Annotated in this window: 51 protein-coding genes (2 of these 51 cut by a window edge); 35 read left to right on the top strand and 16 right to left on the bottom strand. The window is 71.1% G+C overall.

The genetic code is table 11. The features are described 5' to 3' along the window. The 15 genes from AC5P1B_RS06085 to AC5P1B_RS06015 all read left to right on the top strand — a co-directional run. On the top strand, positions 1–1,352 hold the 3' end of the coding sequence (locus AC5P1B_RS06085; protein ID WP_493885371.1) for an FAD-dependent monooxygenase. Its footprint begins 1,906 nt before the window's first position; only the last 1,352 of its 3,258 coding nucleotides appear in the window; its start codon lies off the left edge, out of view; the stop codon is at positions 1,350–1,352. 134 nt (positions 1,353–1,486) lie between these two features. Next, entirely contained in the window at positions 1,487–2,149 is a 663-nt protein-coding gene (locus tag AC5P1B_RS06080) for a nitroreductase family deazaflavin-dependent oxidoreductase (protein ID WP_493885369.1), read from the top strand. 234 nt (positions 2,150–2,383) lie between these two features. After that, positions 2,384–3,139, top strand: coding sequence for an SDR family NAD(P)-dependent oxidoreductase (locus tag AC5P1B_RS06075; protein ID WP_493885367.1), 756 nt, complete (start codon positions 2,384–2,386; stop codon positions 3,137–3,139). 68 nt (positions 3,140–3,207) lie between these two features. Then, positions 3,208–3,576: an antibiotic biosynthesis monooxygenase family protein gene (locus AC5P1B_RS06070; protein ID WP_493885366.1), complete on the top strand. Its 369-nt coding sequence runs from the start codon at positions 3,208–3,210 to the stop codon at positions 3,574–3,576. 330 nt (positions 3,577–3,906) lie between these two features. Continuing rightward, positions 3,907–5,559, top strand: coding sequence for an MFS transporter (locus tag AC5P1B_RS06065; RefSeq protein WP_493885364.1), 1,653 nt, complete (start codon positions 3,907–3,909; stop codon positions 5,557–5,559). Between the two features lie 150 nt (positions 5,560–5,709). Then, positions 5,710–6,294 carry a hypothetical protein gene (locus AC5P1B_RS06060; protein ID WP_493885362.1) on the top strand — a complete coding sequence of 195 codons (585 nt, stop codon included), beginning with the start codon at positions 5,710–5,712 and terminating at the stop codon, positions 6,292–6,294. Between the two features lie 140 nt (positions 6,295–6,434). Further along, a complete protein-coding gene (locus tag AC5P1B_RS06055) occupies positions 6,435–6,674 on the top strand; it encodes a hypothetical protein (protein WP_493885360.1) in 240 nt (79 codons plus the stop codon). Positions 6,675–6,689: 15 nt separating this feature from the next. After that, complete coding sequence (locus AC5P1B_RS06050) at positions 6,690–8,387, top strand: NAD(P)/FAD-dependent oxidoreductase (RefSeq protein ID WP_493885358.1); 1,698 nt, start codon at positions 6,690–6,692, stop codon at positions 8,385–8,387. Beyond that, positions 8,384–8,929, top strand: coding sequence for a cupin domain-containing protein (locus tag AC5P1B_RS06045; protein ID WP_493885356.1), 546 nt, complete (start codon positions 8,384–8,386; stop codon positions 8,927–8,929). Before AC5P1B_RS06050 ends, AC5P1B_RS06045 begins: the two co-directional genes overlap by 4 nt. A gap of 163 nt (positions 8,930–9,092) precedes the next feature. Beyond that, on the top strand, positions 9,093–10,451 hold the full coding sequence (locus AC5P1B_RS06040; protein ID WP_493885354.1) for a cation:proton antiporter: 1,359 nt from the start codon (positions 9,093–9,095) through the stop codon (positions 10,449–10,451). Positions 10,452–10,523: 72 nt separating this feature from the next. Continuing rightward, complete coding sequence (locus tag AC5P1B_RS06035; protein ID WP_493885352.1) at positions 10,524–11,072, top strand: flavin reductase family protein; 549 nt, start codon at positions 10,524–10,526, stop codon at positions 11,070–11,072. 62 nt (positions 11,073–11,134) lie between these two features. Then, a complete protein-coding gene (locus AC5P1B_RS06030; RefSeq protein WP_493885350.1) occupies positions 11,135–11,503 on the top strand; it encodes an antibiotic biosynthesis monooxygenase family protein in 369 nt (122 codons plus the stop codon). A gap of 79 nt (positions 11,504–11,582) precedes the next feature. After that, entirely contained in the window at positions 11,583–11,981 is a 399-nt protein-coding gene (locus tag AC5P1B_RS06025) for a nitroreductase family deazaflavin-dependent oxidoreductase (RefSeq protein WP_493885348.1), read from the top strand. A 46-nt stretch (positions 11,982–12,027) separates the two neighbouring features. Continuing rightward, the gene (locus tag AC5P1B_RS06020) at positions 12,028–12,393 is read left to right on the top strand and encodes an antibiotic biosynthesis monooxygenase family protein (protein WP_493885346.1); all 366 of its coding nucleotides are present in this window, start codon (positions 12,028–12,030) and stop codon (positions 12,391–12,393) included. A 98-nt stretch (positions 12,394–12,491) separates the two neighbouring features. Further along, positions 12,492–12,815 carry a hypothetical protein gene (locus AC5P1B_RS06015; protein ID WP_493885344.1) on the top strand — a complete coding sequence of 108 codons (324 nt, stop codon included), beginning with the start codon at positions 12,492–12,494 and terminating at the stop codon, positions 12,813–12,815. Positions 12,816–12,995: 180 nt separating this feature from the next. On the opposite strand, the gene sigJ is transcribed toward AC5P1B_RS06015, so the two are convergent. Then, on the bottom strand, positions 12,996–14,009 hold the full coding sequence (gene sigJ, locus AC5P1B_RS06010) for an RNA polymerase sigma factor SigJ (protein ID WP_493885342.1): 1,014 nt from the start codon (positions 14,007–14,009) through the stop codon (positions 12,996–12,998). 385 nt (positions 14,010–14,394) lie between these two features. On the opposite strand from sigJ, the gene AC5P1B_RS06005 reads away from it, so the two are divergent. Together AC5P1B_RS06005 and AC5P1B_RS06000 are read left to right on the top strand one after the other, a co-directional pair. Next, entirely contained in the window at positions 14,395–15,021 is a 627-nt protein-coding gene (locus tag AC5P1B_RS06005) for a hemerythrin domain-containing protein (protein ID WP_493885340.1), read from the top strand. Between the two features lie 326 nt (positions 15,022–15,347). Further along, the gene (locus AC5P1B_RS06000) at positions 15,348–16,253 is read left to right on the top strand and encodes an alpha/beta hydrolase (RefSeq protein ID WP_493885338.1); all 906 of its coding nucleotides are present in this window, start codon (positions 15,348–15,350) and stop codon (positions 16,251–16,253) included. A gap of 271 nt (positions 16,254–16,524) precedes the next feature. On the opposite strand, the gene AC5P1B_RS05995 is transcribed toward AC5P1B_RS06000, so the two are convergent. Together AC5P1B_RS05995 and AC5P1B_RS05990 are read right to left on the bottom strand one after the other, a co-directional pair. Further along, on the bottom strand, positions 16,525–16,899 hold the full coding sequence (locus tag AC5P1B_RS05995) for a hypothetical protein (protein WP_493885336.1): 375 nt from the start codon (positions 16,897–16,899) through the stop codon (positions 16,525–16,527). 294 nt (positions 16,900–17,193) lie between these two features. After that, entirely contained in the window at positions 17,194–18,312 is a 1,119-nt protein-coding gene (locus AC5P1B_RS05990) for a magnesium and cobalt transport protein CorA (protein WP_493885459.1), read from the bottom strand. Positions 18,313–18,775: 463 nt separating this feature from the next. Between AC5P1B_RS05990 and AC5P1B_RS05985 the strand changes: the two genes are divergently transcribed. Together AC5P1B_RS05985 and AC5P1B_RS05980 are read left to right on the top strand one after the other, a co-directional pair. Continuing rightward, positions 18,776–19,960 (top strand): winged helix DNA-binding domain-containing protein, encoded by a 1,185-nt coding sequence (locus tag AC5P1B_RS05985; RefSeq protein WP_493885334.1) that lies wholly within the window; start codon positions 18,776–18,778, stop codon positions 19,958–19,960. A 460-nt stretch (positions 19,961–20,420) separates the two neighbouring features. Next, a complete protein-coding gene (locus AC5P1B_RS05980; protein WP_493885332.1) occupies positions 20,421–20,801 on the top strand; it encodes an RNHCP domain-containing protein in 381 nt (126 codons plus the stop codon). A gap of 135 nt (positions 20,802–20,936) precedes the next feature. Here AC5P1B_RS05980 and AC5P1B_RS05975 read toward each other — a convergent pair whose 3' ends face one another. From AC5P1B_RS05975 to AC5P1B_RS05965, 3 genes are all read right to left on the bottom strand, one after another. Next, on the bottom strand, positions 20,937–21,482 hold the full coding sequence (locus AC5P1B_RS05975; RefSeq protein WP_493885330.1) for a GNAT family N-acetyltransferase: 546 nt from the start codon (positions 21,480–21,482) through the stop codon (positions 20,937–20,939). A gap of 123 nt (positions 21,483–21,605) precedes the next feature. Then, a complete protein-coding gene (locus AC5P1B_RS05970; RefSeq protein ID WP_493885328.1) occupies positions 21,606–23,393 on the bottom strand; it encodes a protein-arginine deiminase family protein in 1,788 nt (595 codons plus the stop codon). A gap of 589 nt (positions 23,394–23,982) precedes the next feature. Continuing rightward, positions 23,983–24,825: a helix-turn-helix transcriptional regulator gene (locus tag AC5P1B_RS05965; RefSeq protein ID WP_493885457.1), complete on the bottom strand. Its 843-nt coding sequence runs from the start codon at positions 24,823–24,825 to the stop codon at positions 23,983–23,985. A gap of 128 nt (positions 24,826–24,953) precedes the next feature. Here AC5P1B_RS05965 and AC5P1B_RS05960 point away from each other — a divergent pair, with 128 nt between their 5' ends. The 3 genes from AC5P1B_RS05960 to AC5P1B_RS05950 all read left to right on the top strand — a co-directional run bounded on the left by AC5P1B_RS05960 (position 24,954) and on the right by AC5P1B_RS05950 (position 30,177). Further along, positions 24,954–26,639 carry an AMP-binding protein gene (locus AC5P1B_RS05960; protein WP_493885326.1) on the top strand — a complete coding sequence of 562 codons (1,686 nt, stop codon included), beginning with the start codon at positions 24,954–24,956 and terminating at the stop codon, positions 26,637–26,639. A gap of 161 nt (positions 26,640–26,800) precedes the next feature. Continuing rightward, the gene (locus AC5P1B_RS05955) at positions 26,801–28,558 is read left to right on the top strand and encodes an AMP-binding protein (RefSeq protein ID WP_493885455.1); all 1,758 of its coding nucleotides are present in this window, start codon (positions 26,801–26,803) and stop codon (positions 28,556–28,558) included. Next, complete coding sequence (locus AC5P1B_RS05950; RefSeq protein WP_493885325.1) at positions 28,555–30,177, top strand: AMP-binding protein; 1,623 nt, start codon at positions 28,555–28,557, stop codon at positions 30,175–30,177. The genes AC5P1B_RS05955 and AC5P1B_RS05950 overlap by 4 nt, the downstream gene beginning before the upstream one ends. A gap of 46 nt (positions 30,178–30,223) precedes the next feature. On the opposite strand, the gene AC5P1B_RS05945 is transcribed toward AC5P1B_RS05950, so the two are convergent. The 5 genes from AC5P1B_RS05945 to AC5P1B_RS05925 all read right to left on the bottom strand — a co-directional run bounded on the left by AC5P1B_RS05945 (position 30,224) and on the right by AC5P1B_RS05925 (position 36,815). Continuing rightward, the gene (locus AC5P1B_RS05945; protein WP_493885323.1) at positions 30,224–30,982 is read right to left on the bottom strand and encodes a hypothetical protein; all 759 of its coding nucleotides are present in this window, start codon (positions 30,980–30,982) and stop codon (positions 30,224–30,226) included. A gap of 348 nt (positions 30,983–31,330) precedes the next feature. Beyond that, positions 31,331–32,803 (bottom strand): catalase, encoded by a 1,473-nt coding sequence (locus AC5P1B_RS05940; RefSeq protein ID WP_493885321.1) that lies wholly within the window; start codon positions 32,801–32,803, stop codon positions 31,331–31,333. Positions 32,804–33,060: 257 nt separating this feature from the next. After that, positions 33,061–34,788, bottom strand: coding sequence for a glyoxylate carboligase (gcl, locus tag AC5P1B_RS05935; protein WP_493885319.1), 1,728 nt, complete (start codon positions 34,786–34,788; stop codon positions 33,061–33,063). Between the two features lie 4 nt (positions 34,789–34,792). After that, the gene (locus AC5P1B_RS05930; RefSeq protein ID WP_493885317.1) at positions 34,793–35,695 is read right to left on the bottom strand and encodes a 2-hydroxy-3-oxopropionate reductase; all 903 of its coding nucleotides are present in this window, start codon (positions 35,693–35,695) and stop codon (positions 34,793–34,795) included. 268 nt (positions 35,696–35,963) lie between these two features. After that, positions 35,964–36,815 (bottom strand): TIM barrel protein, encoded by an 852-nt coding sequence (locus AC5P1B_RS05925; RefSeq protein WP_493885315.1) that lies wholly within the window; start codon positions 36,813–36,815, stop codon positions 35,964–35,966. Positions 36,816–37,030: 215 nt separating this feature from the next. Between AC5P1B_RS05925 and AC5P1B_RS05920 the strand changes: the two genes are divergently transcribed. From AC5P1B_RS05920 to AC5P1B_RS05880, 9 genes are all read left to right on the top strand, one after another. Further along, entirely contained in the window at positions 37,031–37,282 is a 252-nt protein-coding gene (locus AC5P1B_RS05920; RefSeq protein ID WP_493885313.1) for a hypothetical protein, read from the top strand. Continuing rightward, positions 37,279–37,659, top strand: coding sequence for a helix-turn-helix domain-containing protein (locus AC5P1B_RS05915; protein WP_493885311.1), 381 nt, complete (start codon positions 37,279–37,281; stop codon positions 37,657–37,659). The genes AC5P1B_RS05920 and AC5P1B_RS05915 overlap by 4 nt, the downstream gene beginning before the upstream one ends. Before the next feature lie 323 nt (positions 37,660–37,982). Beyond that, positions 37,983–38,510, top strand: a complete 528-nt coding sequence (gene uraD, locus AC5P1B_RS05910) for a 2-oxo-4-hydroxy-4-carboxy-5-ureidoimidazoline decarboxylase (RefSeq protein WP_493885309.1) — start codon at positions 37,983–37,985, stop codon at positions 38,508–38,510. Next, the gene (uraH, locus tag AC5P1B_RS05905; protein WP_493885307.1) at positions 38,507–38,923 is read left to right on the top strand and encodes a hydroxyisourate hydrolase; all 417 of its coding nucleotides are present in this window, start codon (positions 38,507–38,509) and stop codon (positions 38,921–38,923) included. The genes uraD and uraH overlap by 4 nt, the downstream gene beginning before the upstream one ends. Positions 38,924–38,999: 76 nt before the next feature. After that, entirely contained in the window at positions 39,000–39,914 is a 915-nt protein-coding gene (pucL, locus tag AC5P1B_RS05900; protein WP_493885453.1) for a factor-independent urate hydroxylase, read from the top strand. Positions 39,915–40,164: 250 nt separating this feature from the next. Then, complete coding sequence (locus AC5P1B_RS05895) at positions 40,165–41,589, top strand: 8-oxoguanine deaminase (protein WP_493885305.1); 1,425 nt, start codon at positions 40,165–40,167, stop codon at positions 41,587–41,589. Between the two features lie 459 nt (positions 41,590–42,048). Next, positions 42,049–43,482, top strand: a complete 1,434-nt coding sequence (locus AC5P1B_RS05890) for a nucleobase:cation symporter-2 family protein (RefSeq protein WP_493885304.1) — start codon at positions 42,049–42,051, stop codon at positions 43,480–43,482. An 86-nt stretch (positions 43,483–43,568) separates the two neighbouring features. Beyond that, positions 43,569–44,564, top strand: a complete 996-nt coding sequence (locus AC5P1B_RS05885; protein ID WP_493885302.1) for a LysR family transcriptional regulator — start codon at positions 43,569–43,571, stop codon at positions 44,562–44,564. Positions 44,565–44,651: 87 nt separating this feature from the next. Then, positions 44,652–46,019: an alpha-lytic protease prodomain-containing protein gene (locus AC5P1B_RS05880; RefSeq protein WP_493885300.1), complete on the top strand. Its 1,368-nt coding sequence runs from the start codon at positions 44,652–44,654 to the stop codon at positions 46,017–46,019. Between the two features lie 106 nt (positions 46,020–46,125). Here the strand turns inward: AC5P1B_RS05880 and aceB are convergent, their stop codons facing one another. Together aceB and AC5P1B_RS05870 are read right to left on the bottom strand one after the other, a co-directional pair. Continuing rightward, a complete protein-coding gene (gene aceB / locus AC5P1B_RS05875; RefSeq protein ID WP_493885298.1) occupies positions 46,126–47,748 on the bottom strand; it encodes a malate synthase A in 1,623 nt (540 codons plus the stop codon). A 242-nt stretch (positions 47,749–47,990) separates the two neighbouring features. Continuing rightward, complete coding sequence (locus AC5P1B_RS05870; RefSeq protein WP_493885297.1) at positions 47,991–48,716, bottom strand: nucleotidyltransferase family protein; 726 nt, start codon at positions 48,714–48,716, stop codon at positions 47,991–47,993. A 181-nt stretch (positions 48,717–48,897) separates the two neighbouring features. On the opposite strand from AC5P1B_RS05870, the gene AC5P1B_RS05865 reads away from it, so the two are divergent. The 3 genes from AC5P1B_RS05865 to AC5P1B_RS05855 all read left to right on the top strand — a co-directional run bounded on the left by AC5P1B_RS05865 (position 48,898) and on the right by AC5P1B_RS05855 (position 53,525). Then, on the top strand, positions 48,898–50,931 hold the full coding sequence (locus AC5P1B_RS05865; protein ID WP_493885295.1) for a serine/threonine-protein kinase: 2,034 nt from the start codon (positions 48,898–48,900) through the stop codon (positions 50,929–50,931). 104 nt (positions 50,932–51,035) lie between these two features. Further along, the gene (locus AC5P1B_RS05860) at positions 51,036–52,985 is read left to right on the top strand and encodes a serine/threonine protein kinase (RefSeq protein WP_493885294.1); all 1,950 of its coding nucleotides are present in this window, start codon (positions 51,036–51,038) and stop codon (positions 52,983–52,985) included. A 216-nt stretch (positions 52,986–53,201) separates the two neighbouring features. Beyond that, positions 53,202–53,525 (top strand): DUF5955 family protein, encoded by a 324-nt coding sequence (locus AC5P1B_RS05855; protein ID WP_493885292.1) that lies wholly within the window; start codon positions 53,202–53,204, stop codon positions 53,523–53,525. Positions 53,526–53,654: 129 nt separating this feature from the next. On the opposite strand, the gene AC5P1B_RS05850 is transcribed toward AC5P1B_RS05855, so the two are convergent. Next, positions 53,655–54,446: an IclR family transcriptional regulator gene (locus tag AC5P1B_RS05850; RefSeq protein ID WP_493885290.1), complete on the bottom strand. Its 792-nt coding sequence runs from the start codon at positions 54,444–54,446 to the stop codon at positions 53,655–53,657. Positions 54,447–54,920: 474 nt separating this feature from the next. Here AC5P1B_RS05850 and allB point away from each other — a divergent pair, with 474 nt between their 5' ends. Beyond that, entirely contained in the window at positions 54,921–56,240 is a 1,320-nt protein-coding gene (gene allB / locus AC5P1B_RS05845) for an allantoinase AllB (RefSeq protein WP_493885451.1), read from the top strand. A gap of 59 nt (positions 56,241–56,299) precedes the next feature. On the opposite strand, the gene AC5P1B_RS05840 is transcribed toward allB, so the two are convergent. Together AC5P1B_RS05840 and AC5P1B_RS05835 are read right to left on the bottom strand one after the other, a co-directional pair. Further along, positions 56,300–56,512: a DUF6126 family protein gene (locus AC5P1B_RS05840; protein WP_493885288.1), complete on the bottom strand. Its 213-nt coding sequence runs from the start codon at positions 56,510–56,512 to the stop codon at positions 56,300–56,302. Beyond that, positions 56,509–57,040: the 3' portion of a helix-turn-helix domain-containing protein gene (locus AC5P1B_RS05835; RefSeq protein WP_493885286.1), read on the bottom strand. The gene runs 98 nt beyond the window's last position; the window shows 532 of its 630 coding nt (coding positions 99–630); the start codon falls outside the window, past its right edge; it ends in the stop codon at positions 56,509–56,511. Before AC5P1B_RS05835 ends, AC5P1B_RS05840 begins: the two co-directional genes overlap by 4 nt.

Raw genomic sequence — 57,040 nt, 5'->3', positions numbered from 1 at the left:
CGGACCCGGAAGAGTCGACCATGTTCGTCATCCCGAAGTTGCTGACCGAGGCCAGCCACCTGTTCCGGCAGGACACCGACCAGTACTACTTCAACGTGGCCGCGAAGTACGGCTGCACCACCCGGCAGAACTGGCGCGCCGCCAACCTCGACTTCGACGACGGCGGGGTCACCGTCACCGGCCAGAACGGCGAGGTCTTCCGGGCGAAGTACCTGATCGACGCGAGCGGCTTCCGCTCGCCGCTGGCGGAGAAGTTCGACCTGCGCGACAAGCCCGCCCGCTTCAAGCACCACTCGCGGTCGCTGTTCACGCACTACATCGGGGTGAAGCCGTTCGACGACGTCTCCTACCACCCGCAGAGCCAGCGCCCGCCGGCCCCGTGGAACGGCGGCACGCTGCATCACATGATCGAGCGGGGCTGGTTCTGGATCATCCCGTTCAACAACACCAAGGACTCGAAGAACCCCCTGTGCAGCGTGGGCCTGACGTTCGACGAGCGCCGGTACCCCAAGCCCGCGGACCTGACGCCGGACGAGGAGTTCCGCCACTACCTCGACATGTACCCGGCGGTGAAACGGCAGTTCGAGGGAGCCAAGCGGGTACGCGAGTGGGTCTCGACCGACCGCCTCCAGTACTCGTCGAAGCGCTCGATCGGCCACCGCTGGTGCCTGATGTCCCACGCGGCGGGCTTCCTCGACCCGCTGTTCTCCCGTGGCCTTTCCAACACCTTCGAGGTCGTGTACTCGCTGTGCACCCGCATCCTCGACTCGCTGAAGGACGACGACTGGTCGGAGGAGCGGTACGAGTACGTCGAACGTGTGGAGCGCGGCCTGCTCCACTACAACGACGCCCTGGTCAACAGCTCGTTCATCGCTTTCGGGCACTTCCGGCTGTGGAACGCCGTCTTCCGTGTCTGGGGCGGGTTCCTCACCCCCGGTGTGATGCGGCTGACCCGCGCCCGGGTCAACTACGAGCTGGACGGGAACGAACAGCATCTGCGGGACCTGGAAAAGGCCCCGTATCCCGGGCTGTGGTTCTCCGAGAGCCACGCGTTCAAGCAGATCCTGGATCTCACCGCCGAGACCTGCGAGAAGTACGAAGCCGGTGAGATCGACGGGGACAAGGCCGCCGACATCATCTTCGAGGCGCTGGGCGCCTGCGAGACCCTGAATCCGGTCTTCGGCTGGAAGGACCCCGAGACCACCCGCTTCATCTACCCGAACGCCCCGATGATGGCCAAATTCATGTACTGGGCCGTCCGGGAGGCGCCCGCCGGGGAAATGCGCGACCTCGGCCGCGCCATGATCAGCGGCGTCGTGCGCTCGGGCCTCAGGGGCAAGAAGCTGCTCTGACCGGCCGTGTCCCACGGGGACGTGGACGTGCGGTGCCCGGGCGCGACACCGGGCACCGCGTACCCGACCCCCTCCGCCCGCCGGACCGGCGGGAAACCCCTGATGACGTCCCACGACGGAGAGGCACAAGCGACATGGCCGATACGACGAGCACTCCGCAGCCCACGCAGCCCACACAGCCCACGCAGCCGGTGGCGACCGCGGCGACTGCGGCGGCGGCGCGGCCGGAAACCGCGCCGCCGCCCCTGGCCGCACCCGCGCCGGACAGTACGGCTGAGCCCCGGTACGGCGTCCCGCGGTCGCAACGGCCGAGGAGTCTGTTCCTGCCGCCGAAGACGAAGCCGCCCACCAGGGCGAACATCACGATCAACAAGGGCGTCGTGCGCGCCAACGTCTGGATCTACCGCAAGACCAAGGGCCGCGTCCTCGGCAGGTTCGGTGGCCTCGACGCCCTGCTGATCACCACGCAGGGCAAGAAGACCGGCAAGCGGCGGACGAATCCCGTCGGTTACATCTACGATCGCGGCCGGTTCATCGTGTGCGCCGCGTATGGTGGCGAAGCCGTCCACCCCGCCTGGTACCGGAACTTGCGAGCCGTACCGAAGGTGACCGTCGAGCTCGGTGTCGAGACGGTCGAGTGCACCGCGCACACCGAACCGCCCGGGCCTGAGCGGGACCGGCTCTGGGAGGCACTGGTAGCCTCCTTCGCCAACTACCGTACGTTCCAGAACAGGACCGACCGCCTCCTTCCGGTCGTCGTACTGACCCCGAACGACCTTGCGCGCCAGGGGGGTTGAGCCGACCGGCGGCCCGGGCCCTGGCCTCCACTCCGCCAGTCGCGAGCCACGTGCCCCGACCGGCCGCCGACGCGCGACACGGCACGGGCCACCCTCGCTACGAGCGCGGCACCCGTCCACGCCACGCCGCGTCGGCGTTCTCCACCGCACCACCGAGTACTGACGGTCAGCGGCGCGCGTCGTGATGACGCGGACCCAGCGAAGGCAGCGGCACTAAGGAAAGGGAAGCCCCACATGAGCAAGCTCACCGGCAAAACCGCCTTGGTCACAGGAGCCAGTCGCGGCATCGGCCGCGGGATAGCCCAGCGCCTCGCCCAAGAGGGCGCCAAGGTCGCGGTGCACTACGGGAGCAACGAGTCGGCGGCGAAGGAGACCGTCGCCGCGATCGAGGCGGCCGGGGGCAGCGCGTTCACGATCCGGACGGAACTCGGCGTTCCCGGTGACGCCGAAGCGCTCTGGGCCGGGTTCGACCAGCACGCCGACGGCCTGGACATCCTGGTGAACAACGCGGGCGGCGAGCCCCCGGAGAAGGGCATCGCCCTCACCACCCCGCAGGGCTTCGACGCGGTCATGGGGCTCAACGTCAAGGCTCCCTTCTTCATCATCAAGCTCGCCCTCGACCGGCTGCGCGACGGCGGGCGGATCATCAACATCTCGTCGGGCCTGAGCCACCGCCCCGGTGACGTGCCCGCTCTCCTGACGTACTCGATGGCCAAGAGCGCCCTCGACACGATGTCCGAAGGGCTGGCCAAACAGCTCGCGCCGCGCGGGATCACCGTGAATACCATCGGCCCGGGCTTCGTCGACACCGACGGCGCCGCCAAGGCGTTCGTCAACGAGGAGATGCGACGCCACGCGGAGTCGATCGCGGCGCTCGGCAGGCTCGGGCAGCCCGACGACATCGCCGCGGCCGTCACCTTCCTCGCCTCGGACGACGGCCGGTGGGTCACCGGCCACTGGCTGGACGTCTCGGGCGGCACGCTGATCTAGGCCCTCGGCCGGGCGTGCGGAACTGGCAAGTCCCCCTGATCGACCCCACAGTGAGAGGTGAAACGCAGATGGTGGACATCAAGCACTTGGACCCCTCGACGTCTTTCGAGGCCCAGCTCCAGCAGCAGGGCGGGCCCGTCACCCTGGTCAACACGATCTTTGTGCCGAGGGAGCGGATGGAGAAGTTCCTGCACACCTGGCGCGAGGACGCTTCGTTCATGAAGGCCCAGCCCGGCTTCGTCTCGACCCAGCTGTACCGGGGAACGGCGGGCAGCCAGCTCCTGTTCAACGTCGCGGTGTGGGAGTCCGCGCAGTCGCTCGCCATCGCGTACTCCAACCCGGAGTTCCACGCGAAGGCCGATCAGTATCCCGACGGGATGACCGCGTATCCGCACGTTTTCGAGAAGGTCGCCGTCGAGGGCGTCTGCGTCGCCTGAACTCCGCCGCGGGGCCCACCTCCAGGGTGGTGCCCCGCGGTGGGCGGCCGGGCTCCGTCCGCGTTCGCCGTACCGGGGCTGCGGTTCAGCGGCTCGGCACCGGCCTCAAGTCCTCCTCCTGACCCGCCGGTGTGGCCTGCGTCTCATCGGCGGACCCCATGTCACATCCGCAGCCGCCCGGGCCCTCTTGGGGGCGTGGAGCTGAGTGGGGTGTGGACCTGTGGCGGACCCGGCCGCGTACGGGGTTGGCGTGAGGACGCGGAGACCGGATGCCCCACCCGGTACGCGACGAGACCGTGAGCGCCTGTACGCCCACGGCAAGGAGGATTTGTGTTGAGGAAATGGCACGGCAACCCGTGGGCGATCCTGACCATCTTGTGCCTGGGGTTCTTCATGACCCTGGTGGATCTCACGATCGTGAACATCGCGATCCCGGATATGACCGATGACCTGGACGCCTCGCTGGACGAGATCCTCTGGGTGGTCAACGCCTACACCCTGCTGCTGGCGACGCTGATCATCACCGCCGGACGGCTGGGTGACCTGCAAGGAAAGCGGAACCTGTACATCTACGGTGTCGCGCTGTTCACCGTGGCCAGTCTCGCTTGCGGGCTGGCACAGGACCCGGCGCAGCTCATCGCCTTCCGGGCGCTGCAAGGTGCGGGCGCCGCGATGCTCATCCCGCAGACGCTGTCGATCATCGCCGACGTCTTCCCGGACGAGAAGCGGGGAGTGGCGCTCGGGATCTGGGGCGCGGTCGCGGGCGCGTCCGGGGCGGTCGGACCGCCGCTGGGCGGCCTGCTGGTCACGCATTTCGACTGGCGCTGGATCTTCTTCGTCAACATCCCGATCGGGGTAGTGGTGCTGCTGATGGCGGTGCCGATCATGCCGAAGACGGGCCGCACGGTGAAACACAGGTTCGACATGCCCGGTGTGCTGGCGGCCTCGGGCGCGCTGTTCTGCCTGACCTTCGCGCTGACCGAGGGCGAGCGGTACGAGTGGAACATGTGGATCTGGTCCCTGATCGGCGCGTCCGCGGCGCTGCTCGGAGTCTTCATCGCCTACGAGCGCGGCCAGCAGGACAACGAGCCACTGGTGCCCTTCTCGCTCTTCAAGAGCCGCAACTTCACACTGATCAACTTCGTGGGCATCACGGTGATGTTCGGCGTGATCGGCCTCTTCCTGCCCTTGACGATCTACCTCCAGTCCGCGCTCGGATTCAGCGCCATCAAGACAGGCACGGTACTGCTGCCCCTGGCGCTGGGCACGATGGTCACGGCGGGTCCCGCGGGGGTGCTCTCCGAGAAGTTCGGCGGCAAGTACATCCTGACGACCGGGCTGCTCGGCTTCGCCGGCGGCGTGTCCTGGATCGCACTGGTCGCCGACAACGACAGCGGCTGGACCGCGTTCGTGGGGCCGCTGTTCCTCATCGGCCTCGGCGCGGGGTGCACATTCGCCCCGATGGGTTCGGAAGTCATGCGCAATGTGCCGATCAGCCTCACCGGCGCCGCCTCCGGCGTGAACAACGCGCTGCGCCAGGTCGGCACCGTACTGGGAGGCGCGGTCCTCGGCGCGGTCCTCCAGGCGCAACTGGCCTCCTCACTGCGTGAGGAGGCACGAGAGGGCGCGAAGACGCTGCCCGGTGAATACCGAGAGGGCTTCGTCTCCGGATTCGACGACGCCGGATCGCAGGGCCTGAACGTGGGCACCGAGCAGAGTTCGACCGCGCCCGCCCCGGAAGGCGTGCCGGCCGACGTCGTGGACACGATGCGGGATCTCGCCGGGCGGGTCTTCGACGACGCGTTCGTGGGCGCCTTCAAGCCGACCATGATGGTCACCGCCGTGGTGATGTTCGCCGGCGCGGCGGCGTGCCTCGGCCTCAAGGGCGGCCCGACCCCCTCGGGCAGCTCGCACGGTCTTCCGCCTTCGCAGGCGGAACCCGACGGCGCCGATGGCACGGAAGACGCCCACGTCCCGGGCTGACCGCACCACCCGGCTGACCGGACCCACCGCACCACCCGGCTGACCTGAACCCAGGCTGTGACCGGCGACGCTGACGCGTCCCCGGTCACAGCCTGGTGTGTTGTGTGCCTGTTCCCGGCACTAACTCCCCTTTCGGCAAGGAGATCCTCCATGAGAGTTCCGGGTGCCGTCGCGACGAAGAGGACCAGGACCGCGGCCTTCACTCTGACGCTCGCCTTTCTGGGCTTTCCGTCCCCAGCGCACGCGGACAGCCGGCCGGCGAACAGCAAGCGGTCCTTCGTCGCCTGTTCCGGCACGGCGAAGATCAATTACTCTCCCGGCATGCGGGTCGAGCGGAACCAGGTCAAGGGCGACGTGGACTACCAGTACCGCTCGTGTGTGAGCACGCGGCAGCCCCACGTCACCTCAGGCGGCTTCCGCTGGAAGAAGGACCAGCAGGAGTCCTGTACGGACCTGTCGGCGGGTCAGCCGCCGTACGCCTATCAGATGCCCATCCAATGGAACGACGGGACGACGTCGCTCGTGGCGGTGACCGTCCAGCGCGACACAGCGGTCCCGGCGGTCGCCTTCGCGCTGAGGGGCAAGGTGACGTCGGGTGCCTTCGCGGGTCACCACCTGCGGATGGAGATCGTGTTCAGCGACGTACCGGCCGACCTCCCCGGTTGTGACTCCCCGACCGGACTGACCTCGCTGACCGGCGTACTCGGCCTGGTCCTGACCTCGCCGTCCCGGTAGGGACCCGCCGGACCGCCACCGCGCCGCCGCCCTCGCCGCCTTCCGGACGTGGGCGAGCGGGCCGCGGCCGGGCGCCGGTGTCCCCGGACATCCCACCCACCAGCTCAGGGGGCCGCGGCCCCCGGGGAGGCATCACCGCCATGAGTCCTGAGATCACCAAGGCCGCGAACGAACCGGCCACCCGCACCTGGATCTCACTCGGCGCGCTGACCCTCAGCGTCGCCGGGTTCGCGAACAAGGCACGCAAGGCCAGAGGCTCCAGGGATCTGGCCGACCACGCGGATGTCATCGCGGGTTTCACCTCGCTCGTCGTCCTGCTGGTACGGGCGCGCCGCAAGCGGCGGGCCGCGACACACGAGATACCGAATAGCTCTTCCTAAGAGAGGGACGCGCTGATGCCCAGCAAGCCCAAGACGGCCAGTAAGGCAGCGAAGAAGCCTGGCGACGCCCAGCAGGTGGACGTCATGATCCTCGGTTCTGGCCTGGCGGGGTCGGTGACCGCCATGTGCCTGGCCAGCCAGGGAACCACGGTCGCCCTCGTCGACGCGGGGCAGCACCCGCGGTTCGCGATCGGTGAGTCGATGACACCGCAGCTCATCGAGTGGCTCCAGATCCTGCGGTACCGCTTCGACGTACCGGAACTTGAGCACCTGTTCGACATCAAGGCGACGACCCGGCACATCGGCCCGCACCACGGCAAGAAGCAGAGCTTCGGGTTCATCCGCCAGGTCCCCGGACAGGAGCCCGACCCCCGGGAGGCGACGATGTTCGTCATCCCGAAGCTCCTCACCGAGGCGAGCCACCTGTACCGGCAGGAGACGGACCAGCACTACTTCAACCTCGCCGCCCGGTACGGCTGCGTCACCCGGCAGAACTGGCGGGCGACCGACCTGGACTTCGACGACGACGGCGTCACCGTCACCGGCCAGAACGGTGAGGTCTTCCGCGCCCGGTACCTGATCGACGCCAGTGGATTCCGCTCCCCGCTGGCCGAGAAGTTCGACCTGCGCGAGCAGCCCACCCGCTTCAAGCACCACTCGCGCTCCCTGTTCACGCACTACATCAACATCAAGCCGTACGACGACGTCAGCCACCACCCGCGGAGCCTGCGTCCGCCCGCCCCGTGGCACGGTGGCACGCTGCACCACCAGATCGACCGCGGCTGGTTCTGGATCATTCCGTTCGACAACTTCAAGGACTCCACGAACCCGCTGTGCAGCGTCGGCCTCACCATCGACCCGCGCCGCTACCCCAAGCCGGCGGACATGACCCCCGAGGAGGAGTTCGCCTCCTTCCTCGACCAGTACCCGGCCGTGAAACGGCAGTTCGACGGGGCGCACCGGGTCCGCGAGTGGGTGTCGACGGACCGCCTCCAGTACTCGTCGAAGCAGTCCATCGGCCACCGCTGGTGCCTGATGTCGCACGCGGCGGGCTTCATCGACCCGCTCTTCTCACGTGGCCTGTCCAATACCTTCGAGGTCGTCTACGCACTGGTCAGCAGGCTCCTTCCGGCCCTGGAGGACGACGACTTCGCCGTGGAGCGGTTCGAGTACGTCGAGCGCGTGGAACGGGGGCTCCTCCAGTACAACGACGACCTCGTCAACAGCTCCTTCATCTCCTTCGAGCACTTCCGGCTCTGGAACGCCGTCTTCCGCGTCTGGGGCGCGTTCCTGACCCCCGGCGTGATGCGGCTGACCCGCGCCCGGGTGAACTACCAGCTCACGCGCGACGTGAAGTACCTCGACGAGCTGGAGGCCACCGCCCACCCGGGCCTGTGGTGGCCGGAGAGCACCGTCTTCAAGCAGATGCTGGAGACCACCGCCGAGGTCTGCGAGAAGTACGAGGTCGGGGAGATGGAGGCGGACAAGGCCGCCGACATCATCTTCGCGATGATGAAGGAGTCGGACCTGGTCAACCCGGTCTTCGGCTGGAAGGACGACGAGGACACCCGGTTCATCCTCCCCACCACGGTCCTCATGGGGAAGTTCATGTACTGGGCCACCCGCAAGTCACCGCCGGAGATGCAGGAGTTGGGCCGTGCTCTGGTCACCGGCATGTTCCGGTCCGCCGTCCAGGGCAAGAAGCTCCTGTGACGCCCACGCCACCGGCCGGGCCGGGGGAGGAGGAGGGGGCCACGACGGCCGGGCCGGGCAAGGCTGTCCGGCTCGCCGACGTGGCCCCCATCACGTGGGGCGGCGAGGAGGCCGCGCGGTTCCTGCTGCGCGGCGCGGACACCGGCGGCCTCTTCTCGTACTACGAGGTCTCCGTACCGGCCGGCGAGGGCTCGCTCCACCACCTGCACCAGGACGCGGACGAAACGTTCTACGTCACCGGCGGCGAGTTCGAGATCAAGGTCGGCGAGGTGATCCACCCGGCTCCGGCCGGCACCCTGGTGTACGGGCCGCGCGGCGTCGCCCACTCCTTCTTCAACGTGTGGCATGAGCCGAGCACCATGCTCTGCACCATGACACCCGGTGGCATCGAGGCGTTCTTCGAGGAGCTCAGCGACCTCGTGACCGCCGACCCGCCACCCCAGTGGCCCGACATGCGCCGGCTCGCCGAGCGGCACCGCATCATCGCCTACCAGCCGCGGGGCGGACCGCACGGCGGCCCTCCCGTCGGCGCCGCCTCGTAGCGACGGCTCAGCGGCGACACCGAGGCAACTCAGCACCATGCGGCGGCCGCCCACCCGCTCCGGGTGGGTGGCCGTCCGTATGCCGACCGGTCTCCCCGCCGCCGTCGCCGCACCCGGCGGCGGCCCGCGGGACGTACCAGTCCCCTTCCTCACTGGAGGTCACATGGCAGCGGCCGACGGCCTGCCCATGGAAGCGATCGTCCTGGCCGACATCGCGATCGTGCTGCTCGCCGGAGCGGTCATGGTCAAGTTGAGCAAACGGTTGCATCAGCCCCCGGTCGTCGGGGAGATCGCCACCGGCATCATGCTCGGCCCCAGCGTGCTGGGGCTGCTGCCGGGGGATCTGCCCGGCCGCATCTTCCCGGACGGCGGCCTGCCCATGCTGTCGGCCATCGCCCAAGTGGGACTCGTGCTCTTCATGTTCCTCGCGGGCTGGGAACTCGACCTCAGCGCTCTGCGCGGCAAGGTCAGGACGGTGGGCACCATGGCCGGTCTGACCATGGCCGTGCCCTTCGTCCTGGGCGCCGGGGCGGCGGTGCTGATGTTCGGCAGCCACGGGGGAGACGGTGTCAGCGCGACGGCTTTCGTCCTCTACCTGGCGACAGCCTTCTCCATCACCGCCTTCCCCGTCCTGGCACGCATCATCAGGGACGGGCGGCTGTCCAACACCCGCGTCGGCACCATGGCCATGGCCTGCGCCGCCATCGGCGACGTCATCGCCTGGTGCGTCCTCGTGCTGGTGGTCGCCATCGCCGACGCCAGCGGCGTCGGCCAGTTCGTCGAGGTGGTCTCCTGGACCATCGCCTACGGCGTGACCATGGCACTGGTCGTCCGCCCGCTGCTGCACCGCACCGTGGACCGCGTGTCCCGGCGCGGCGACCCCGCTATCCTGCTGCTCCTGGTCGTCTCCGGAGTGTTCCTCTCCTCCTACGCGACGTCCTGGGTCGGCATCCACGCCATTTTCGGCGCGTTCGCCTTCGGGCTGATCATGCCGCACCACCACGCCCCTGACCTGCACCAGCACCTCGCGCTTCCGGTGGAGAAGGTCGCCGCGCTGCTGCTGCCCGTCTTCTTCATCGTCACCGGTCTCTCCGTGGACATCGGAGCTCTCGGCTGGTCGGGCCTGCTCGCCCTGGGGCTCATCGTCGCCACGGCCGTCATCGGCAAGTTCGCCGGGGCGTCGCTCCCAGCCCGGCTGTCGGGCATGAGCTGGCGGGAGGCCGGTGCCTTCGGCGCCCTGATGAACACCCGCGGCCTGACGGAGATCGTCATCCTCGGCATCGGCAGGGACCAAGGGCTCATCAGCGACGAGATGTTCACGATGATGGTCCTGATGGCGCTGCTGACCACCACCATGGCCGGGCCGCTGCTCCGGCTGCTGCGGATGGGACCCTCCTCCGCTGTGGCATCCGCGCCCCCGGCCGGTGAGGGCCCACCGGGCCAGGCACGCGGCCCCGGCGCCCATGTCGGCTCGGCGCCACCGGACGGTGACAAGCGGCCCGTCACCAAAGGCTCCCCGTAACTCCCCTCCGCCGGCGGGAGGCCCGGTGCACCGCCCCGGGCCTCCCGCCGCACCAGACCCCAGGGAACGCGTGTGAAATCCTCAGACGTCCAGACACAACACCAGCCCGCGCCTGTCGAGGGGAAGCTGCTGCGCGACGTGTGCGGGCTCTTCGTGACCGGCGTGACCGTGATCACCAGCGGGGCGGGAGACCGAGCGGCGGGAGCGACCGTCAACTCCTTCACCTCCGTCTCCCTTCAGCCCCCGCTGGTCCTCTTCTGCATGCACAAGGCGTCCCGGCTGTGCGCGGTGGTGGAGGGCACCGGCGCGTACGTGGTGAACTTCCTCGCCGGTCAGCAGGAACAGCTGGCCCGCGCGTTCGCGGGCCGGAACACCGCCGCGATCCACGAGGTGGCCCACCACCGCTCGGACACTGGAATGCCGGTCCTCAGCGAGGCCCTGGCCTTCCTTTCCTGCCGTCTTGTCAACGCCTTCGACGGCGGCGACCACACCATCTTCGTCGGTGAGGTCGTCGAGCTGGGCGTACCGCGTGACAACCAGGAGCCGCTGATCTTCTTCCGCGGCTCGCTGGGCGCGCTGGAGGACGAGCCGCGTGGCGTGCACCCGATCTTCGACGGCTGACCCGCGCCCGTAGCGGACAGCAGAGCACGATCCGGATTCGATCCGCGAGGAAGGCGGAAACCATGGTGCGGATAGCACATCTCGATCAGTCGACGCCCATGTCGGCCCAGTTCCAGGAGAAGACCGGCCCCATCGTCCTGGTGAACACGTTCTTCGTTCCCCGGGAGAAGATCGACGAGTTCCTGGCCCTGTGGCAGGAGGACGCCTTGTTCATGAAGGCGCAGCCGGGCTTCATCTCCACACAGATGCACCGCGGCACCGCGGGCAGTCAACTGCTCCTGAACATCGGTATATGGGAGTCCGCCGAGGCGCTGGGCCGGGCCCACGCCCATCCGGAGTTCCGGGCGCTGTCCGGGAAACTCCCCGACGGCATCATCGCGCACCCGCACATTTTCGAGAAGGTCGCCGTCGAAGGGGTCTGCGTGGCATAGGAGCCGGGGGCGGCGCCCGTGCGGACGCCGCCCCCCCCCGCATGTCAGGAGCGGAACCGACCAGCTCAGGGAGTCATGGATGTCCATCCAGAGACGACTGGCTCGTTTCAACCGTGTTGTCGCCAATCGCCTTGTCGGCCGGATGATCTCGCGGCTGCCGGGATTCGGCGCCGTGTTCCACCGCGGCCGTAAGTCCGGGCGTGAGTACCGCACACCCGTCAAGGTCTTCCGCAGCGGTGACCATTACGTGCTGTCGCTGCCGTACGGCCCGGAGTCCGACTGGGTGAGGAACGTGCTCGCGGCCGACGGCTGCGAACTGCTCACCCGTGGCCGCCGGGTGCCGCTGGCACGGCCCAAGCTGTTCGAGGACAAGGAACAGACCTCTCTTCCGGCCCCCATCCGGGCGGCGCTGAAACGGGTCAAGGCCTTCGACTTCATCGAGTTGCACCCCGTGGACGGCCCGCCGCCACCCCGGTGAGGGCGGGCCGTCCACGGGGCGCCATCCATGGAAAGGCGGACGTCAGATGGAACTGGAGAGTCTGGACCCCGAGACGCCCCTGGGCGCTCAGCTCGGGGCGCGGACCGGTCCCGTCCTCCTCGTCAACACCTTCGTCGTGCCCGAGGGCACGATGGACGAGGTCATCGCGAGCTGGCGGGACGACTCCGCGTTCATGAAGGCACAGCCCGGCTACATCTCGGCGCAGCTGCACCGGGGGACGGCGGGCAGCAGCCTCCTGCTGAACGTGGCCGTGTGGGAGTCCACCGAGGCGCTCGCCCGCGCCTTCTCCCAGCCTGAGTTCCACTCGCAGGCCCACCGGTATCCGGTGGGGATGCGCATCATCCCGCACGTCTTCGAGAAGGTCGCGGTCGACGGAGTCTGCGTCGCATGACGACACGGCGGGCACGGAATCCCGTGACCCACGGGTTTCCGTGCCCGCCGTGCAGCGTCGACGGACCCCGCGGACAGCGCCCGGAACAAGGAGAGCCCATGCACGCCAACGCACGCACCGCGCGACTGCCCGGCGCCGAGAGCCCCACCGCACCCGCACCCGACCCCGGCCCCCTGCTGGGCCCCGGCCAGGCCCAGCTCGCGGTCATCGCGATCTTCGTGACCGGCCGGGGCATCCGCCCCCAGGCGGCGCGCGGCGACTGGCCGGGCGGCGACAGCGCGAGCACGCCGCTCGCCCGCGCGGCGGGCCGGGCGGCACGCAGGGCCCAACTCACCGCCACCCGCGGCGGATTCTCCACCCCGCCCCGGCGGCGCCTCCCCGGGCATACAGCACCGGGACTCCTCCCACTCACCGCCGCCTGACGCCAGGCCACACCGCCCCGGAGAGCCCTGGCCCAGCGGGGGGTGTGCCCCGTCAGGGGCGCGGAGAACTGCGCGACCAGCCCCGACGCACCGGCGGTCCACAACGCACAGACAGGAGTTCCCCCTCCCCGGCACGAGCCACCGGACAGGGCCGCCTCAGCACGATCCGCCGGACGCGGCCTACACGCCGTCCGGCACGCCACCGCTGTCCGGGTCCATCGCGGGCTCCCCGGCCAGCTCGATCCGGGACAGCTTGTCGGGGTTGGTGACGGCGTAGATACCGCGTACCTGGTCGCCCTCCTCGGTCAGGTCCATGACGAGGACGGCGTACGGGGAGTCCTCCGAGAAGACCACCGCCGAGGGGTCACCATTGACATGCCGGTAGCGGATGTCGAGCCCCTTGGGCGGGCTGGCGGCGTAACCGGCCAGCAGCCGGGCCACCTTCTCGCGTCCGGCGACCGGCCGCAGGCCCGCCGACCGCACCTTGCCGCCGCCGTCGGTCCACATGGTCACCTCGGGCGCCAGCAGCTGCATCAGGGCCGCGATGTTCCCGCCGAGCGCTGCCGCCAGGAACCGCTCGGTCACCTGCTGCTGGACACGCGGGTCCGCCTGGAAGCGGGGGCGGCGGGCATGGACGTGCTCACGAGCGCGGTGGGCGAGCTGGCGGATGGCCGACGGGCTGCGTTCGAGGATGTCGGCGATCTCGGTATGCGCGTAGCCGAAGACCTCATGCAGCACGAACACCGCACGCTCCAGCGGGGTCAGCGTCTCCAGGACCACCAGCAGCGCGAGCGACACCGATTCGCTGCGCAGGGCCTGTTCGGCGGCATCGGCCGCGTCCAGGGACTCCCGGGCTTCGACGGCAGGGGTGATCAGGGGCTCGGGCAGCCACGGCCCGACGTAGGTCTCCCGGCGGCGGCTGATGGTGGCCTGCCGGGCGAGCGCGTGGTTCACCGCGATCCGCACCAGATAGGCGCGCGGGTTCTCGATCTCGTCCGCGGCGGACCGCTCGCTCCTGCGCGCCCAGGACAGCCATGTCTCCTGGAGGACGTCCTCGGTGTCGGCGACGCTGCCGAGCAGGTTGTAGACGATGGAGAACAGCAGCTCCCGGTGGCTGACGAACGCCTCTGTCGGCGTGTCAGTGGAACCACTCGCGGAACCACTCACCGGGCTCTGGGCCGGACTGTCTGACATCGTGTGACCTCCCGTATGACGTGCTCCCTCATGGGAGGACCGGTGGCCCCCGGAGTGTGACATCACGCCCGGGAAATGTGGCCTGGGTCTCAACGGCGGCCGCTGATGTCACACCCGCCGCCGCCGGACGCTCCTGAACGTGGAGCTGGAGTCGCCCACCGGGAGCCGGTGCCGCGGACCGCCCGCCGGCCCCGCGTCGCGGCCCGCCCCGCCTCGTACGCTTCCGGACCGCCGACACCAGCCGACACGTCCGGGCGTCCCACGGGGCGCCCGGACGTGGCCAGGGCACGCGGCGAACCGGGACGCCCCGACCGCGATCCGGAGATCCCTCGTGTACTTCCTCGGTCCTCATTGGCTGATCGGCATACGGAGAGTAGGGCACACCATGGCTGTCACACAGCAGGGCACGATCGATTTCACCGTCATGTACGCCACCCACGACGCCTTCCGGCGCGACCTCGGGCGGCTCACCGCCGCGGCGGCCGCCGGCAAGACGGACACCCCCGAAGTGCGCGCGGGCTGGGAGAACTTCAAGCGCCAACTGCTGGTCCACCACAGCGTCGAAGACGCAGAACTGTGGCCGCGTCTCCAGCGCGCGGTGTCCGGCCGGCCGCGTGATCTCGCGCTGCTGGACGACATGGAAGCCGAGCACGCCCGGCTCGACCCGCTGCTCGGCGCCATCGACCTGGCGCTCAAGGGCCAGGGCGACGACCTCGTCGAGCGGATACAGGAAGCGTCCACGGTGCTCGGCGACCACCTCAAGCACGAGGAGGAGAGCGCCCTGCCGCTGATCCAGGAGGTGCTGAAGCCCGCGGACTGGCAGGCGTTCCGGGGCGCCATGGGCCGCCGCCAGGGCCTCAAGGGCGCGGCCGTCTACGTCCCGTGGATCATCGACGGCATCCGGGCCGACGACCGGGCGGCGTTCCTGGGCGCCATGCCGCCGCCCGTGCGGGTCTTGAACGGGCTGCTGTGGGAGTCGCGTTACCAGAAGCGGAGGATGTGGCGCTTCTGACCGCGGCGCGCGCCCACCGGCGGACGCGGAGCACCCCTGCCAGGTCACGAGCGGCCACCGGCGGGCCGTGAGCATGCTCGTCCACCACCTGGGCGAGGGCCGGCCTGGCCCGGCCTGGCCGCGCTTCGCCCGCTGACGAGCCCGTGGCGGCGCGCCCGCCACCCGTGCCCACGGGCGGCGGGCGGTACGCGCGAAGCCCCACCCAGTCCAGCACGCGAGGAGGAGACAGTGACCCAGCCGCACAGCGGCCTTGTCACCCCGCCCGCCGACGACCGCGCGAGCCGCCACGCGCGGCCCGGCCCGCGCCACCCAGGGGGACACAGCCGATGACCACGACCCAGGTCCCGCCCCGCGCGGTACGCCCGACGACCCTGGACGCCGCCGGCATCACCCTGTCCGCGCTGATGGCCGAGCCCGACGGCACCCCGAGGGCCACCGTGGTCGCCCTGCACGGGGGAGGCATGAACGCCGGGTACTTCGACGGCCAGGCCCACTCCAGCCTCTCCCTGCTGGCCCTCGGGGCGAGCCTCGGGTACACGGTCCTGTCACTGGACCGCCCCGGCTACGGCCAGTCCGCCGCCCGGCTCCCCGAAGGGCAGGACCTCACCGAGCAGTCCGCCACGCTCCACGCCGCGCTGCGCGACGTCATCTCCCGGCAGCCGGTGGGAGCAGGGCTGTTCCTCGTCGCCCACTCCTACGGCGGGAAGCTGGCCCTGACCGCCGCCGCCACCGACGACAGCGACGCGGTCCCTCTCCTCGGCGCCGACATCTCCGGTTGCGGCCACCGGTACGCCGTCGGCCCGGACGAACTGCCCGACGCCCGCGGCCACGGCCACTGGCGCAGAAACTGGGGGAAGCTGAAGCTGTATCCGCCGGACACCTTCCGTACCAGCGCCTCGCTGGTGGCCCCGATGCCCGCACGGGAACGCCGGGCGGCGGCCCGCTGGCCCGAAATCTTCCCCGGCGTCGCCGCCCGCGTCCATGTCCCGGTCCGGCTGACCTTCGCCCAGCACGAGTCGTGGTGGCAGCACGACGAGCTGACCGTCGCCGACCTCATGACGAAGCTCGCCGCGCCGCGTCTGCGCGTGGACCGCCAGCCGGACGCGGGCCACAACATCAGCCTCGGCTGGGCGGCCCGCTCCTACCACCTGCGCGCCCTCGCGTTTCTTGAGGAGTGCCTGGTGCGGCGCGGCAAGGGCGCACCACCGCCCAGGGTCGGCCGCCGTCTCTGAACGGCGACGGTCAGGCTGAGGCCGGGACGGGGGAGGGCTTGGAACCGGCGCCGCGGCGCGTCGCCCACGGGGTGTCCGGCGGATCATGCGTATCCGGCATGGGGCCGCGCATGGGGCCTCCCGGGCCGCCAGGCCCAGGGGAAGCAGCCCTGGCACAGCGCGGGGGTTTGCCCCCGTCAGGGGCGCGGGGAACCGCGCGACCAGCCACGTCGCACCCGCAGTTCGCGATGTGCGGGCAGGGGCTCCCCCAGCATGATCCGCCGGACGCCGCCTACCGCAGCAACAGGGTTTCTATGACGAGGAGTTCCTCACGCGCGGCTGCCAGATCGGCGACCTCGCGGTCCAGCACCATATAGACGAAAAGCCCCTGTTGTGGTCGGCGCGTGACGGGACGGATGATGTGATATTCGGTGTCCAGGGTGATCAGGACGTCCTCGATGCGGTCCACCGCGTAGCCGAGCGATTCAAGGGTGCGCAGCTTGGCGCGGACCACGTCCGTGTCGCCGTGCGCGGCCTTGGCCAGGTCGGGCGCTCCCGGTGTGCTGAGCGAGCCCAGGACTATCCGGCTGAAGTAGTCGACGACCATCACCCCGACGGCGCCTTCCAACCGCATCGCGCGCCGCAGCGCGACCTGAACACTGGTCATGCAGCCCACAGCCTCCCCACGGCGCACGACGATCGTGCGTGCCGACCAGGCTTCCCGGCTCACCAGGCTGGGACCACGGGGCCGCGCCATGGGCCCATCGTTTCATAGAACGTTGAAGAGGGCGGAATGTCCGCGCCCGATCGTTCTGTTGTGCCCCGCGTGGTGTGACACGGACGGCAGGAAAACCGGAACGCACACCCCCGGATGGCGCGCGAACGCGGTCGGACGGGTGGGGGACCGGCCGGCCTCGAACAGTGGACGGCGGCTGGGGAGGGCAACCGGTCCGGGTCCGGCTCAGAGCCAGTCGCGGCGCTTGAAGATGACGTACAGACTGGTGCACACGACCGCCATGAGGAGCACCGCGAACGGGTATCCGAGTGACCAGTGCAGCTCCGGCATGGTGTCGAAGTTCATGCCGTAGATGGTGCCGACGAGCGTCGGGGCGAAGAGGATCGCCGCCCATGACGAGATCTTCTTGATCTCCTCGTTCTGCTCGAACCCCGCCTCGGCGAGCGCGCGCATCTCGGCGTTCTGCTGCTGGGTGACGAGGGTGGCGTTGACCGCGAGGATGTCGGTCAGCGCCGAGCGGAAGCCGTCCACCCGCTCGCTGGTGTGCGTGACGTGGTCGGCCACATCCCGCAGATAGCGCTGCATTTCCTCGTCCGTACCGTACTTGTCGAACCCGGCCATCAGGCCGTGCAGCATGCCGACCAGGGGCTGGGTCGCGCGCTGGAACTCCACCATCTCCCGGGAGAGTTCGTAGATGCGGCGGGAGACCTCAGGGTCACCGCGGAAGACCTCGGTCTCGATCTCGTCCAGGTCGATCTGTACGCCCTCCACCACTGGCGCGTAGCCGTCGACCACGGCGTCGAGGATCGCGTAGAGCACCGCCTCGGGACCCAGCGCCAGCAGTTCGGGGGCCGCCTCCATCCGGGCGCGTACCGCCGAGAGGTCGGGGGCGGCGCCATGGCGGACGGTGATGAGGAAGTCGGGTCCGACGAAGATGTGCAGCTCGCCGAAGTCGACCTCTTCCGGGGCGTCCAGGTAGCGGGCGGCGCGCAGCACGACGAACAGGGTGTCGCCGTAACGCTCCAGCTTCGGCCGCTGGTGGGCCTCAAGTGCGTCCTCGATCGCGAGCTTGTGCAGGTCGAACTCGGCGGCGAGGGAGACCAGTTCCGCCTCGCTGGGCCGGTGCAGGCCGATCCAGGCCATGCCGCCGTGCTGTTCGTGCAGCTGCCCGAACGTCTCGGCGAGGGTGGTGGGGGTGCTGACCCGCACGCCGTCGCGGTAGAGCGCGGCGTCGATGAGGCTGCGCTCGTCCGCGGTGCGCCCGCCGCCGGTTCCCGCGCCGGGCCCGGACCGGGTGGGCGGCGCCGCGGGGGCCGGGGCCGGGCGGCTCGCCGCGGGCCGCAGCCACGAGTGCCGCTTGGGGGTGGGGGCGGCCTGTGGTGGCTGCTCGTTCTCGGTACGGGACTGCTGGGCGTTCTTCTGGCCGTTCTTCTGGCCGTTCTTCGCGGACAGGGGGGAACGGGGACGGCGCTCTGCCACGGTCATTCCTTCTGGGTCGCGGGCTCGGGGGATCTCCGGGCGTACTCCGCGAGCGCCGCCGCCAGGGGGCCGCCGGACAGGCTAGGGGCGGCGAACGGCGGTGCCGCGCGGCGTACGACTAGGGGGTTCACCACTCATGGCGGACCTCACCTCCTCCTCTTCGCGCGCATGACGGAACCGTCGAACAGGATATACGGCCCATACGAACACAGCCGGGGACCGGCCCCCGAGGGGGACCGGAGGGCCGGACGCGCGCGGTCGGTGGAAGGGGCGGCGCGAGGCTGCGATGAGGACAGAAGCTGTCCGCATCGGCCCGTACTGTTCGGGCATGTCCAAGAACGGCATCGCGGCCACCTCGCCGGCCACCCTCAGCACCCGGCAGCTGAACCGGGCCACCCTGGCGCGGCAACTCCTGCTGCGTCGGGACGGTATGAGCGCGCTCGACGCCGTCGAGCACCTGATCGGCCTTCAGGCACAGACGCCCAAGGTGCCGTACTACGCGCTGGCCGCACGGCTGGCCCGGTTCACGCCCGCGGAGCTGTCCACGGCGCTCGCCTCCCGGCAGGCGGTGCGGATCGCGGTGATGCGCTCCACCATCCATCTGGTCAGCGCCGGGGACTGCGGGGTGCTGCGGCGGCTCTCGCAGCCCGTGCACGAGCGGAGCTTCAAGAGCAACTTCGGCAAGCTGCTCCCCGGGGTGAACCTGGACGAACTGGCGTGCGAGGCAAGAAAACTGGTCGAAGACCGCCCTCGTACGTTCCATGAGCTGGGCGCCGACCTCGCCGAGCGGTGGCCGGGCCGGGACCAGCGGGCGCTGGGTGCGGCCGCCCGTACGATGCTGCCGCTGGTGCAGGTCACCCCGCGCGGGCTGTGGGGTGAAAGCGGGCAGGCCGCGCATACGACGGCGGAGTACTGGCTGTCCGCCGGTGACAACGATGCCGGTCCCGGGGCCGGCACCGGCGGGATGGGGGCGGCGGCGGGCGGAGAGTCCGGTGACGGCGCCGCGCTGGAGGCTGTGCTGCTGCGGTATCTGGCGGCGTTCGGTCCCGCGTCGGCGAAGGACGCCCAGACCTGGTGCGGGCTCACCAGGCTGCGGGAGGTCTTCGACCGGCTGCGGCCACGTCTGCGCTTCCTCCGCGACCCGCACGGCGTGGAGCTCTTCGACCTGCCGGACGCGCCGCGTCCCGATGCCGAGACCCCGGCCCCGCCGCGTTTCCTGCCGGAGTTCGACAACCTGACCCTCTCGCACGCCGACCGTACGCGCGTCATCGCCGACGCCTACCGGCCTCGTACCTGGAAGGGCAACTACGCGTACTGCGTCTTCCTCGTCGACGGTTTCGTCCGTGGGATCTGGCACACCGAGGTAGCGCGCGACACCGCCGCGCTGGTCATCGAGCCGTTCGCGCCGCTGTCCAGCGCCGACCGGCAGGCGCTGACGGAGGAGGGCGCGAGTGTGCTGGCGATGGCGGCGCCCGGAGCCGCTCCCGACATCCGGTTCGAGCCGGTGCGTTAGGCCGTGTCCGGCGGAGTGTGCTGGAGAGGGGCCCTGTGTGGGCGTTGTTGACCGCGGGTGCGTTGTGGCTGGGTGCGCAGTTCCCCGCGCCCCTGGCGGGGCGCTCCCTGAAAAGCGGTTGTGCGTGGGGTGCGGCAGCGGTTTTCATCGGGGGAGGCACCCGGCACCAGGGCTGGGGTCTGCGATGAGGTGGTGTTGTATGCCCAGGGCGCGGCGGAACGGATCTCGCGACCGAGGACGGTCCGCACCGGCGGAGTCATGGACCGGACCGGATATCCGGCCCGGCCACGACTGACCCCGGCACGGACTCCCGGACGCGAGCGGCGTTCTCTCCAGCGGCCCGGTCGGCCTCGCGGCGCCCGCCGTGTGACGACCCGGACCGCGCCAGCGGTGTGGCCGCGCTGACGGCGCGCACCGCACGCTCCGTTTCGTGACGCATTCCGCCAGGAGTCCACCTCGTATGACCCGCCCGAGTAAGCGGGCGCGCGCCCCACACGGCCGCGTCCAGAACAGCTCATTCCGTTGCCTCAACTGCGGCCTCGACATCTCCATGAGCGCCGTAGGCACCAGCCACCGCAACCACTGCCCCACCTGCCTGTGGAGCTGTCACCTCGACAACACCCCGGGCGACCGGGCGGCCGACTGCGGTGCCCGGATGGAACCGCTGGCCATCTCCGTACGCGGCGACGGCGAGTGGGTGATCATCCACCGGTGCACCGGCTGCGGTGTCCTGCACGCCAACCGGACGGCGGGCGATGACAACGCCCTGCCGCTGACCCGGCTCGCGGTACGGCCACTGGCCCAGCCGCCGTTCCCCTTCGAACGGCTCGCCGGACTGTGAACAAAGCCCGGCGGCACCTCGTGTGCCGCCGGGCGCTTTTTCATGTCCGTTTCCCTGGCCGGATGTCCGTTTCCTGTCCGGGCCCGTACGCTTCTATCCCGCTTCCGCCCGGGGTCGGTCCGAGCCGGCGCGGGGTCAGTCCGTGTTCAGTATCGACATCACCAGCGTGTCGTAGCGCTCGCCGTCCCAGACGACCGCGTCGCGCAGCCGCCCCTCAAGGGTGAAGCCGCACTTCTCGTACGCGTGCCTGGCCCGGTCGTTGTACGCGAACACCTCCAGCCACACCCGGTGCAGCCGCACCTGCCCGAAGGCGTAGGCGAGCAGCAGCCGTGTCGCCTCGGCACCCGCGCCGCGCCCGCGGGCCTGGGGGACGAGCGCGATCCGGTAGGCCGCCGATTCGTTGTCGGCGTCCACCTCGGTCAGTGCCAGTTCGCCGAGGAAGTCGCCGCTCGCCGCGTCCTCGATCGCGAGGTCGAGCCGGTCCGGCTGCTCCGCGCGGCTCACACACCACGCGTGGATCTCTTCGGGCGTGAAGGCGCGGTGGTTGCCGGTGAGCCGGTTGGTCTCGGGATCGAGTGTCGATGCGTGGAACGCGTCGGCGTGGCGCTCGGCGAGCGGCACCAGCCGCAGCCGCTCGCCGGTCAGCGTCGGCTTGGTGACGAGGGCGGAGTGGTCGAGCATGCCCCCTGCCTACCGGGAGGACGCCGCGCCGTCCACTGCATTTGCCGACGCACGCGGCGATCGGGCGCGCGGCGACCGGACGTGCCGCGCCCCCGGGGTGCCGGGCCCGCGCGCGTGGCCCGGTCAGCCGACGTCGCGCAGCGCGTTGGTCGCGCAGTGCACCTCCCCGCCGCCCATGTGCGCCCAGGAGAAGCTCTCCACCCAGCTGACGCGTACGCCGTTCGCCCCCAGGCGCCGCTCCGTCTCCCGCTGGAACAGGTCCTCGCCGGCGACCGACGGGCCGTGCGGGGTCGGGGCGGCGAAGTCCTCCGCCGTCAGCGACAGCCCGTTGGCGAGCGCGGGGGAGAACGCGAGGGCGCGGCGCGGCGCGCCCTCGGTGAGGCTCGCCTTGGCGTACAGCACCGGCAGCCGCACGATCTCATCCGCCCGCAGCCCGGTCGCCTTCCGCAGTGTGTCCACCTGCCGGTCGACGTGGCGCGCCGCGTCCTCGTTGTCCGCGATCAGCTGCTGCGAGCCGAGAAACTCGTCGACCGTGGGCTTGTCGGGCGCGACCGTGCCCTCGAACAGCCGCTGCCCTCCCTCACCCGCGTCGCGCGCCTGCTTGAGCAGCCGCACGGCGAGCCGTGGGTCGGAGACGGCCAGCGTCCAGCCCCTGGCGTTGTCGGCGCGTACGACGTGCACGGTCTCGTCGGCGTGCCCCACCAGCAGCCAGGAGGTGTCGATCACGACGGGCGGCTGGTCCTGGGAGCGGAGCATCGCGACGAACGACGGGTCGGGGCGCCGGTCCGGCGCGGAACCGTAGACGACCCGGCCGTTGGGATAACCGGCGTACGGCGGAAGGGACTCCACGTTGCCGGTGAAGTTCAGCAGTTCGTCCACGTTGCTGTCACGGCGCGCCGTGTACTGCTGCACCACGCCCACGCCGGGGCCGCGCAGATCGCGGAAGAGGAGCCGTCCGGCACGGCGCATGCTGGTGGACCGGCCATCGTCGGACTTCCAGTGGTTGGGGGAGCGCAGCAGGAGGCGCATGGTGTGGCGGCCGCCGTCGGCGGTGGGCATGGTGACGTAGCCCGGCTCGGCGATGTCCTGCCGCCACACGTCCCGCCACCAGTGCTTGGTGCCGGGCGTGAAGCGCAGTCCGCTGTCGGGCAGCCCGGCGGTCCGGGTGGCCTTCCGCAGGGACGTGGCGAACTCCTTCCACTGGCCGGGGCGCCGGTCGGCGGTGGGCACCTCGACGGGCTTGCCCGCGCCGGGGCCGGGCGCGGCGGCGAACACGTGCTCGGCTCGCTGGAGGTCGTGTTGGAGCCGTACGGGCGCGACGCGCATCCGCAGCCGGTCCGAGCCGGTCCTGCCGTGGTCGGTGACGGACAGCGTCAGGGTGGTCCCGCCGTCCCACCGGGCCTTGTCGCGGACGATGTCCCGCCCCTCCAGGGCGAGCCGCAGCCCTGACCGCAGCTCGTCGGCGCGCAGCCGCCCGCCCGCGCCGAGGGCGACCAGCGCGCCGTCCCGCTCCACGAAGAGGCGTATGTAGCGGCGTTGGGCGGCGGGCACGGACACGGTGCCCGCGGCGCCGTCGCCCACCTCCATCGGCCTGGCGCGCAGCGGCGCCAGGTCCTCGGCGTCCTCGCGGCCGTTGACCACCGTGTCGGCGGCGTCGTTGCAGGACGCCAGCCGCTTGTCCACGGCGATGTCCAGCCGGTCGAGATCGCCGGGACGCACGGTGCAACGGCGCTGGTCGTCATCGAGGTTGGGCAGGAACGTGGGGCCGTTGACGGCGCGCAGGTCCGGCGTCGGCGTCGCGTCGCCGAGGGTTTGCGCGCTCACGGATGAGGCGGGCAGGAGGGTGGCCGCCAGGGCCGCCAGGGCCGCTGTGCAGGCCAGGGCTTGGGCGGGCAGATGTCGCGGAGGCATGGGTGACCTTTCATCGGCCGCCCCGGGCGCGGCCGCCCCGGGCGCGGGGCGGTTGCGCGGGGCGGGGTCAGCTCTGGTTCCCCACTGTTCCGCTGAAGACCCCTGAAGGCGTCCTTCACCAGAGGGAACGGGAGGTAGTCCCTTCGGCTCACCACGCCAGGGGGCGGGGTCAGCCTGCCGGGCGACGCAGCGCCTGAGGGCGTACATCCCCCGCCTCGGCCCCGGCCCGGTGTGCCCCACCCCGGGGAGGTACAGGCCCAGCCCACGTCCTCAATCGCCGGACGGGCTCGCATGTGTCCTCAAGCGCCGGACACGCTCGCAGTTGCGCCCGACGGGATGTGGCGCGCCCGACGGGCCAGGACGTGGCGTCTCGCAGCGTCGGAGGAGCTGTTCAAGCCCGTCCGGCGATTGAGGACAAAGAACATCAGCTCAACGCAGCGGACGGGCACACACCCACCGTCACAGCGAACACAGGAACGCAGCGAACACAGCAGAACCGCGAACACCGCCCACGCAGCAAGCAGCACAGCCAAGCAACACAGCCAAGCAACGCAGAAAAGCGACAAAGCGCCAAAGCCAAGCCCCAGCGCTACGGCAGCAACCCCGCCCGACGCGCGGCGACAACCGCCTGGAGTCGCGTATGCGCGCCCAGCTTCCGCATGGAGGAGCGCAAGTAGCTCTTGACCGTCTCCGGGCGGAGCCCGAGCCGGGCCGCCGTCGTCGCGTTCGTGGCGCCCGAGGCCACGCACGCCAGCACGTCCAGCTCCCGGGGAGCCAGCTCGACCGTGTGCTGGGCCGGGACGCCGGTGGCGGGGGCCTCGGGGGAGCCGGGGCGGCGTGGTGCGGCGGCCAGCCGGTTGAGCGCGGTGAGGAGGTCCTGGCGCAGAGCCGGGTCGTGGACGCGTTGCGCCAGGGTCCGCAGTTCGCCGTGGGCCTCGCGTACCTCCTCCCAGGCCGCCGGGTCGTCCAGCGGGTTCCGGGCGGCGGCCAGGGCCCGCTGCGCCTCGTCCTGCGCGGCGTCGCGTACGGCGAGGGCCTGCTCCAGTTCGCGGGCCGCCTCGACGGCCACCGTCAGCGGGCGGTCGCCGAGGGCCATCGGCTGCCGTAGCGCCCCGTACAGCACGCCGCGTACCCGGCGCCGTACGACGACCGGCACCGCGAGCACGCAGCGCAGGCCCTCTTCGGCGACGGCCGTGTCGTATTCGTGGCTGATGACGCGTGAGGCCGGATAATCACATACGAACAGCGGGCGGGAGAGCGCCATGGCTTTGCCGCCCAGACCGTTGCCGGTGGTGACGGTGAGTCCGCTCAGCGAATGGGTGGCGGTTCCGGCGAGTTCGGCGATCCGGAACTGCCGCGTTCCTTCGAACAGTCCGCCGAACGCGATGGGCAGTCCGCCGCCCCGCCGCATGCGCTGCAAAGCGGCACGCATCTCCACGGCCCCGTACATATCCGGCACCGACACCTCCCCGTAAATACCGTCACCCCCATCCGGGGGTGGTGAGACTCAGATCACTCGTCGCACGATGCTAGCGAGCCCGATGGCAATGAGGAGGACATGTGGCGGCAATCGGTCCGACAGACGAGTTCCGGGCGGCGCGGGACTTCCTGCTGCGGCACCGGGAGGACTACGCGGCGGCCCGCGCGGGATTCGACTGGCCGCGCCCGGCGGAGTTCAACTGGGCGCTGGACTGGTTCGACACGCTGGCCGACCGGGTGGACCGGACGGCCCTGCACATCGTCGAGGAAGACGGGCTTGAGGTCCGGCTGTCCTTCGCTGAGCTGCGCGGACGGTCCAACCAGGTGGCGAACTGGCTGCGTGCCCAGGGGGTGCGCGCGGGCGACCGCGTCGTCGTGATGCTCGGCAACCAGGCCGAGCTGTGGGAGACCGCGCTGGCGGCGATGAAGCTGCGCGCCGTGGTCATCCCGGCGACCCCGCTGCTGGGCACCGCCGACCTCGCCGACCGGATCGAACGTGGCCGGGCCCGCCATGTGATCGTCCGTACGGTGGACACCGCCAAGTTCGACGGCGTCCCCGGTGACTACACCCGCGTGGAGGTGGGGAGCACCGGGACCGGCGAGGAGACGGACTGGCTCGCGTACGAGGACGCCTACGCCGCCGACGACGAGTTCGAGCCGGACGGGCCGACCCGGTCCGGCGACCCGCTCATGCTGTACTTCACCTCCGGAACCACTGCCCAGCCCAAGCTGGTTGAGCACACCCACACCTCGTACCCGGTCGGCCACCTCGCCACCATGTACTGGATCGGGCTGCGCCCCGGCGACGTGCACCTGAACATCTCCTCGCCCGGCTGGGCGAAGCACGCCTGGTCCAACCTGTTCGCACCGTGGAACGCCGAGGCGACCGTCTTCGTCTTCAACTACACACGGTTCGACGCCGCCCGGCTGATGGCCGAGATGGACCGCTGCGCCGTCACCACCTTCTGTGCGCCGCCCACCGTGTGGCGGATGCTCATCCAGGCCGACCTCGGCGTGCTGCGCACCGCACCTCGGGAGGCCGTCGCCGCTGGTGAACCGCTCAACCCGGAGGTCATCGAGCGGGTGCGGAGGGAGTGGGGCGTGACGATCAGGGACGGGTTCGGCCAGACCGAGACCGCCGTACAGGTCGCCAACACGCCGGGCCAGCCGCTGAAGGCCGGTTCGATGGGTCGCGCCACACCCGGATTCGCCGTGGTCCTCCTCGACCCCGTCACCGGCGCCGTCGCCGACGAGGGCGAGATCAGCCTGGACCTGTCGCAGCGGCCCGTCGGCCTGATGACCGGCTACGCGGGCGACCCGGAGCGCACCGCCGAGGCCATGGCGGGCGGCTACTACCGGACCGGCGACATCGGCGCGCGCGACGCCGACGGGTACATCACCTACATCGGCCGCGCCGACGACGTCTTCAAGTCGTCCGACTACAAGATCTCCCCGTTCGAGCTGGAGAGCGCGCTGCTGGAGCACGAGGCGGTCGCCGAGGCCGCCGTGGTACCCGCGCCCGACCCGCTGAGACTTGCCGTACCGAAGGCGTATGTGGTGCTGGCCGAGGGCTGGGAACCTGGTCCCGCCACCGCCAAGGTGCTGTTCGCACACTCACGTGCGGTGCTCGCGCCGTACAAGCGGGTACGGCGCCTGGAATTCGCCGACCTGCCGAAGACCGTGTCCGGCAAGATCCGCCGCATCGAGCTGCGCGAGCGTACCGCCCAGGACGGCGGCGCCGCCGAATACCGTGAGGAGTCCCCATGACCGGCCCCACCACGACCGGCCCGCACGCCGTCGCCCCCGCCCCCGCGCCCGCCGGTGCGGGCGCCACCGTCCCCGGCGCGTCCGGTCCTGTGACCGCCGCGGGCGCCGCCGGGCAGCCCACGCCGGGGCAGCGGCCGGTGGACGCCGCCGCGGGCCAGACCCTGTCCCCGGGCCGCACCGAGTCCGGCCAGTCGCCGCCCGCCGCCCTGTCCTACGCCAGCGGCTCCGGTCACACGCCCCTGCTCGGCGACACGATCGGCGCCAACCTGGACGCGGCGATCCAGCGGTTCGGCGACCGCGAGGCGCTGGTGGACATGGCCAGCGGCCGCCGCTGGACGTACACCGAGTTCGGGCAGGCGGTGGACGAGGTCGCTCTCGGCCTGCTCGCCAAGGGCGTCGGCAAGGGCGACCGGGTCGGCATCTGGGCCATCAACTGCCCCGAGTGGGTCATGGTGCAGTACGCCACGGCCCGCATCGGCGCCATCATGGTCAACATCAATCCGGCCTACCGCGTCCATGAGCTGAAGTACGTCCTCGAACAGGCTGGAATCCACGTCCTGGTCTCCTCGATCGAGCACAAGACCAGCGACTACCGGCGGATGGTCGAGCAGGTACGCGCGGACGCCCGCGCGTTGCGCGACGTCGTCTACATCGGCGACCCGACGTGGGACGGGCTCGTGCGCGCGGGCGCCTCGGTGCCGCGCGAACGGCTGGCGGAACGGGCGGCCCGCCTCAGTTGCGACGACCCGGTCAACATCCAGTACACCTCGGGCACCACCGGCTTCCCCAAGGGCGCCACCCTCTCGCACCACAACATCCTCAACAACGGGTACTTCGTCGGGGAGATGGTCGGCTACACCGAGCGCGACCGCGTGTGCGTGCCGGTGCCGTTCTACCACTGCTTCGGCATGGTCATGGGCAACCTCGGCGTCACCAGCCACGGCGGCTGCGTCGTCATCCCCGCCCCGTCGTTCGACCCCGTCGCGACCCTGCACGCCGTGGAACGGGAGCGGTGCACGTCGCTGTACGGCGTGCCGACGATGTTCATCGCCGAGCTGAACCTCCCCGACTTCGCGACCTACGACCTGTCGTCGCTGCGCACCGGGATCATGGCGGGCTCGCCGTGCCCGGTGGAGGTGATGCGGCGGGTGGTCGCCGAGATGAACATGGACCAGGTGTCCATCGCGTACGGCATGACGGAGACCTCACCGGTGTCCACCCAGACCCGGCGCGACGACGACCTGGAGCGCCGCACCGCGACGGTCGGCCGGGTCATGCCGCACATCGAGATCAAGGTGGTGGACCCGGCCACCGGCGTGACCGTCCCGTGCGGCGAGCCCGGCGAGCTGTGCACCCGCGGCTACTCGGTGATGCTCGGCTACTGGGAGCAACCCGAGCGCACGGCGGAGGTGATCGACGCGGCGCGCTGGATGCACACGGGGGATCTGGCCGTGCTGCGGGAGGACGGCTATGTGCAGATCGTCGGGCGCATCAAAGACATGATCATCCGGGGTGGGGAGAACGTGTACCCGCGCGAGATCGAGGAGTTCCTCTACTCGCACCCGAAGATCGCCGATGTGCAGGTCGTCGGCGTGCCGGACGAGAAGTACGGCGAGGAGATCGCCGCCTGCGTCATCCTGCGCGATCCCCTGGACCCGCTGACCCGCGACGAGCTGGCCCGGTTCTGCCGGGGCCGCCTCGCGCACTACAAGGTGCCGCGCTATCTGCGGCTGTTCGACGCGTTCCCGATGACCGTCAGCGGCAAGATCCGCAAGGTCGAACTGCGCGAGGAGGTCGCGCGCTCGGTGGCGACTGCGACTGCGGCTGCGGCTGCGGACGAGGGCGCGGACGAACCGGCGCCCGCGGCGGGGGACCAGGGCCGCCCGCCGTCCGGGTCCGAGGGGGAGCGGCGCCCGTGACTCTCTCCTACGCGAGCGGGCCCGGCGGCGACGCGCCCCTGACCGGCGACACCATCGGCGCCGACCTGGCCCGTACGGTCGCGCTCTTCGGTGACCGCGAGGCACTGGTGGAGGCGGCCGACGGGCGCCGCTGGACCTACAGCGGCCTCGACCAGGCGGTGACCGAGGTCGCCCGTGGCCTGCTCGCGTACGGGGTCGCCGCGGGCGACCGGGTCGGCGTCTGGGCGCCGGGCAGCGCCGAGTGGGTGTTCGTCCAGCTGGCCGCCGCCCGCGTCGGTGCCATCCTCGTCAGCCTCAACCCGGCCTACGGCGAGCATGAACTGGCGTACGCGCTGCGGCAGTCCGGCGTAAGCGTGTTGATAGCAGCCACCCGGTTCAAGGAGACCGACTGCCGGGCGGCCGTGGCCGCCGTGCGCGGGAAGTGCCCGGAGCTGCGCGAGGCGGTGCACATCGGCGACGCCTCGTGGGAGGCGTTCTCCGCGTCCGCCGGGCGGGTCCCCGAGAGGGAACTCGCGGCCCGTGAGGCCGCCTTGAGCTGCGATGACCCCATCAACATCCAGTACACCTCGGGCACCACCGGCTTCCCCAAGGGTGCCACTCTCTCCCACCACAACATCCTCAACAACGCCCGCATCACCGGCGGCCTCCTCGGCTACACGGAGCGCGACCGCGTCTGCGTACCCGTGCCGCTCTACCACACGTTCGGCATGGTGCTCGGCACGCTCGGCGCCACCACCAGGGGAGCCTGCCTCGTCCTTCCCGCCCCGTCGTTCGACCCGGCCGCCACCCTGCGCGCCGTCGAGCGGGAGCGGTGTACGTCGCTGTACGGGGTGCCGACGATGTTCATCGCCGAGCTGAACCTCCCCGGCTTCGCCGACTACGACCTGTCCTCCCTGCGGACCGGCGTCATGGGCGGCTCGCCGTGCCCGGTACGGGTGATGGAGCGCGTCATCGACGCGATGCACATGGCCGAGGTGTCCATCGCGTACGGCATGACCGAGACCTCGCCGGTCGCCACCCAGACGCGCGGCGACGACAGCCTTGAGCGCCGCACCACCACGGTCGGCGCGGTCCTGCCGCACAGTGAGATCAAGGTGATCGACCCGGCGACGGGGCTGACCGTCCCGCGCGGTGAACGCGGTGAGCTGTGTGTGCGCGGCTACAGCGTCATGCTCGGCTACTGGGATGAGCCGCAGCGCACGGCGGAGGCGGTCGACGCGGCGCGCTGGATGCACACCGGGGACCTGGCCGTGCTGGGCGAGGACGGCTATGTACGGATCGTCGGACGCATCAAGGACATGATCATCCGGGGTGGCGAGAACGTGTACCCGCGCGAGATCGAGGAGTTCCTGCACACCCACCCCAAGGTCGCCGATGTGCAGGTCGTCGGCGTGCCGGACGAGAAGTACGGCGAGGAGATCGCCGCCTGCGTGATCCTCGCCGGTGGCGCCTCCACGCTGACCGCCGAGGAGGTCTCCGCGTACTGCCAGGGGCGGCTCGCCCGGTTCAAGGTCCCGCGCCATGTGCGGGTCCTCGACGCCTTTCCGCTGACGGCGAGCGGCAAGGTCCGCAAGGCGCAGCTGCGCGAGGAGACCACGCGCGCGCTGGAAGAGGGCTGAACCGCCCGCCCGGACCCGCGCGAACAGCGAGGCCCGGGCCCGTGCGTCAGGCCTCGGGCGGGCCCATCCGGATGAGGTCGTCGGCGGGGTCGTTGACGGGCTGCGGGGTGCCGGTGAGGTCCATGACGAACAGCGGCAGATACAGCTCGTCGGCGCGTGACCTGGCGGCTCGCGCGTAACCGGCGAGGGAGAAGAAGACGCTGACGGCGGCCTCGCCCAGACCGTGCAGCCACAGGCACTCGATCTCCCGCAGCCCGGTGGGGCGCGTGGTCGGATCGACCTGGGCGACGATGCCGGGACCGCGCAGGTCCACCCCTGACGGCGCCCGTTCCTCCACCCGCCGCAGGCTGGTGAAGCCCAGCCACTTCAGATACTGCGCGGCCGCCGTGACCACGTCGCGCCCGGTGCGGATCGTCACCGGCTGGAAGGCGGGGCGCAGCACCGCCGAACTCGGCGCACCCGCCGCCGCGGCGTGGCCTGCCACGACGCCGCTGGCGGTGGCGGCGAGGCTGCGCCCGGCGGTCCCCGGGGCGGCGGCTTCGGGCGCGGCGGCCACCGGCAGCCGCACCACTGTGCCGCAGGGGCAGCCCAGTTCGGGATGCGGCCAGTGGTCCTGCCGACCGCAGGAGGCGCACCGCACCGAGACCCAGGAGTCCTCCCACGTGCGGTGCTCGATGCGGGCCACCGGGGCATCGGTGAGGACGGGAACGGTCAGCGGCGCGCCGCACGCGCACGGGAAGGTGGGAGGGGTGAACGAGTGCTCACGACGGCACGCCGGGCACCTCACCGGCACACTCTTGGCCATCTCGGCTCCAGCACGGACGTGTAGTACGGGGGAACGAGTACGGGGTCTATGGTCCACGATGTGTCGGACGTTGGGGAGAGACCGCGACAGTTTCAGCCGTGTTCGGACACCTGGGCGGTGTGACCATCGCCCGGGTATGTGACGCGTGGGGCGCAAAGCGACGCGCGGTGCGCGGGGTGCCGAGTGCGGGTGACGTCCGGTCCCCACACGGCACCCTCCGCGGGATGTTTGGTGTCTGTGGATGTTGGTGCCGTCCGACGGCACGAGAAAGGCGCGACAGGACATTCGTGCCGCCGGACGGGGTCGTGGTGCGGCCGGCTGAGCGGCAGGCCGCGTACGTGGTGCGGCTCAGCCCTCGCGCAGTGTGCGGACGGCCGCCTCGACGCGTGCGCCGTACTCCGGGTCGGCGGCGTGGAAGTGGGCGAGGTTCTTCTCGATCACGTCGTCGCGGCTGACCTGGGAGAGGCCGCCGGCGATGTTGGCGACGAGGCGGCCTTTCTCGTCCTCGGACATCAGCCGGTAGAGCTCCCCGGCCTGGAAGAAGTCGTCGTCCTTGGTGTGCGCGGGGGCCTCGTGGGTGCCGGTGTGGCCGGAGACCGGCAGGGGAGCGGACAGTGGCTGGTCGCTCTGCACAGGCCCGTCGTACGAGTTGGGCTCGTAGTTCTTCGCGTACCGCCCGCCCGGGTTGGCGGCCATCAGCCCGTCGCGGCCGTAGTTGTCGGCCTCGGTCGCCCGGGGCGCGTTGACCGCGAGCTGGGTGTGGTTGACGCCGAGCCGGTAGCGGTGCGCGTCGGCGTAGGCGAACAGCCGTCCCTGGAGCATCTTGTCCGGGGACGGGCCGATGCCGGGCACGAAGTTGTTGGGGGAGAACGCCGCCTGCTCGACCTCGGCGAACACGTTCTCCGGGTTGCGGTCGAGCACGAGCCGGCCCACGCGCCGCAGCGGGTAGTCGGCGTGCGGCCACACCTTGGTGAGGTCGAACGGGTTGAAACGGTAACCGGCGGCGTCCGCGGCGGGCATGACCTGAACGTGCAGGGTCCACGACGGGCAGACGCCCCGCTCGATGGACTGCACCAGGTCCCGCTGGTGGCTGTTGGCGTCCTGGCCGACCTGTTCGGCCGCCTGCCCGGAGGACAGGCAGCGGATGCCCTGGTTGGTCTTGAAGTGGTACTTGACGAGGAACGCCTCCCCGTCGGCGTTCGTCCACTGGTAGGTGTGCGAGCCGTAGCCGTTCATGTGCCGGTACGAGGCGGGGATGCCCCGGTCGCCCATCAGCCAGGTGACCTGGTGGGTGGCCTCGGGGGCGTGCGCCCAGAAGTCCCAGACGTTGTCGGGCTCCTGGATGCCGGTGAACGGGTCGCGCTTCTGCGAGTGGATGAAGTCGGGGAACTTCAGCGGGTCCTTGATGAAGAAGACCGGCGTGTTGTTGCCGACGAGGTCGTAGTTGCCTTCCTCGGTGTAGAACTTCACCGCGAAGCCGCGCGGGTCACGGACGGCGTCGGCGCCACCGAGGTTGTCCGCGACGGTGGAGAAGCGGGCGAAGACCTCGGTGCGCTTGCCGATGGTGCCGAGGAAGGCGGCGCGGGTGAGGCCGGTGACGTCGTCGGTCACCTCGAAGTAGCCGTAGGCGCCCGAGCCGCGGGCGTGCACGACACGCTCCGGGATGCGCTCCCGGTTGAACCGGGCGAGCTTCTCCAGGAGGTGCTGGTCCTGGAGCAGGAGCGGGCCACCGACGCCGGCGGTGGCGGAGTTCTGGTTGTCGGCGACCGGGGCGCCCGACTCCGTGGTGAGGCGGCGCGGCGTCGATGTGGGCTTCGACATGGTGACCTTCCGTACGGGTGACGCGAAAACTTCTTTCCGCATGCTGGAGCGGCCTGCTTCCGCATGCTGGAGCGTAGGGAGCGCTCCAGCGGACGTCAACAGTTTGTTGAAAGTGGTGGTGAGAGTTCCGGACGGCGGTGGCGCCTGGGCGCGACAGGACAGTTGTCAGCGCCACCGCCGCCCGGGATCTGGGAGGGGCCGCGTCCGCCGGAGCGGGCTCACGCCCCTGGAGCCGGGCTGACGCGCCCGGAGCGGGACTACGCGCCCGGAGCGGGCTCGAACTCCTTGACGGCGTCGATGTTCGGGCCGTGCGGGGTGTTCGCCTCGCGCTCGATCATCACCTCGACGAGCACCGGGCGGGAGGTCGAGACGGCCTCCTTGCGGGCCCACTCGATCGCGGCGCGGATCTCGGCCGGGTCGCTGACGCGGCGGCCGGAACAGCCGTACGCCTCCATCAGCTTGACGTTGTCGGCGCCGGTCTCGTCGTAGTGGATGTCGACCTGGTAGTTCATGTCGTAGCCGATCGACGCCTGCCGGATCAGCCCCAGGTACTCGTTGTTGAGCATGATCAGCACGTACGGCACGTTGTACTGTGCCGCGACGGCCAGCTCCTCCACCATGTACTGGAAGCCGTAGTCGCCGACGATGCCCACCACTTCGGTGTCACCCCGGCCCATGCCCTCCAGCGCCTTCTTGACGCCGATCGCGGCGGGCACCTCCCAGCCGAGGGGCCCCGCCTGGCCGCAGACCTGGTAGCGGCGCGGCTTGTGCGCGAGCTGGTGCTGGCCGCCCCAGATCTGGTAGAGGCCGATGGCGGTGACGAAGTACGTGTCCTCGTCGAAGATCTCGTTGATCTCCTTGTAGACGCGCGGCGCCTTGACCGGGATGTCGTCGAAGTCCTCCCGGCGGACCAGGGTCCGCTTGAGCTCCTGGCAGTGCTCGATCCAGCCGCCGACCTCGGGCCGCACCGCGCGGCGCCTGGCGGCGTCGAGCAGCGCCCGCAGGAACAGCCTGGCGTCGGAGACGATGCCGAGGTCGGGCTCGAAGACCCGGCCGAGCTGGCCGGACTCGATGTCCACGTGCACGAACTTCCGCTCGCCCCGGTAGACGTCCACGTTGGCGCCGGTGTGCCGGTCGCCGAAGCGGGCGCCGACGGCGAGCACGAAGTCCGACTCCAGGAAGGACGCGTTGGCGTACTTCTGCGACGTCTGGATGCCGGTGGTGCCGAAGTTCAGCTCGTGGTCGTCCTCGATGCAGCCCTTGCCCATCAGGGTGACCTGGAACGGCACCCGCAGGTACTCCACCAGCTCGCGCAGCTCCTCCGACGCGTCGGCGAGGATGACCCCGCCTCCGGCCAGGATCAGCGGCCTCTTCGCCGCCAGCAGCAGGTCGAGAGCGGCCTCGACGCGCGGCAGGTGCGGCTCGACGGCCTGGATGGGCAGCGGGGCGTCGATCTCCGCGTCGTACCAGATCTCACGGTTGGCGATGTCGGACGGGATGTCGATGAGGACGGGCCCCGGACGGCCCTCGCGGGCGACGCGGAACGCCTCCCGGAAGACCCACGGGATCTGCGCGGCCTCCTTGACCTGCACGGCCCACTTGGTGACCGGCTTGGCGATCTCGACGATGTCGACGGCCTGGAACGCCTCCTGGTGGAGCTTGGTGGAGACGGCCTGACCCGCGATGCAGATCATCGGGATGGAGTCGGCCTGCGCGGTGTAGAGGCCGGTGATGAAGTTGGTGCCGCCGGGGCCCGAGGTGGCTATCGCGACGCCGACCTTGCCGTTGGTACGGGCCCACCCGTCGGCCATGTGGGTCGCGCCCTCTTCGTGGCGGACCGTCAGGTGCTCGATCCCGCCCACCTGTTCCATCGCCTTGTACAGCGGCAGGATCGAGGCGCCGGGGCACCCGAAGGCGACATCGACGCCCTCATCCTTCATGATCTTCACGGCCGCCTGCATGGCGGGCATCTTGACGGAGGTCATGGCGTCAGTTCTCCACCTTCTGGCCGGACAGCCGCTCAACACCGCGCAGCAGCGCGGAATGGTCAAGGCCGCCGTCGCCCTGGGCGCGCAGCGAGGCGACCAGGTTGGCGACGACCGCGCCGACCGGGAGGGCGGCGCCGACATTGCGGGCGGCGTCGGTGACGATGCCCATGTCCTTGTGATGCAGATCGATCCGGAAGCCCGGGGCGAAGTCGCGCCGCAGGAAGTTGTCCTTCTTCCGCGTCAGCACGGTGGAGCCCGCGAGGCCGCCGTTCAGCACGTCGAGTGCGGCGGTGAGGTCCACGCCGGACTTCTCCAGGAAGACCACGGCCTCGGCGCACGCCTGGATGTTGACGGCGACGATCAGCTGGTTGGCGGCCTTCACGGTCTGGCCGGAACCGGCCGGGCCGCAGCGCACGATGGTCTTGCCGAGGACGTCGAGGACGGGCTTGGCGGCGTCGAAGTCGGCCTGCTCGCCGCCGACCATGATGGAGAGGACCGCCTCGATGGCCCCCGCCTCGCCGCCGGACACGGGCGCGTCCAGGACCCGGAGGCCCTTGGCCGCCCCGGCCTTGGCCAGATCGACGGAGGTCTGCGGGGTGATGGACGACATGTCGATCAGCAGCGCGCCGGACCTGGCGTTCTCCAGAATCCCCTCGGGGCCGTACGCGATGGCCTCGACCTGCGGGGAGGCCGGGACCATGGTGATCACGATGTCGGCGTCGGCGACGGCTTCGGCGATCGACCCGGCGGCGGTGCCGCCGGCCGCGGCGAGGCGGTCGAGCTTGTCCCGCTCCAGCGTGTAGCCGGTGACGGGGTATCCGGCCTTGACCAGGTTCTCGGACATGGGAGAGCCCATGATTCCCAGGCCGATCCAGGCGATCTTCGGAAGTGCGGTAGTGCTCATGGCGTCCTCTCGATGAGGTCGTTTGCGGGTGCGGGTGCGGGTGCGGGTGCGGGTGCGGGCGCCGGACCGTCTCCGGGCGTGGTCGGACCGGGAGAGGTCGCGGGCGGGGAGGCCGGGCCCCGAGTGGTGGGGCGAGCCGGGCCCCGGCGGCGGGATGGGCCGGGGCGCGCGGCTGCGGAGTGGGAGCCGGGAGCCCGCCCCCCCCTACGGGCGGCTGCCCTGCCGGGCGGGTCCACCGGGCCGGGCGGGCCCACCAGGATCGACGGGCCTACCGGGCCGGGCGGGCCTCGGCGGGGAGCCAGGAGAAGCTGTCCGCCGTCGCGCCGGGAGCCTTGTACTCCAGGCCGACCCAGCCCTCGTAACCGGCCTTGGTCAGGCGTTCCAGCAGCTCGCCCAGCGGGAGCGACCCCGTGCCGGGGGCGCCGCGGCCCGGGTTGTCGGCGATCTGCACGTGGCCGGTCTTGGCCGTGTAGCGGTCGATGACCTGGTGCAGGTCCTCGCCGTTCATGGACAGGTGGTACAGGTCCATCAGGAACTTGGCGTTGCCCAGGCCGGTCGTGGCGTTCACGGCGTCCACGACCTCGATGGCCTTGAGGGCGCTGACGATCGGGCACTTCGGGGACTCCGGCGCGTTCAGCGCCTCGATCAGCAAGGTGGCGCCGATCCGGTCGGCGGCCTCGGCCGCGAGCACCAGGTTCTCCAGCGCGAGGGCGTCCTGGGCGCGGGGGTCCACGCCGTCGACGCGGTTGCCGTAGAGCGCGTTGAGCGCGGTGCAGCCCAGCGACTCGGCGAAGCCGACGGCGACGTCGATGTTCGCGCGGAAGCGGTCCGACTCCTCGCCGGGGACGGAGAGCGCGCCCCGGTCGGGACCCGGCAGCTGTCCGGCGTAGAAGTTCAGGCCGATGAGCTGGGTGCCCGCGTCGTTCAACGCGTGCCGCAGCGCGTCCAGTTCGGCCTGCTCGGGGGTGGCCGAGTCCACCCAGGGCCACCACAGCTCGACCGCGGTGAAGCCGGCGGCCGCCGCTGCGGCCGGGCGCTCCAGCAGCGGGAACTCCGTGAAGAGGATCGAGAGGTTGACGTCGAAGCGGGTGCCGGCGCCACCGGTCTCAGGGAGAGCCATCTGGAGCACTCCTTCCATCGCTCATTATTCCGCCTGGTCTGTGTCTTCGGCGTCTTCGGTGCTTCCCGGGGCCGGTCGTCGTTCCCGAGCGTCGAAGACTCGAAGTTTTCCGTATTGCGGAAGTGTGATTCTGTCTTATGGAAGATTGCATGCGGTGCGCGCGGGCTGTCAAGTAGGGCTGAGGGATTTCCGGCCGGGCGCAGTAGGTTGGCCGGGTGAGACTCAGGGTTGAATTCACCACCGAGCCGTTTGACCTGGACGAGGCCCCGCCGCACGCGGTGGTGGCCCGTGAGGTCGTCCACGCCGCCGATCTCGACGCCGTTGATGTCGGCCCGTTCGGCAATACCGCCGAGGGGCGGTCGGAGGCCGTGCTCGGCGCGGTGGACGCGCTGCTGCGCCGCTCCCTCGAAGCCGGTGCCACCCGGGTGTCGGTGCAGGTCAACGTCATCGGGGAGGGTGAGGCGTGACCGAGGTCGGGGATCACCCGTTCATCGCCGCGGTCAAGCCGCTGGTGGACGCCATGGGTGGCGAGATGGTGCCGCCGAGCCGTGCCGAGGGCGACGACGTCGTGCTGTCCTGGGAAGGTCAGGAGTTGCTCGCCGTACGGCTGCCGCATCTGTCCGACTCGCTCGACCACATCCTCGCCGAGCTGGAGCGGCGGCACGGGATGCCGCTCTCCGGCCTCGACCGGAAGGCAAAGCAGTCGGTCGTACGCATTCTGGAGTCGCGCGGGGCGTTTTCCGTGCGGCACGGCGTGGAGACGGTCGCGGGCGCGCTCGGGGTGAGCCGCTTCACCGTCTACAACTACCTGAACAGGGAAAACGCCAGTAAGAGCGGCGACTAGCCGCACTACGGCACACGCAGGACCAGACCGCCGTCCGGGTTTTCCGGATGGCGGTTTCTTCGCCACATCAATTTCAACAAAGTGTTGACGGCGTGTGGCGTAAGGACTTAGCTATCCGCAAGCACGTCCAGGATGAGCAGGCCCAGGACACGTCCGGAGACGTCCAGCGTGCGGCCATGTGCACCGCACATGTCGCCACGCGGCCGGCTCCCGGTCACCGTGCCCGTCAGTGCGCCACACGCGTCACCACGAGCACCACCACAGCCACACGGTCATCACAGCGACACCACAGTCATACCCCTACCCAAGCCACGGAGGCTCCCGTGACGTCGAGTCCGGCACCGGGCCTCGCCCGGTTCAACGCCGCAGAGGACAGCGTGGCCTCGGCCGCCCTGCACGAGGTGTGTGCCAGCCGGGCGTGGGGGGACGCCGTCCTCGCGCGGCGGCCGTACGCCACCGCCGAGGACCTTCTCGCGGCAGGCGACGCCGCCCTGGCGCGGCTCACCGCGGACGACCTGGCCGAGGCCATGGCCGGGCATCCGCCGATCGGCCGCCCCGTCCCGGGCGACCCCACCTCCTCGCGCGAGCAGCGCGGCATGGCGGGAGCCTCGGAGGAGCTCAAGGACGAGATGCTCGAACTCAACCTGGCCTACCAGGAGAGGTTCGGGCACGTCTTCCTGATCTGCGCCACCGGCCTGACCGGCGAGCGGATGCGGGACGCGGTCCTTCACCGGATCGACAACACACCGGAACGTGAGCGCGAGATCGTGCGCACGGAGCTGGGCAAGATCAACCGCATCCGGCTGGCCCGCCTCGTGGCCGACGGCGCAAGCGAAGGAGCCGCCGCATGAGCAGCGAGAACACCGCCTCGGTGTCCACGCACATCCTTGACACCAGCGTCGGCAGGCCCGCCGAGGGAGTCAGCGTCGAGCTGTCCGTACGGACCTCCGCCGAGGGCGGGTGGACGGCGCACGGCGCGTCGAAGACGGACGCGGACGGGCGCTGCAAAGACCTCCCGGCCCTGCCGGAGGGCGTGACCCACGTACGGCTCTTCTTCGAGGTCGAGCCGTACTTCGCCAGTACGAAAGCCACTGAGAGTTTCGCCAGCACGACAGCCGAGGCACAGCAGGACGCCCCCCGCGTAAGGGACAGCGGAGCTTTCTTCCCGGAGGTGGCGATCACGTTCGCCGTCACGCCGGGCGAGCACTACCACGTACCGCTGCTGCTCAACCCGTTCGGCTACTCCGTATACCGAGGGAGCTAGCACCGACATGTCCGCTTCATACCCGGCCGGCCGCGTGGCCGCCGCACACTCCGGGGCCGCTCGCCGGGGCCCCGTCATGCTCGGCCAGAACCAGTACGGCAAGGCCGAGAACCGTGTCGTCAAGATCACGCGGGACGGTGCCACGCACCACATCAAGGACCTCAATGTCTCGGTCGCCCTCTCCGGCGACATGGACGAGGTCCACCTCTCGGGCAGCAACGCGAACGTCCTGCCCACCGACACCACCAAGAACACCGTGTACGCCTTCGCCAAGGAGCACGGGATCGAGTCGGCCGAGCAGTTCGGCATCCACCTCGCGCGGCACTTCGTCGAGAGCCAGCCGGCGATCAGTACGGCGCGCATCCGCGTCGAGGAGTACGCCTGGGAGCGCGTCGAGACCTCCGACGGCAACTCCCGCTTCATCGGCGCCGACGAGGTCAAGCACTCCTTCGTCCGCAAGGGCCAGGAGACCCGCACCGCCCAGATCACCTACGACGGCGAGACCTGGGAGATCCTGGCCGGTCTGAAGGACCTCACCGTCATGAACTCCACCAACTCGGAGTTCTGGGGCTACGTCAAGGACAAGTACACGACGCTCCAGGAGGCGTACGACCGCATCCTGGCCACCGAGGTACACGCCTGCTGGCGCTACAACTGGACCAGCGACGCGGACCGGATGCCGCAGTGGGAGCGCGCCTACGCGGAGGCCCGCAAGCACCTGCTCCAGGCGTTCGCCGAGACGTACAGCCTCTCCCTCCAGCAGACTCTCTACCAAATGGGCTCCCGGGTCATCAACAGCCGCCAGGAGGTGGACGAGATCCGTCTCTCGCTGCCGAACAAGCACCACTTCCTGGTGGACCTTGAGCCCTTCGGGCTCAAGAACGACAACGAGGTGTACTTCGCGGCCGACCGCCCGTACGGCCTGATAGAAGCGACCATCCTGCGGGACGGCGTCACCCCCGCGATCCCCATGGACATCACCAACCTCTGATCATCAACTCCTGATCACCAAAACCTGATCAACGGCCTCCCGCCGAGTGATCCCCGCGCCGCGTCCCGGTGGCGCGGGGAGGCGGACCCGCACCCCCCGCTTCAGCCCCCACCAGCAGCTCGTTCCTCATCTCGGCACCCAGGGCACACCGGGCCCGGCGGTCCTGTCAGCCGCCGGGCCGTGCCCCGGCACTCAAATCTCCCAGGGCCCTGCCGTGCCCGCACCGCCTAGACACCACGAGGAAGCACCCATGGCAGCACCGGCAGCCCCATCGTCAGGCCCGTCCCCCACGGCGGGCGGCGCGAGCGCGGAAACCCGCGTCGTCATCGAGAACTGCGCCATCGCGACCGTCGACGCCCAGGACACCGAGTACGCCTCGGGCCATGTCGTCATCGCGGGCAACCGCATCGAGTCGGTCGGCGCGGGAGCCGCCCCGGACCAGCCGGCGGGCCAGGTCCGCCGGGTGGACGGCACCGGGCACCTGCTCACCCCGGGCCTCATCAACACCCACCACCACTTCTACCAGTGGATCACCCGGGGCCTCGCGCAGGACGCCAACCTCTTCAACTGGCTCGTCGCGCTGTACCCCACCTGGGCGCGCATCGACGAGCCGATGGTCTACGAGGCCGCGCGCGGCTCCCTGGCGATGATGGTCCGCGGCGGCGTCACCACGGCGATGGACCACCACTACGTCTTCCCGCACGGCGCGGGCGATCTGCTCGGCGCCGAGATCAGGGCCGCCCGCGAGATGGGCGTACGGTTCAGCCCCACCCGCGGCTCGATGGACCGGGGTACCTCGGACGGCGGCCTGCCGCCGGACTTCGCCGTCGAGACCACCGAAGCGGCGCTGATCGCCACCGAAGAGGCGATCGACACCCACCACGACGCGTCCTTCGACTCGATGCTGCGCGTCGGCGTCGCTCCGTGCTCCCCGTTCTCGGTCTCCACCGAACTCATGCGGGAAGCCGCCGTGCTGGCCCGCCGCAAGGGCGTACGGCTGCACACCCACGGGTCGGAGACGGTGCAGGAGGAACAGTTCTGCAAGGAGCTGTTCGGGATGGGCCCCACCGACTACTTCGAGTCCACTGGCTGGCTCGGCGACGACGTGTGGATGGCGCACTGCGTCCACATGAACGACTCCGACATCGAGGCGTTCGCCCGCACCGGCACCGGCGTCGCCCACTGCCCGTCCTCCAACGCGCGGCTCGCCGCAGGCACCGCCCGCGTCCCCGCCATGCTGCGCGCGGGCGTCCCCGTCGGCCTCGGGGTGGACGGCACCGCCTCCAACGAGTCCGGCGAACTGCACACCGAACTCCGCAACGCCCTGCTCATCCACCGCCTCGCGGGTGGCGAGAAGGCGCTCAACGCCCGGCAGGCGCTGCGGCTCGGCACCTACGGCGGCGCCCAGGTACTCGGCCGGGCGCAGGAGATCGGCTCCATCGAGACCGGTAAGCTCGCCGACCTCGTGCTGTGGAAGCTCGACGGCATCGGCCACTCGTCGATCGCCGACCCCGTCGCCGCGCTCGTCTTCGGCGCGGCGGCACCGATCACCCTGTCGCTGGTCAACGGCGTGCCGGTGGTCGAGGACGGCCATCTGATCACCGCTGACGAGGAAGCCATCGCACGCGGCGCGCGGGAGCAGGCACAGCGCCTCGCCCGTATCGCCGCGAGCTGACAGACCGTGAGCCGCCCCGGCGATCCACGGGCCGGTTCCCGGGCGGCTCACGGCAGCACCACCCTCCGCCCCGGCAGTCCGGGCGGAGACGCCCCGTCCGCGGGCGCGCCGCGTACCACCCGCACGCGGCGCACCCCGCACACCTCAAGACTCGGCTGAGGGGGACGGCCCTCAGCCGGGCTTACGGACCCGCGAGGGTCCGTAAGCGCCGTACCCGGGGGCGCGGACGCAAGGCCCGCGCTCCCGGGACGGTCCCGTACCCCGGGACCACCGCTCCGTGCCCGGCCGACGTCCCGCACCCGGGACCGCCGCGCCGCCTCCGGCCGACGTACCGCACGCCACCAGCGCCGCTCGCCTCGCCCCGTACCCGCATCGCGCACGACCCCGCACCCGCACTCCCCGCAACGCCTCCCTGAAGCCGCGTCCGCAGCGACGTGAAAATCGACAGGAGGAACCGACGTGGCGTCAGCGCCCAGGTTTCGCAAGAACACCGCAGCTCCCTTGCCAGCGGGGGAAGAGCAGATCGGCGACCGGACCCATCCAGTCGACGCGACGCTCCCGCCCCTGAAGATGTTCACCAGCGGGCTCCAGCACGTGGCCGCCATGTACGCGGGTGTGGTGGCCCCGCCGATGATCATCGGCCCGGCCGTGGGACTCACCGCGGTCGAGACGACCTTCCTCATCGGTGCCAGCCTCTTCACGGCGGGCATCGCCACCCTCCTCCAGACCCTCGGCTTCTGGCGCATAGGCGCCCGGCTGCCGTTCGTCAACGGCGTCTCCTTCGCGGGCGTCACCCCCATGATCGCCATCGGGAAGTCGGCGGGTCCTGACGACGCGATGCCCGTCATCTTCGGCGCCACCATCGTCGCCGGTGTGCTCGGCTTCCTGCTCGCCCCGTACTTCTGCAAGCTCGTCCGCTTCTTCCCGCCCGTCGTCACCGGCACGGTCATCACGCTGATCGGCATATCGCTGCTGCCCGTCGCCTTCAACTGGGCGCAGGGCGGCAACGCGCGAGCCGACGACTACGGTGAGCCGAAGTACATCGCGATGGCGGCCGCCACCCTCGTCATCGTGCTGGTGCTGCGACGCGTGCTGCGCGGCTTCCTCCAGCAGATCTCCATCCTGCTGGGGCTCATCATCGGCAGCCTCATCGCCATCCCTTTCGGCCTCACCAGCCTCGACGGCATCCGTAACGCCGACGTCGTCGGCTTCCCCACCCCCTTCGAGTTCGGCGGCCCGCAGTTCCAGGTCGCCGCGATCATCTCCATGTGCGTGGTCATGCTCGTCTGCATGACCGAGTCCACCGCGGACATGCTGGCGCTCGGCCAGATCGTCGGCCGCCCCGCCGACGAGAAGACCCTGGAGGGCGGGCTGCGCGCGGACACCCTCGGCACCGCCCTCAGCCCCTTCTTCAACGGCTTCGCCACCAGCGCCTTCGCACAGAACATCGGCCTGGTCGCGATGACGAAGGTCCGCAGCCGCTACGTCGTCGCCACCGGCGGCGGCATCCTGATCCTGCTCGGCCTGTGTCCGGTGGCCGCGTCCGTCATCTCGCTGGTCCCGCTGCCGGTGCTCGGCGGCGCGGGCATCGTGCTGTTCGGCTCGGTCGCCGCCAGCGGCATCCAGACGCTCGCCTCCGCCGCCCTGGACGAGGGCGAGAACGCGCTGATCGTCGCCGCTGCCGTCGGCGTCGGCCTCATCCCCATCGCCGCGCCCGGTTTCTACCACGCCTTCCCCGACGACCTGCTGGTCGTCCTCGACTCCGGCATCAGCACGGGCTGCATCGTCGCCGTCGTCCTCAACCTGGCCTTCAATCACCTGGGGAAGCAACCGGCCCCGCAGGCCACCGAGCCGGGGGAGGTGCCACCCCAGGTGGTGCCGGTCGGTCACTGAGGGCGTGGCGGGACGGGGAACCCACGCCACCGACTGGTCTGGACCAGGGTATTGTCCCCGTGGCCGTGAAGGCCCAAGCTCACAGCATGGACCTGGAGACGCGGCACCTGAAGGCGATCCGGGCGATAGCCGAAGCGGGCAGCCTCACGAAGGCCGCCGTCGCGCTCGGCCTCGCCCAGCCCGCTCTGAGCGCACAGCTCAAGCGCATCGAACGCGCCCTGGGCGGCAGGCTGTTCGAGCGCGGGCGGCACGGCGTACGGACCACCGCGCTCGGTGACTTCGTACTGGACCGCGCCCGGATCGTCCTGCCCGCCGTGGGCGAACTCCAGCGGGACGCCGTCCGGTTCGCCCGCACCCAGGGGGAGGCACTCGCCTTCCGGCTCGGCGGCACCCACGGGCCGCTGCTGGGCGGGGTGGTGGACCGGCTCGCCGCCGCGCACCCCGGCGCGCCGGTGACCACCCACACCTCCTGGTCCGAGCGGGAGATCGCCACGGCGGTGGCCGACGGACGGCTGGGCTACGCGCTGATCGGCGCCTGCGGGGACAGCGCGCCGCCCGAGACGCAGCGGCTGGTGTGGCGGGAGATCGCCACCGACCCCGTCTTCGTCATGCTCGCCGTGGACCACCCGCTGGCCGCACAGCCAGAGGTCGAACTGGCCGCGCTGGCCGCGGAGGCGTGGACGGACGTCCCCGGCGACGGCTGCTTCGCCGAGTGCTTCACCGCCGCCTGCTCGCGCGCCGGTTTCACCCCCTCCCGCGTCTACGAGACCGACACCGCCTCGTGTGTCCACCTCGTCCAGGTCGGCCGCGCCGTCGGACTCTGCCGCGCGACCCTCCCCACCACCCCGGGGCTGGTGACCCGACCACTGGCGGGCACCCCGCTGGTCTGGCGGCACCTGCTGGGCTGGGACCCCCGCGCCCCCGCCGCGGGCGCCGCTCCCGGCGTCCTGGCACACGTCCGCGCCGCGCACACCGACGCCGTCGCCCGCAGCGACAGTTACGCCGCGTGGCTGGCCGCACGACGGCCGAGCGCGCCACGGCCCCGCACGCCGGACTGGGCGCCCGCGCCATCCATAGCGTGAGCCAGGGGGATAACTGGCATCTTCTGCGGGGCAGATCGCGCCACCTACGGTTTCGGCACCTCCCCACCGAAACCGAGGAGATCCCTCATGCCCCACCGACACGTGCCTTACAGACACGCGAAAACCGCGTGCGCGGCGATAGCCGCGGTCGGCGCGCTCGTCCTGTCCGTGCTCCCCGGTACGGCCTCCGCCCAGTCAGCCGAACCGGCCGCGCCCCCCACAGCGGCCGAGACCCTGCGCGTCGCCGACACCTCTCCCCAACTGCTCCAGGCGATGCGGCGCGACCTCGGCCTCACCGCGTCCCAGGCCAAGGACCGGCTGGTCAACGAGGCTGATGCGGGCGCCCTGGCGGGCAGCCTGCGACTGGCCATCGGCGGCGACTTCGCCGGTGCCTGGGTGAGCGGCGCCGACTCGGCGACCCTCACCGTGGCGACAACGGACCGCGCCGACCTCCCGCTGATCACCGCGAGAGGAGCGCGCGCCGAGCTGGTCGCGCACACCCTCGCCGAACTGGAGGCGGCCAAGGCGAAGCTGGACCGCGCGGCCACCGCCAGCGCGTCCGTCGACGCCCCCGTCTGGTACGTCGACACCCGCGCGAACGCGGTCGTCGTGGGCTCGGTGAAGCAGTCGGCGGCCCGGTCGTTCATCGCGGCCAGCGGCGCCGACCGCGACCTCGTCCGTGTCCAGACGACAGCCGAACGGCCCCGTCCGCTCTACGACATCCGGGGCGGCGACGCGTACTACATGGGCAGCGGCGGACGCTGCTCCGTCGGCTTCGCCGTCACCAGCGGCACCCAGCAGGGCTTCGCCACCGCCGGTCACTGCGGCCGGGCGGGGACCACGACCAAGGGCTCCAACCAGGTCGCGCAGGGCACCTTCCAGGCGTCCACCTTCCCCGGCCGGGACACCGCCTGGGTCGCGACCAACACGAACTGGACCGCGACACCCTACGTGGCGGGACAGGGCGGCAACGTCCAGGTCACCGGGTCCACACAGTCCCCCGTCGGCGCGGCGATCTGCCGTTCGGGCTCCACCACGGGCTGGCACTGCGGCACGATCCAGCAGCACAACACCAGCGTCACCTACCCCGAGGGCACCATCAGCGGCGTGACGCGGACGTCCGTCTGCGCCGAGCCGGGCGACTCCGGGGGCTCGTACATCTCCGGAAGCCAGGCGCAGGGCGTGACCTCAGGCGGCTCCGGCAACTGCCGCAGCGGTGGCACCACCTACCACCAGCCGATCAACCCGCTGCTCCAGGGCTACAGCCTCATCCTGAAGACCACGACGGACCCGGACGACCCGGGCGAGCCCGGCGGGACGTGGGCGGCGGGCACCGTCTACAAGGCGGGCGACCAGGTCACCTACGGCGGCGCCGGCTACCGCTGCCTCCAGGGTCACCAGGCCCAGCAGGGCTGGGACCCCGTGAGCGCCCCGGCGCTCTGGCAGCGTCTCTGACCGCCTCGCCCTGAAGCGGCCTGGCGGTGCGGACCACGTGGGGGCCGCACCGCCAGGCTCTCGTCACGCACGCGTCCCCGCCGGTGCGGGCCGGCGGGAGGCGGCGTCAGTCGAGGAGTTCGTACGCGGGGAGCGTCAGGAACTCGGCGTAGTCCTCGTCGAGGGAGACCCGCAGCAGCAGATCGTGCGCCTGCTGCCAGGCGCCCGCGGCGAACGCCTCGGCGCCGGTCTCCGCACGGATGGCGTCCAGTTCCTCGGCGGCGATCTTCCGCGTCAGTTCCGCCGTCGCCCGCTCGCCGTTGTCGAACTCGACGCCCGCGTTGATCCACTGCCAGATCTGCGAGCGGGAGATCTCCGCGGTCGCCGCGTCCTCCATCAGGTTGAAGATGGCGACCGCGCCCATGCCCCGCAGCCACGCCTCGATGTAGCGGATGCCGACCTGCACGGCGTTGCGCAGCCCCTCGTACGTCGGCCGCGCGTCCAGCGAGGCGATGTCGATCAGCTCGGCCGCGGTGACGCGCACATCCTCGCGCAGCCGGTCCTTCTGGTGCGGCTTGTCGCCGAGCACGGCGTCGAAGGAGGCCCGCGCCACCGGGACCAGGTCGGGGTGGGCCACCCACGAGCCGTCGAAGCCGTCGCCCGCCTCACGGTCCTTGTCCGCCTTGACCTTCTCGAAGGCGACCTTGTTGACCTCGGCGTCACGGCGCGAGGGGATGAAGGCGGCCATGCCGCCGATCGCGTGCGCGCCCCGCTTGTGGCAGGTGCGGACCAGCAGTTCGGTGTAGGCGCGCATGAACGGGGCCGTCATCGTCACGGCGTTGCGGTCCGGCAGCACGAACGAGGCGCCGCCGTCCCGGAAGTTCTTCACGATCGAGAACAGGTAGTCCCAGCGGCCCGCGTTCAGCCCGGCGGCGTGGTCGCGCAGCTCGTAGAGGATCTCCTCCATCTCGTACGCGGCGGTGATCGTCTCGATCAGGACCGTGGCGCGGATGGTGCCGTGCGGGATGCCCATGTACTCCTGCGCGAAGACGAAGACGTCGTTCCAGAGGCGGGCCTCCAGGTGCGACTCGGTCTTCGGGAGATAGAAGTACGGGCCCTTGCCGAGGTCGAGCAGGCGCTGGGCGTTGTGGAAGAAGTACAGGCCGAAGTCGACGAGCGCGCCCGGCACGGCCCGCTCCCCGATGCGCAGGTGGCGCTCCTCCAGGTGCCAGCCGCGCGGCCGCATCACGACGGTCGCGAGCTCGTCGGCGGGGCGCAGGGCGTACGTCTTGCCCTCGGGGCTGGTGAAGTCGATACGGCGCTCATAGGCGTCGATCAGGTTCAGCTGGCCGGAGATGACGTTCTCCCAGGTGGGAGCCGAGGCGTCCTCGAAGTCCGCCAGCCACACCCTGGCGCCCGAGTTGAGCGCGTTGATGGTCATCTTCCGGTCGGTGGGGCCGGTGATCTCCACGCGGCGGTCGTTGAGCGCGGCGGGCGCCGGGGCGACCTTCCAGTCACCGGACCGGATGTGGGCGGTCTCCGGCAGGAAGTCCAGAGTGCTGGTGCGGGCGATCTCGGCGCGGCGCGCGGCGCGCAGCACGAGGAGTTCGTCGCGGCGCGGGGTGAACCGCTGGTGCAGCGCGGTGAGGAAGGCGAGAGCCGCTTCGGTGAGGACCTCTTCCTGCCGGGCCGGGCTGTGCTCCGGGCTCGCTTCGACGACGGCCAGCGGGGACGGCGCTGGTGCGGACATGAGCTGTCACTCCTTCAGCGGGCGGTGCCCGTCCGGCCGTCCGCGCGCTCGCTCGCGGCACTGGGTGCCGGAGGTGGCGGGAGGCGGTCACGGGCGCCGTCTGACGTCTGCGGTACTTCTGACCAGTGGAGAATAGTTTCCTTATGGTGGAACTTCAATGGTTTGTTGATGTCGAGATAATCTTCCTGACGCTCAGCGGCGACACGATGGCTCTCAGTGCCACCTACCTCGCCACCGCGCCCTCATGCCTGCCCCCGCCCGTCCCCGTCGGCGGCGGCGCCGCGGCCGGGCGGCGGGCACTCCAGGAGCGCGAGGTCCGCCGGGGTGTCGATGTCGGCGGGTGACGCGATGTCCCCGCACTCGACCAGCGTCACCTCTTCAGCGTGCGCCCGGAGGAAGTCGCGCGCCCCCCGGTCCCCGGCGGCGCTGCCGGTCACCCCCGTCCAGTGCTCGCGCGCGAAGAGCACCGGGTGGCCGCGCCGTCCCTCGTACGCCGCCGCCACCAGCGAAGCCCCCGCACGGTGCGCCGCCAGCACCCTGGCGACCACGTCGGGCCCGATCAGCGGCTGGTCCACCAGCATCACGAGCACCGCCGACGCCGCGCCCCCGCCCGCGCCCGCCGCCACCTCAGGCGCGTGCGCGTCGCACCCGGCGCCGCGTACCGAGCCGAGCCCCACCCGCAGCGACGAGCCCATGCCCGTCTCCCAGTCCGGGTTGTCGGCCAGGGCGCACCCCGCGAGGTCCGCGCGCTCACGCACCGCGTCCGCGGCCGCCCCCAGCACCACGTGCACGACCGGCGCGCAGCCACCGGCCCGCACCGCCCGCACCGCCCGCTCCACCAGCGGCCGCCCCCGGTAGTCCAGCAGGGCCTTCGGCCGCCCGCCGAGCCGCCGCCCACCGCCCGCCGCGAGGATCAGACCGGTGACGGGAACCGCGACGGCGGGATTCCGCCTCTCCTGTGTAGCCATGCGCACTGCTTACCGCACCGCATGCCGGACCGGAGACGCGGCGGGCGCTCCGCTAGGGTCTGACGTCGAAGTGGCGTCGTCCGCCCTCGGGGCCGGGGGCACCTTGCCGGCAGCCGCCGGGGAGGGGGAGCCGGGCCCCCGGGATCGGGGCGAGTGCGGCCGTGAACGGGGGAGGACGAAGGTGGCTGAGGTCTTCAAGGCGCTGGGGGAAAACGACCCGCGCCAGGTCGCGGGCTACCGGCTCGCCGCGAAGCTCGGCTCCGGCGGCATGGGCAAGGTCTACCTCTCGTACACCCCGGCCGGGCGTCCGGTGGCGATCAAGGTCGTGCGGCCCGACCTGAGCGAGGACCCCGAGTTCCGCAGCCGCTTCCGCCGGGAGGTGCTGGCGGCCAAGCGTGTCCACGGCCTGTACACCGCCCCCGTCATCGACAGTGAGACCGAGGGGGACACCCCGTGGCTCGCCACCGCCTACGTGCCGGGGCCCTCGCTCCAGTCGGTGATCGCCGACCACGGGCCGCTGCCCGTGCCCACCGTGCTGCTGCTCATCGCCGGGATGGCCGAGGCGCTCGCCGCCGTGCACGAGGCGGGCATCGTGCACCGCGACTTCAAGCCGTCCAACGTGCTGCTGGCCGCCGACGGCCCGCGCGTCATCGACTTCGGCATCTCCCGTGCCGCCGACGCCAGTTCGCTCACCGGCAGCGGCATGACCATCGGCACCCCGTCGTTCATGGCCCCCGAGCAGGCGGAGGCCACGGTCATCACGGAGGCCACCGACATCTTCGCCCTCGGCCAGGTCGCCTGCTTCGCCGCTTCGGGCACCCCGGCGTTCGGCGAGGGCACCCCGCACGGCGTCCTGTACCGCGTCGTCCACAAGAAGCCCGACCTCAGCGGCGTCCCGGCGGAACTGCGGGAACTGATCGGCAGCTGCCTCGCGAAGGAGCCCGCCGACCGGCCGGGCCCGGCCGAGATCATCGCGATGTGCCGGGCCGTCGCGCCGGGCGCCGAGCTGCGCCGGACGGACGACTGGCTGCCGAGCGCGGTGGCGTCGTCCCTCGGCAACCGGGCGGCGCAGCCCGCGCCGCCGGGCGCCTCGCCCATCGACGAGACGTTCGCACGGGAGAGCGCCCCCGACCGGCGGGCAGCGCCAGCCGACGCGCCAGCCGACGCCGACACCGGTGCGGGCCCGGACACGGGCGGCCGGTCGGAAGCGCCGGACGGGCGTACGGACGAGGACCGGGACGAAAGCGACGACGCGGCGGCCGCGGCCGGTCCTGGCGCGGGCGTCTTCGGCCCGCCGCCGGATGTCCCAGCCGGCGCTGTCAGCACGGCCGGTACGGGCAGCGCGGCCGGTACGGGCGGTCCGGAAGCGGCGGCGGGCGGCGCCGGTGCGTTCGGGGCGGCGCCCGAGGTCACCGGCCCCGCTGCCTTCGGCGCGTCGGCCTTCGGCGCCGCCGCCCATGCGGGAGACCCGCCGGGAGGTCCGACCACCCCCGGTCGCCGCGGCGGGAAGCGGTTCACCGCGCTGGTGGCCGCCGCACTGCTCGTCGTCGCCGTGGTCGGCGGCGGCGCGTACGTCCTCACCCAGGACGACGGCGACGGCGGGCAGTCCCAGGGTGAGGGAGGTCTTGACCCCGCGGGGAAACCCGACAACAAGCCCTCGGGCGACGCGAAAGACCCGCCCGGGGACCCGTCCGAAGACTCGCCCAAGGACCCCGCCAAGGACCCCTCCGACGCCCCGTCCGGGGGCACCGGTGAGCCGACGGACCCGCCGCGCGGCGGCGACCTGCCCGGTGTCACCGACCCGAAGGCCGTCGACTACGACGACATCTCGCTCCCCGACGGCTACCACCTGACGCTCGCGTCGGACCCGCCGCGCCCCGACAACTCCCGTTCCACGGACGGGGATTTCGCCTACGACCATCCGGAAGCCGGTGCGGGAAGCGTGCGCACGGGGCCGGGCGGCAAGCTGGTCCTGCTCAGGGACAACGAGTTCGGCTCCGCCGCCGCCTGCCGGGCCACCACGCGTTTCACCCCGGCCATCGGCCTCGACAAACTGCGGGTGGGGTCGCGGATCTGCGTGCTCGCCCCGTCCGGTGACATGGCTCTGATCACCTACCAGGGCGCAGCTCCCGTGGGTGACCCGAGTGACTACATCAGCCTCGACGTCACAGTTTGGCGTGATGCTCTGGGCGCGAACGTGAAGGATTCGGGTTAACCGCCCACAAGCTGGGTAGCGGCGTTGGCCGCTTCCGATAAGGTCACCGCTGTCGAGTGCAGGCATACAGCGCCGCCCTGAATGGGCCCGGGGGACGATAGTTGATGAATAGCGCGGATTCCGCAGGGGTGTTCAAGCCACTTGAAGGCGATGACCCGACCTCGGTCGCGGGTTACCGGCTGAGTGCGAAACTCGGTTCCGGCGGCATGGGCAAGGTGTACCTGTCGTACACGCCCGGCGGCAGGGCCGTCGCCATCAAGATCATCAGGCCGGAGTTCAGTGAGGACCCCGAGTTCCGGCGCCGCTTCCGGCAGGAGGTGAAGGCGGCCCAGCGGGTGCAGGGCCTGTACACCGCTCCCGTCATCGACAGCGACCCGGAGGGCCGTACGCCCTGGCTGGCCACCGCGTACGTGCCCGGCCCCTCGCTCGCCGAGTCGGTCAGCCTGCACGGCAAACTGCCGGTGTCCACGGTGCTGTTCCTCGTCGCCGGGATAGCCGAGGCGCTTCAGGTCATCCACGGCGCGGGCATCGTGCACCGCGACCTCAAGCCGTCGAACGTGCTGCTCGCCGACGACGGCCCGCGCGTCATCGACTTCGGTATCGCCCGCGCCGCCGACGCCACCTCGCTGACCAGCAGTGGCGTCACCGTCGGCACGCCGACCTTCATGGCCCCCGAGCAGGCGGCCGGAGCCAAGGTCACCCCGGCGACCGACATCTTCGCGCTCGGCCAGGTCGCCGCCTACGCGGCGATCGGCTCGCCCGCCTTCGGCGAGGGGACCTCGCACGGCGTGCTGTACCGCATCGTGCACGAGGACCCCGATCTGACGGGCGTGCCCGAGGAGTTGCGCGAGCTGGTCAGCGGATGCCTGCGAAAGGAGGCGTCGGCGCGGCCGTCCGTCGCCGACATCCTCCAGATGTGCCGGGTGGCCTCGGCCGAGACGCAGCTGCGCCGCCCGGAGGACTGGCTGCCGCGCGCCGTGGCCGCCGACATCAGCGGGCGCGCGCCCGCGCCCGCCCCCCGGCAGACGCCGCCGCCCCCGCACGCCGCCCCGGTGGCGGGCGTGGCCTCGATGCCGAACGTGGCGCCCACGCCGCTTCCTTCGCACGCCCCCGCCACGCCGCCGCCCACCCAGGCTCCGACGCCGCCGCCCGCGCAGGCGCCGGTCCCCGCGGCGTACGCGTACCCCCCGGCGCAGCCGCAGCAGTCGGCGCACCCGCAGCAGCCTGTTCAGCCGCAGGCCCAGCAGCCGGGGACGCCGCCGCCCGGCTACGGCCCGCCCGCCTTCTCCACGACGGCGCTTTCCACCCCGGTCGCCGGGCCCGGCGCCACGCACGACCCCGCCCCGCACCCCGGCACCTCCCTGGGTACCGTCGGGGTGGGCGCCCCGCCGTCCGTACGCAAGCGCGGCAAGGGCAAGGCCGTGGCCCTGGCTGTGGCGGGCCTGCTGGTCTTCGCCGCGGCGGGTGGCGGCACCGCGTACGTGCTGTTCAAGGACGACGACAAGAAGTCGGACCAGGCCGACGACAGCACGCGGAACGACAAGTCGAGCGAGGGCCCGTCCGCGGACACCGGCGGGACGCCGAGCGACGACGCGACGGACGACCAGGGCCAGGAGTCGGAGAAGCCGAACGTCGTCCCGAACCCGGAGCCCGTCCAGTTCAACGGCATCAACCTGCCGATCGACTACCACCTGTACTTCGCCGCTGATCCGGTGAAACCGGACAACAGCCCCGACACGGACCACGACTTCCGTTACTACGACAACTTCGGCACCAAGGAGGTGCACGCCGAGTCGACCGACTCCAAGCTGGTCCTGCTGAACAACGCGCAGGAGGGGTCCCTCGACACCTGCCGTGACGAGACCCGGTTCACCACCTCGATCGACTTCGCCCGGATCTCGAAGGGCTCGCAGATCTGTGTGCGGACCGGGTCCGGCCATATCGGTCTGGTGACCTTCAACGGCTTCGCTCCCAAGTCCGACCCCAGCGACTACATCAAGATCGACCTCACGGTGTGGCGCAACGTGCTTGAGGTCGACGAAGAGATGTCCTGATTCATCGTTCGCACCGTCCCCTGGCGACTGAATTTCGCCCTCTGTATAGCGCGCCGTGCGGAGAGTGGCGTTAACTGATCTGCGGCCTTCGCGTGCACCCGCGCGCGAAGGGCTGCGGGGCAGACACATGGGATGGGGAGACGGTCAGTGTTGCCAAGCGATGATGCGAGGTGCGGTGGGCCTTCCGAAGTCTCGGTACTGGAGGGCGCCGTAGCCGTGGAACACAGACGAGCGATCGGCATCGACGAGGACCCGAGAACGTCAGAACTGTGGCGTGCGGTATCCAGGTTACGCAGGGAGCTGGCCGCTTATCCGGCCGAGTTGCCTGACCGGTTGATAGCCGACGAGGAGCTGGCGGCTCTTGACGCGATGCTGCGCCAGGGGCGTCCCCAGGTGCCGGGGCTCCGTCGCTCGCTGCTGCTGATAGCCAGCGCCCTCGGCTCGGTGAGCGCGCTGAGTCATTCGATGACGGCGGTCCGGGTCGCGATAGACCAGTTCGGGGACATGTCCCACCAGCGGGAGCGTGACGGGGGCCGCTGAACCCCTGTGCTGGCCGGACCCGGCCGGGCCCGAGGCGCCCGGCCGCCCGGTCGATGGCGGGACAGCGGCGGGACGCCTGTTGTCCCGCCGCTCTCTTGTACGGGACGCGTGCTGGTGCGGGATGCCCGCTTATGCGGGGTTCGCGTTGGTGAGCGCCGCGGACAGGTCCACGGCGACCTCCTGGAGCAGCGGCACGATGGTGGCCGTCGCGGCCTCCGTGACCCGACCTGCCGGGCCTGAGATGGAGATGGCGGCGGCCGTGGGGGAGTCGGGCACGGTCACGGCGAGGCACCGCACGCCGATCTCCTGCTCGTTGTCGTCCACCGCGTACCCCGCTTCCCGCACCTGCCGCAGCGCGTCCAGGAAGCCCTCAGGCGTGGTGATCGTCTTGTCGGTGGCGGCCGGCATGCCGGTACGGGCCAGCAGGGCCCGCACCTCGTCGTCCTGCGTGTGGGCGAGCAGTGCCTTGCCGACGCCGGTCGAGTGCGGCAGCACCCGGCGGCCGACCTCGGTGAACATGCGCATGGAGTGCCGGGACGGAACCTGCGCGACGTAGACCACCTCGTCGCCGTCGAGCAGCGCCATGTTCGCGGTCTCGCCGGTCTCCTCCACCAGCCGGGCCAGGTAGGGCCGGGCCCACGTGCCGAGCAGCCGGGACGCGCTCTCGCCGAGCCGGATGAGCCGGGGCCCCAGCGAGTACCTGCGGTTGGGCTGCTGCCGTACGTAGCCGCATGCGACCAGGGTGCGCATCAGCCGGTGGATGGTGGGCAGCGGAAGGCCGCTGCTGCTCGACAGCTCACTCAGCCCGACCTCGCCTCCGGCGTCGGCCATCCGCTCCAGCAGGTCGAAGGCGCGCTCAAGGGACTGGACGCCACCCGAGTTGGCGGTGGCGGCGGTCGTGGAGCGGGCGGACGGCGGCACGTCGGCTTCCTTTCGAGGCGGGTGTGGTCGGCTGGCGCGCTGTGCGGCCCGGCAGACCGGCCAACCGGCAGCCTACCCGCCCCTGTAGCCCGCCACAGTGCCCTGTCCCCTGCTGTTATCGCCGGTAGCGGGCTGTTCGCCCGCATCGCCGAGGGCTGCGGCGGAGCGCGCTGTGGGCAGCCGTGGGGATAGCTACATTCTGCATTGTGGAAAGTAGATTCTATTTTGTGGAATCCTCCAGCAGGCAGGGAAGGGCCCCGTGGTGTCGGCCGTAACGTCAGGCCGGCTCTTGACGGGAAGCGGATGCCGCGTGAAGACTCCTTCAACAGAACGTTGAAATCGGCGGGAAAGCAGCGGAGGAGGGCCACCGTGTCCGAAGCGTCCGAGGGGTCACAGACGACCGGGGCCCGGCAGCCGGCCGCCGCGCCCGGTCCGGCTGGTGCGGCGGCCGGGCGGGATGCCGCTCGCGCCGATCTGGTGCTGCGCTCGACGCGCGTCGTGACGCCCGAAGGCACCAGGCCCGCGTCGGTCGCCGTCGCCGGGGGGACCATCGTCGCCGTGCTGCCCCACGACGCGCCGCCGCCCGGGGGCGCACGGGTGGTGGAACTGGGCGACGACGCCCTGCTGCCCGGCGTCGTCGATACGCACGTGCACGTCAACGACCCCGGCCGCACCGAGTGGGAGGGGTTCTGGACCGCGACCCGGGCGGCCGCCGCCGGGGGCGTCACCACCCTGCTCGACATGCCGCTCAACAGCCTTCCCCCCACCACGACCGCCGCGCACCTGGACGTCAAGCGGGACGTCGCCCGCCCGAAGGCCCATATCGACGTGGGCTTCTGGGGCGGAGCCATCCCCGGCAACGTCAAGGAACTGCGGCCGCTGCACGACGCGGGAGTCTTCGGCTTCAAGTGCTTCCTCTCGCCGTCCGGCGTGGAGGAGTTCCCGCAGCTCGACCGGGCGCAGCTGGTCAGCGCGCTGGAGGAGGTCGCGGGCTTCGACGGCCTGCTGATCGTGCACGCCGAGGACCCGCATCAGCTCGCCGGTGCCCCGCAGCCCAGCGGTCCCCGCTACGCGGACTTCCTCGCCTCCCGCCCCCGGGCCGCCGAGCACGAGGCCATAGCGACGCTGATCGCCGCCGCCAGGGAGGTGGGTGGCCGGGTGCACGTCCTGCATCTGTCCTCCGCCGACGCGCTGCCGCTGATCGCCGAGGCCAGGCGGGACGGCGTGCGGATCACCGTGGAGAGCTGCCCGCACTTCCTGACCCTGACGGCGGAGGAAGTCCCGGACGGGGCCACCGAGTTCAAGTGCTGCCCGCCGATCCGCGAGGCGGCCAACCAGGACGCCCTGTGGGAGGGGCTGCGGGACGGTGTCATCGACTGTGTCGTCTCCGACCACTCGCCCTGCACCGCCGAGCTGAAGACCGGCGACTTCGGCCAGGCGTGGGGCGGGATCTCCTCGCTCCAGCTCGGGCTGCCCGCCATCTGGACGGCCGCCCGCGACCGTGGCCACGGGCTGGCGGACGTGGCGCGCTGGATGTCCACCGCCCCGGCGGCGCTGGCCGGGCTCACCGCCAAGGGCGCCATCGAGGCGGGCCGGGACGCCGACTTCGCCGTCCTCGCCCCGGAGGAGACGTTCACCGTGGACCCGGTCGCGCTGCACCACCGCAACCAGGTGACCGCCTACGCCGGAAAGACGCTGCACGGTGTCGTCAGGTCGACCTGGTTGCGCGGCGAGAAGATCGTCGACGAGGGCGCGCTGGGCGCGCCCGCCGGACGGTTGCTTGAACGGCCCTGACGGTCCGCCGTGGTGGGGGAGGCGCCCGGGCTCCGGTGACCGCCCCCGCCGCCGGGCGGCTACTTGGCGCCGAGGTGGAAGAGGAGGAAGAGGAAGGCCGCGAAGATGTGGACACCCACGAGGTAGAAGGTGACCCGGATGGTCATGCCCCAGGGAGCCCGGTCCTCCTCGTTCATGGCCTCGTTGACGGGCTCGTTCGCGGTCGTGTTCGCGGCCTTGTCCATGGCTCCGTCCTCGTCCCCCTTGCCGGTGTCCGGTGTGCCGTCGCTCATGCTCTGACCGTCCTTCCGCGCTGGGTGTCATCGCCGAGGCAGAGTTCGGCCGCTCCGCTTTGCAGCAGCGTGTGGACGAACAGCAGTTCAGTGCCGCCCGCTGAGGCGGCCGCGATGCGGTGCGGGGTCAGCGAGTCGAAGTGGGCCGCGTCGCCGACGTCGAGGAGGTGTGCGGAGTCGCCGAGCGTCAGCCGCAGTCGCCCTCTAGTCACATACAGCCATTCCTCGCCCGGGTGCACCCGCACCAGGTCGTCCTGCGCACCCTGGCCGCGCGGCACGTACACGCGCAGGGCCTGCATCGCCCGGCCCGAGCCGCCCGCCCGCCAGTACGTCCAGCCTCCGGCTTGCGACGCCTCCATCCGCTTGGCGCGCAGGATCGGGTCCCGCTCCGGCGGCATCTCGCCGAGCAGGTCGGATACCGTGGTGCCGTACGTACGGGCCAGCGCGAGCAGCATGGGCAGTGAGGGCTGGCGGCGGCCGGTCTCCAGCCGGGAGAGGTGTGCCGGGGAGAGCCCGGCGCGCTGGGCG

The sequence above is a fragment of the Streptomyces sp. A01 genome, from assembly GCF_059026195.1.
Note: the sequence above shows the minus strand (reverse complement) of the source record. Positions and strands in the feature narration are given on the sequence as shown.

What these genes read in the sequence shown, in the direction of transcription:
- AC5P1B_RS05965 (WP_493885457.1), bottom strand. Translation starts at nt 24,825, where the DNA reads ATGCGTGCCGCTTTGCAGCGCATGCGGCGGGGCGGCGGACTGCCCATC.
- AC5P1B_RS06015 (WP_493885344.1), top strand. Translation starts at nt 12,492, where the DNA reads ATGCACGCCAACGCACGCACCGCGCGACTGCCCGGCGCCGAGAGCCCC.
- AC5P1B_RS05840 (WP_493885288.1), bottom strand. Translation starts at nt 56,512, where the DNA reads ATGAGCGACGGCACACCGGACACCGGCAAGGGGGACGAGGACGGAGCC.
- AC5P1B_RS06075 (WP_493885367.1), top strand. Translation starts at nt 2,384, where the DNA reads ATGAGCAAGCTCACCGGCAAAACCGCCTTGGTCACAGGAGCCAGTCGC.
- AC5P1B_RS05860 (WP_493885294.1), top strand. Translation starts at nt 51,036, where the DNA reads ATGAATAGCGCGGATTCCGCAGGGGTGTTCAAGCCACTTGAAGGCGAT.
- AC5P1B_RS05975 (WP_493885330.1), bottom strand. Translation starts at nt 21,482, where the DNA reads ATGCTCGACCACTCCGCCCTCGTCACCAAGCCGACGCTGACCGGCGAG.
- AC5P1B_RS05945 (WP_493885323.1), bottom strand. Translation starts at nt 30,982, where the DNA reads ATGGCCAAGAGTGTGCCGGTGAGGTGCCCGGCGTGCCGTCGTGAGCAC.
- AC5P1B_RS06060 (WP_493885362.1), top strand. Translation starts at nt 5,710, where the DNA reads ATGAGAGTTCCGGGTGCCGTCGCGACGAAGAGGACCAGGACCGCGGCC.
- AC5P1B_RS05870 (WP_493885297.1), bottom strand. Translation starts at nt 48,716, where the DNA reads ATGGCTACACAGGAGAGGCGGAATCCCGCCGTCGCGGTTCCCGTCACC.
- AC5P1B_RS05925 (WP_493885315.1), bottom strand. Translation starts at nt 36,815, where the DNA reads ATGGCTCTCCCTGAGACCGGTGGCGCCGGCACCCGCTTCGACGTCAAC.
- AC5P1B_RS05895 (WP_493885305.1), top strand. Translation starts at nt 40,165, where the DNA reads ATGGCAGCACCGGCAGCCCCATCGTCAGGCCCGTCCCCCACGGCGGGC.
- AC5P1B_RS05995 (WP_493885336.1), bottom strand. Translation starts at nt 16,899, where the DNA reads ATGACCAGTGTTCAGGTCGCGCTGCGGCGCGCGATGCGGTTGGAAGGC.
- gcl (WP_493885319.1), bottom strand. Translation starts at nt 34,788, where the DNA reads ATGACCTCCGTCAAGATGCCCGCCATGCAGGCGGCCGTGAAGATCATG.
- AC5P1B_RS06040 (WP_493885354.1), top strand. Translation starts at nt 9,093, where the DNA reads ATGGCAGCGGCCGACGGCCTGCCCATGGAAGCGATCGTCCTGGCCGAC.
- AC5P1B_RS05885 (WP_493885302.1), top strand. Translation starts at nt 43,569, where the DNA reads ATGGACCTGGAGACGCGGCACCTGAAGGCGATCCGGGCGATAGCCGAA.
- aceB (WP_493885298.1), bottom strand. Translation starts at nt 47,748, where the DNA reads ATGTCCGCACCAGCGCCGTCCCCGCTGGCCGTCGTCGAAGCGAGCCCG.
- AC5P1B_RS05985 (WP_493885334.1), top strand. Translation starts at nt 18,776, where the DNA reads ATGTCCAAGAACGGCATCGCGGCCACCTCGCCGGCCACCCTCAGCACC.
- AC5P1B_RS06050 (WP_493885358.1), top strand. Translation starts at nt 6,690, where the DNA reads ATGCCCAGCAAGCCCAAGACGGCCAGTAAGGCAGCGAAGAAGCCTGGC.
- AC5P1B_RS05940 (WP_493885321.1), bottom strand. Translation starts at nt 32,803, where the DNA reads ATGTCGAAGCCCACATCGACGCCGCGCCGCCTCACCACGGAGTCGGGC.
- AC5P1B_RS05880 (WP_493885300.1), top strand. Translation starts at nt 44,652, where the DNA reads ATGCCCCACCGACACGTGCCTTACAGACACGCGAAAACCGCGTGCGCG.
- AC5P1B_RS06005 (WP_493885340.1), top strand. Translation starts at nt 14,395, where the DNA reads ATGGCTGTCACACAGCAGGGCACGATCGATTTCACCGTCATGTACGCC.
- AC5P1B_RS06055 (WP_493885360.1), top strand. Translation starts at nt 6,435, where the DNA reads ATGAGTCCTGAGATCACCAAGGCCGCGAACGAACCGGCCACCCGCACC.
- sigJ (WP_493885342.1), bottom strand. Translation starts at nt 14,009, where the DNA reads ATGTCAGACAGTCCGGCCCAGAGCCCGGTGAGTGGTTCCGCGAGTGGT.
- AC5P1B_RS06020 (WP_493885346.1), top strand. Translation starts at nt 12,028, where the DNA reads ATGGAACTGGAGAGTCTGGACCCCGAGACGCCCCTGGGCGCTCAGCTC.
- AC5P1B_RS06070 (WP_493885366.1), top strand. Translation starts at nt 3,208, where the DNA reads ATGGTGGACATCAAGCACTTGGACCCCTCGACGTCTTTCGAGGCCCAG.
- AC5P1B_RS06080 (WP_493885369.1), top strand. Translation starts at nt 1,487, where the DNA reads ATGGCCGATACGACGAGCACTCCGCAGCCCACGCAGCCCACACAGCCC.
- pucL (WP_493885453.1), top strand. Translation starts at nt 39,000, where the DNA reads ATGCTCGGCCAGAACCAGTACGGCAAGGCCGAGAACCGTGTCGTCAAG.
- uraH (WP_493885307.1), top strand. Translation starts at nt 38,507, where the DNA reads ATGAGCAGCGAGAACACCGCCTCGGTGTCCACGCACATCCTTGACACC.
- AC5P1B_RS05930 (WP_493885317.1), bottom strand. Translation starts at nt 35,695, where the DNA reads ATGAGCACTACCGCACTTCCGAAGATCGCCTGGATCGGCCTGGGAATC.
- AC5P1B_RS06030 (WP_493885350.1), top strand. Translation starts at nt 11,135, where the DNA reads ATGGTGCGGATAGCACATCTCGATCAGTCGACGCCCATGTCGGCCCAG.
- AC5P1B_RS05970 (WP_493885328.1), bottom strand. Translation starts at nt 23,393, where the DNA reads ATGCCTCCGCGACATCTGCCCGCCCAAGCCCTGGCCTGCACAGCGGCC.
- AC5P1B_RS05980 (WP_493885332.1), top strand. Translation starts at nt 20,421, where the DNA reads ATGACCCGCCCGAGTAAGCGGGCGCGCGCCCCACACGGCCGCGTCCAG.
- AC5P1B_RS06000 (WP_493885338.1), top strand. Translation starts at nt 15,348, where the DNA reads ATGACCACGACCCAGGTCCCGCCCCGCGCGGTACGCCCGACGACCCTG.
- AC5P1B_RS06025 (WP_493885348.1), top strand. Translation starts at nt 11,583, where the DNA reads ATGTCCATCCAGAGACGACTGGCTCGTTTCAACCGTGTTGTCGCCAAT.